The following is a 57,671-nucleotide window of genomic DNA, read 5'->3' on the forward strand; positions in this document are numbered from 1 at the left end:
CGCCGCCGCAATAAAAGCCTTCAACTTCGCAGGATCTTTGCGTCCGGGCGCTGCTTCAACACCACTGGCCACATCCACGCCCCACGGCGCAAACTCGGCAATGGCCGTCCCCACGTTCTCTGCGTGCAATCCACCGGCAAGAATCAGCTTCGGAAGCTCGCGCTTCCCATCCTGTGCGCTCGCGTACACCCGCCGTACGATCGGCGCAGCGTGCGCCCAATCAAAGGTCGTTCCCAATCCACCCGAAACCCCGCCCTTCGCCGCATCCAGCAGCACGGCCCAGATCGCAGGCTCCGCGAGAACCGCTCTCAACGCCGCCTCAAAGCGAGCGTCCGCAGCCGCGCGCTCCGTCGCATTTACCTCATACGACACGGCCTGGATGATCTTCAGCTTGCCCCCGAATTCTCCGGACAAAGCCTGCACCATCCCCTGGTCGAACTCGTTATGGAGCTGCGCCACCGTGAGCGCCGAGGCAGCCATAGAGTGCTCCACCTCATAGGGATCGTCGGTCGCAAAGACACCGACCTTCTCCACACCGGCAGGAAGCAAACGCGCAATGCTCTCCGCCTGCTCCAGCGTCATCTGGCGCTTGCTCGGCGCGAAGACGAACCCGACGGCATCCGCCCCCAGTTCGACGGCGAGTTGGGCATCGGCGAGATTCGTATTGGCACAGATCTTGATGAACATGACGAAGGTTAAGATTCGTCCAGTTCCGTAAAGATTCCGGCAAGCGAGACTTCGATAGGGGTTCCAACAACGCGCAGGATGCCGTCACTGGGCTGCGTAAAGCCTTGTTTAGAAGCCTGATAACCCAGCCGCTTCCATGGATCGATGGCCCAGATATCTTTCACACCCATGCCCGCGTAATCGTTGACCCGCTCTTGCAACTCTCCGAGAGAATCATCCTTCGAAAGAATTTCGACGCAGAGCAGAGGGGCAAAACTGATGATCGGATCTTTGGGATCGGTGCTCCGAATCACGCATATATCTGGAATGCGGTAGCGCTGAGGAGAGACCTGAATCCGCTGCTCTGGAAGAGCTCGCACACCCCATATCGTTCGTTTTTCCCGAAAGATGCCAGAAATAATGCCTTGCAAATGCGCGTGCGGCTGCTCTCCCACGTTCCGCTCCTTCAATTCGCCATCGATGTAGTCGCGGTCGGGCCGATAGGTCGTTTGCAGGTACTCGCGGACAGGAACAAGAACCGAGCTTGCCATGGCGCACACTCCGTATGGGGTATTTTAGCCCTCCAGCAGATGCACAAGCGCTTCACCAGGATTCGGCTTCCGCATCAGCGACTCGCCGATCAGGAAGGCTTCATAGCCCGCCGCGCGCAGGCGCTGCATATCGGCCACGGTATGAATCCCGCTTTCGGCTACGCGCACGGCGCTTGCAGGAAGATGCGTCGCCAGCTCGCAGGCGCGGTCGAGCGAGACCTCAAAGGTGCGCAGATCGCGGCTGTTCACGCCGACACACTCGCAATCGAGCGCCAGGGCACGATCCAGTTCTTCGCGATCGTGGACCTCGCACAGCACGTCAAGCCCATGTTGTTTTGCGGAGTCGCGAAGCGTACGGAGTTCGGTATCTGTAAGCGCGGCAACGATCAGCAGGATCGCATCAGCGGCGTTCGCGCGGGCTTCGAGGATCTGGAACTCGTCGACCATGAAGTCTTTACGCAGGCACGGGATCTTCACCGCCGCCGAAGCCCGGCGCAGGTTTTCGAGCGAGCCCTGGAAGAACTTTTCATCCGTCAGCACCGAGAGCACCGCCGCACCGCCGGCTTCCAACTGGGGCGCAAGAATCGCCGCGTCAAAGTCCGCGCGGATCAGGCCCTTCGACGGCGAAGCCTTCTTCAACTCCGCAATGATCGCCGGCCCGCTCTGCGCCTTCGCCCGCAGGGCCTTCGCAAAGCCACGTGGGGTGTGGGCGCTCGCCGCCTGCTCCAACGCGTGCAGATCAGCGGAGGCTTTGCGTTCGGCAACAACAGTGCGCGTGTGCGCGAGGATTTCGGGGAGATACATCGTGCGTTCTGTAGAGATAGCCATCTCTTCCATGCTACGGCAGATAAACAGGGGATGGCCTAGCGCAAATTCGCAGGCTGAGGAATTTACAAACTAAAGACAAAGCGGCCGGTAGAGGTAGAGATGGATTGCGGCACAGAATCCAGCCCCGAAGGGGCGGCCCCATCGGGGCTAACTCCAACGCAAAATTCTCGACGGCCTACTCCCCGCAAAACGAAAACAGCGAGCCCCAACCACGGACTCGCTGTTTCCTGTTTCCTACTTCCTGTTTCCTGCTCTTACGCCTTCCCTGCCAACTGCCGCAGCACATACTGCAAGATTCCCCCGTGTTGGTAGTAGAGGATCTCCTGCGGCGTATCGATGCGCACGGTGACGGAGAACTGGCTCTTCGTTCCCTTGGCATCTGTTGCAATGACGGACAGCTTCTTGCCCTGGGCAAACTTCGAGTCGAGCATCGCCTTCAACTCGCCGGGCTGCGTACCCAGCGTGAAGATCTCTTCTCCCGTCAAGCCGAGGCCTTCCGTGTTGTCTCCCTCCTGGAACTGCAGCGGCAGAATGCCCATGCCCACCAGGTTGGAGCGGTGAATGCGCTCGTAGCTCTCCGCGATAACGAAGCGAATCCCCAACAAACGCGGGCCCTTGGCCGCCCAGTCGCGCGACGACCCCGAACCATACTCCTTGCCCGCCAGAATCGCCAGCGGTGTAGCACGCTTAGCGTACTCCACCGAGGCATCATAGATGCTCATGCCCGTGCCCTCAGGCAGCAGTCGCGTGACGCCGCCCTCCGTGCCCGGAGCGAGCTTGTTGCGCAGGCGGACGTTGGCGAACGTTCCACGCACCATCACCTCGTGGTTGCCGCGCCGCGAGCCGTAGGAGTTGAAGTCCGAAGGCTTCACCCCATGCTCGGTCAGGTACTTCCCTGCCGGGCCGTTCAGCTTGATCGAACCGGCGGGCGAGATGTGGTCCGTCGTCACCGAATCGCCCAGCACCGCGAGCACGCGCGCGTCGGAGATGTCGTCCACCGGCGCAGGCGTTGCAGGCATGCCGTCGAAGTACGGAGCCTTGCGGATGTAGGTGGAATCGGGCTCCCAGCCATAGGTATCGCCAGAGGGGAACTTCAGGTTCTGCCAGTTGGCATCGCCATCCGCAACGGTCGCATACTGCGTGCGGAACATCGTCGAGTCGATGCAGCTTGCCACCGTATCGGCGACCTCCTTCTGCGACGGCCAGATGTCGCGCAGATAGACCGGTTCGCCATCCTTGCCCTTGCCCAGCGCGTCCTTCTCGAAGTCGTGTGAGATGTGCCCGGCAAGCGCGTACGCCACCACCAGCGGAGGGCTCATCAGGTAGTTCGCGCGAACCTCCGGCGAGATGCGGCCCTCAAAATTGCGATTGCCCGAGAGCACCGATACCGCCACCAGGCCATGCTCTTCGATGGCCTTCGACACATCCGTCGGCAGCGGACCGGAGTTGCCGATGCACGTCGTGCAGCCATAGCCGACGACCTGGAAGCGCAGCGCATCGAGATACTGCAGCAGCCCGGCGCGCGTGTAGTAGTCCGTCACCACGCGCGAACCCGGCGCGAGCGAGGTCTTCACCCACGGCGGAGTGCTGAGACCAGCCTCGACAGCCTTCTTCGCCAGCAGGCCGGCAGCCATCATCACATAGGGATTGCTCGTGTTCGTGCAGCTCGTAATCGCGGCGATGACGATGGAGCCATCAACAAGATACTTGTCAGGATTGACGCCGAACCGTGCCTCGACGGAGTGCGCAGTCTCGGTGACGGAGACCGCACCGCCGGGAGTCGCCGGCTCATCATGCGTCGTCGTCAGCACAGCAACCGCCTCCGGCACCGTCGGTGCAGAGGCACCCACAGAGCTCGTCAGGTCGCCGCTGGCCGAGGCCAGACCACCCTCACCTTCCCAGCGCACCATCTGGCGGATCGTAGCCTTGTTGGCGTTCGGCCCTTGCAGCGCCGGCAACTGCTGAGCGAAGCTTGCGGGCGTCTGCGAGAGCAGCACGCGGTCCTGCGGACGCTTCGGTCCGGCAACGCTGGGCTCGACCGTCGCAAGGTCCAGCGAGATCGTCACGGAGTAGTGCGCCTCGGGTGCATCCGGAGTGTGGAAGAGGCCCTGCTCGCGGAAGTAGGCTTCGGTCAGTGCGATGTGCTCTTCGCTGCGGCCCGTCAGGCGCAGGTACTTCAGCGTCTCGGCGTCGACCGGGAAGATGCCGCAGGTCGCGCCGTACTCGGGAGCCATATTCGCGATCGTCGCACGGTCAGCCAGCGGAAGCTCGCTGATGCCGGGGCCGTAGAACTCGACGAACTTGCCCACCACACCGAGCTTGCGCAGCATCTCGGTGACGGTCAGCACGAGGTCGGTCGCAGTCGCGCCCTCCTTCAGCTTGCCCGTCAGCTTGAACCCGACGACCTGCGGCACGAGCATCGACACCGGCTGGCCCAGCATCGCCGCCTCGGCCTCGATGCCGCCAACACCCCAGCCCAGCACGCCCAGGCCATTCACCATGGTCGTGTGTGAGTCGGTGCCGACGAGCGTATCGGGGTAAGCCGTAATGTTGCCGTCCGCGTCGGGCTGTGTGGTGAAGACCACGCGGGCGAGATACTCCAGGTTGACCTGGTGACAGATGCCCATGCCCGGCGGCACGGCGGAGAAGTTGCGGAAGGCCGTCTGGCCCCATTTCAGGAAGGCGTAGCGCTCGCGGTTGCGCGTGAACTCCAGCGCCGCGTTCAGGTCATAGGCGTTGGCCGTACCGTACTCGTCCACCTGCACGCTATGGTCGATGACCAGTTCCGCCGGCTGCAGCGGATTGATCTTCTCCGGATTGCCGCCGAGCTGCTTCATGGCGTCGCGCATCGCAGCGAGGTCGACGATGGCGGGCACGCCGGTAAAGTCCTGCATCAGCACGCGGGCCGGCATGTAGGCGATCTCGCGCGAGGGCTCAGCCTTCGGGTCCCAGTCGGCGAGGAAGCGGATGTCGTCCGCCGTGACGGTCTTGCCGTCTTCGCAGCGAAGCAGATTCTCAAGCAGGATGCGCAGGGAGAACGGCAGGTGCGTGAGGTTCGTGTCGGTCAAGGCATTCAGGCGGAAGTAGTTAACCTTCTGCGAGCCGGAGGTGAGGGTGGCGGCGGCGTTGAAGCTGTTGGGGTGGGTGGCGTTCGGCATGACGTGGCTTCTCCTTAGCTGAGTAGCTGGCAGGCTGGGGAGCTCGCGCACATTGGCAGGAAGCTCCCGAGCAACTGGGCCGCGGCTTCGCCTGTATAAGGCTGCAGGCGATGGCGGCAACAAAATCGATAAATCGTAACGAGGGTAGCAGAGAGTGAAGGAAGCGCCCTAGGCACGTCCGCGGTCGTGGCGTCCACGACGAAAGCGCTTGAGATGAGCGCAACTCGGCATAAGGATATTTTACGCGAGAGATTTGTGGGAGCAATATCACCTTTCATGTGGACGCGGTATCATCCGTCTGCATCTCATACAGTTGCTACAGTTGCGTTGCCCTCTATACGTTTTTTGAGGGAACGCGGGAGATTTGGAACGATGAAAACACACGTGACTACCCAATACTGGCTGCGGAGCCTGGGCGCAGTCGGCCTGGTTGCCAGCCTCGCCCTTGGCGTCAATGGCTGCCATGGCAACCAGGGATCCGCTCCCATTGTGAACAATGCCGCCTCAGACCCCAATGCTCCCGACCCAGCCGCCGCTAACCAGGCGCCAGTGAGCGGTTCTACCAATAGCTCGAGTTCTAGCGGACAATCCAGCGGCCAGTCGACACAGGTGATGAGTTCCAACTCCTCCTACGCTCCGCAGCAGCAATCGGAGAGCTACCCGCAGGCCCAACAGGCGCCCGCGCCCATTCAGCAGGCTTACGATAACTCGCAGCAGGGCTACGACAACTCGCAACAGGCCTACGACAACTCACAGGACGTAGAGCCGATCGCTCAGACCGACCAGCCGCCACCACCGCTGCCCGAGTATGACCAGCCGGAAGCTCCTGAGCCGAACTACCTGTGGACGCCCGGCTACTGGGGCTGGGGCGCTGGTGGCTACTACTGGGTCCCCGGCGTATGGTGCCCGCCGCCCTACTACGGCGCGCTCTGGACACCTCCCTACTGGGGCTGGTCCGGCGGCTACTACCGCTTCAATCGCGGCTATTGGGGCCCGCATGTCGGCTTCTATGGCGGCATCAACTATGGCTTTGGATACACCGGAAGCGGCTACGAAGGCGGCTACTGGCACGGCAACGACTTCTACTACAACCGTGCCGTTAATCGCGTCAACGTCGGCAACATTCGTAACGTTTACAACCGTTCGGTGATCGTCAACAACAACAACCGCGTGAGCTACAACGGTGGACGAGGTGGCATCAACGTGCAGCCGCGGCCCGCTGAAATCGCCGCAATGCGCGAACGCCATGTCGGCCCGATAGCAGCTCAGACACAGATCCATCAGCAGGCAGGACAAAACCGGCAGCAGTTCTTCAACCAGAACCATGGCCGTCCAGCGCAGGCAGCACTTGCCCGCCCGAACGGTGTGCAGCCCGCAATCGGCAATCGTCCCGAAGGGAATCGACCGGGAGAGAACCGTGGCGGCGTTCCCGCCAACAACCTGCGCGGACCGCAGCAGGTACAGCAGCAGCGCAACGTGCAGGAGCAACAGCAACAACGGAACCTGCAGGAACAGCAGCAGCGTAACCAGCAACAGCAACAACAGCGCAATGTGCAGGAACAACAACAGCGCAATAACCAGCAGCAACAGCAACGTAACGTGCAAGAGCAGCAACAACGTAATCTGCAGCAACAGCAGCAGCGCAATAACCAACAGCAACAGCAGCGCAATGTACAGGAGCAGCAACAGAGAAACCAGCAACAGCAGCAACAACGCAATGTGCAGCAGCAACAACAGCGTAACGTGCAGGAGCAGCAGCAACGCAATCAGCAACAACAGCAGCAGCGTGCGGTTCAGCAACAACGCCCCGTGCAACAGCCACGACCTCAGCCCGAGGTTCAGCGTCCCCAGCCACAGCGTGAGGCTCCACGTCCGCAGCCGCAGCGTGAGGCCCCGCGTCCTCAGGCTGCTCCGCGTGCTGAACCCGCACGTCCAGCCCCTGCAGCACGTCCAGCACCCGCAGCGCGTCCAGAGGGCGGTCATGAAGAAGGTCATCCGCACTGATCGGCGTCTTGCACCAGCAGAAAGGCCCGCCAAACGGCGGGCCTTTCTCTTTCAAAGCCACCCATACGTTGTCATATCGACCGAAGCATAACGGCTTTATGTGATGCGCAGTGGAGAGATGACAGTTCTGTAGTGGTTCATTCCTATACGCACACAGCATGCGAGAGAGCTCTAAACGATCCCTTGCACCGCTACCCCATCGCCAACTGCACCAACAGCACGACGTTGAGCGCAAGGATGATCGTCGCCACAGTCCAGCCGGCCAGACGCATGCGGAACGCGCTCTTGAAGTCGCCCATCACCTTTTCGCGATTGGTTAGGAGCAAGAGCGGAATCAGTGCCGCCGGCAGTGTAAAGCTCAGCAGCACCTGGGAACCGATCAGAATCTTCAAGGGATCCCATCCAACACCAATCACGATCAATGCCGGAACGACCGTAATGAAGCGGCGCAGGAAGATCGGGAACTTGATATCGAGGAAACCCTCAATAATCACCTGACCGGCCATGACACCGACTGTAGAACTCGAAAGCCCAGAGCACAGCAGCGCCACCGCGAAGACGGTCGCCGCCGCCGAACCCAGCAGCGGCCCAAGCGTGTGATACGCATCCTGAATCGTCGGCGACGCACTCGGTCCGTGGAAGAGCGCCACCGCCGCCATGACGATCATCGCCGAATTGATGAGCCAGGCCCCGTTCATCGCCACGAATACATCGATCAGCTCAAAGCGCAGGTACTGCCGGAGGATGCCGGGCTTCGGTTCGCCGGAGGGCGGCGCGAGTTCGTTCAACCGGGGCTGCACCAGCGCCGAGTGCAGATAGATCACATGCGGCATCACGGTAGCGCCCAGCATGCCCACCGCCGCATAGACCGACCCCCTTACAGCATGAGGATCGAAGGATGGCAGGATCGTCGCTACAAACGCGCGATGCCAGTCGGGATGCACGAGGAAGACCTCGAAGCCGTAGCACAGGCCGATAACGCCGACGAAGGCCATGATGCCACGCTCCAGCCACTGAAACCCGGCTAGGTCGAGAGCGAGGATCCCAAACACCGCCACCGTCGCCGCAGCTGCCGCAACGAATAGCGAGCCCGTAGGCGAGAAGCCATGTGCCTGCAGCGCAGGGCCGATCAGCAGATCGAGGCCCAGCGCGGCACCGAGAAACTCCGCCAGATCGGTCGCGACGGCAGAGATCTCCGCACAGAACCACAGGAGGATGCTGGTGCTCTTGCCAAAGTGCTTGCGGCAGTTCTGCGGCAGAGTCAGCCCGGTCACGATGCCGAGCTTCGCCGACAGGTACTGGATGAGAATGGCCATGATGTTCGACCACAGCAGCACCCACAGCAGCCGGTAGCCGAACTGGCTGCCTCCAAGGATGTTGGTGGCAAAGTTGCCGGGATCGATGTAGGCCACCGACGCCACGAACGCCGGGCCGAAGTAGCTCCATATCTGGTTGCTGCGAAAGGAGTTGCGGCCCTTGCCACCGGGTGTCATCGCAGCCACAGAGGCTGGTGAAAGCGCGGCGTCCTGAACCGCTATATCGACGGCAAACGATATGTTTTCGCTGCTACCGGACGGATTGGCATGCGATTCAGGCATCTTGACTATTTTTAGTCTAGCCTAAAAGTCGGCGATAAGTACAGGATCAGCCCAAAATAGAGGGCTGTAAGCCCGATCTGTAGGCTACATCTCCCCTGCAAGGTCAGAGCTCAAGTTTTGTTTTGAAGGGGATCTGCCTAAAGACAGAAATGAAACGCGAAAAGCCCCGCATCCTCGAAAGGATGCGGGGCCCTCGCTTTCAAACTGAAGTTTGAGAGAACTTACGCTGCGACGGTCGGCTCGATCGAGACGAAGCGACCGAGCTGTCCGCGATCGGCGAACTTGACCACGCCGCTGACCTTGGCGAAGAGCGTGTCGTCGCTGCCGCGACCGACGTTCTTGCCGGCCTTCAGCGGTGTGCCACGCTGGCGGACGAGAATCGATCCGCCGGTGACGGTTTCTCCGCCGAAGCGCTTGACGCCGAGGCGCTGCGCGTTGGAGTCGCGACCATTTTTAGAGCTTCCTAGACCTTTTTTATGTGCCATTACAGTGCCTCTTTCGCGCCGGGGCGCGCCCGCGCTTCTGAAATCATGCGGCTAAGCCGCGAATCCTATTTTGCCAACCTGAGAACCTGCTGTTCGCAGCCCCAGGATGTACTTACTTGGCTTCAGCCTTGAAGCTCTTGCCGCCGACGAGGATCTCGTTGATCTTGACTTCAACGAAGCTCTGGCGATGGCCCTGCAGCTTCTTGTACTGCTTCTTGCGCTTGTAGTGGAACACGAGAATCTTGTCGCCACGGCCTTCGCTGACGACCTCGGCCAGCACCTTCGCGCCGCCCAGATCCTGCTCAAACTTGCCCTCTTCGCCGCTGACAGCAACAACGTCGGAGAACTCCAGCGTGCCGTTTTCGTGCTCGCTCTTCTCAATCCGGACGGTATCGCCGGGGGCCACGCGGTATTGCTTTCCACCGGTGCGAATGACTGCGTACATAACTTGAAACCTCATCGCCAGAGCGCAGAATGTCCCGCTCGGCTTTCCTCAGAAATACTGAATGTCTTGTCAGGAGGGCGGGGCTCGCCCGGCCGGCTTGGGCCTCGCAGCCTGTATCTCAGCCGCTACCCACCGGCCCTGTAGCCGAAGACACCGGCTACATCGCCAAACTTCAAGAGTTTATCGGGAAATAGGGGTCCAGGTCAACAACTATTCATCTGGCCGATATAATCGACCCCGTTGCCTACCGTGTCCGAGCCCTCTATACGCCCCGTGAGTTTCCGCGCCCCCCGGGTCATCTTCTGGGCCGGTTTCGCGCTTCGGATGGCCTGCATCCTCATCGGCCGCACCTATCGGATCCATCTTACCGGCGACCACTTCGACTACGGCTTCGAGGCCGGACGCATCGCCCGCTCCCTCGTGCAGGGCCACGGCTACGGCAATCCTTTCAACGGCTTCTCCGGCCCCACGGCCTGGCTCCCTCCCCTCTTTCCGCTGCTGATGGCGCTGGGTTTCAAGCTCTTCGGCGTCTACACGAACGGCGCGGCCATCTTCATCATGGCGTGCGACAGCCTCTTCTCCGCCGCCGTAGCGCCGGCCATCTACGAGATCGCCGCGCGCTGCTTCGACGCCCACGGCCTCGCCCGACGCGCCTCCGAAAAAGCCGCCCCCGTAGCACTCTGGTCGGCGTGGCTCTGGGCCGTGTATCCGGCCGCTCTGCAGTTCGCCATCCACTGGCTTTGGGAGATGTCGCTCACCGCCTGCCTCTTCACCTGGGCCTTCGTCTTCGCGTTGCGCCTGCGGCACATCGGCGAGCCGGAAGCATCAAAACCAAGCCGCGACCTGGGACTCTGGGCCATCTTTGGCCTGCTGTGGGGGCTCGTTACGCTCTCCAACTCCTCGCTGCTGCTCGTACTGCCCGCATGGATTCTCTGGATCCTGTGGCCGTCGAAGACCCTCCGTACTTTCAGCCCCAAAGCTGCCGGTGCCGTTCTTGCCTGCGTTGTCTTCGCTACCACGCTTGCCCCCTGGATCATCCGCAACGAGCACACGCTGCACGCCTTCATCCCCACGCGCGACAACTTCGGAGTCGAGCTCTTCAGGTCGGTAGAGCCTGGAAACGGCTCCCTCCCCTGGGGCACAGCCATGCCGCTCTGGCCCGGCGATCCCGAGTTCCAACGCTTCGTCCGGATGGGCGAAGTGGCCTATGGGCAGGCTAAGGGAGAAGAAGCCAAAGCTCTCATTCGCGCGTATCCGGGGGAGTTCGTGCGCCGGATTCGCGACCGCATGATCTTCTTCTGGGACGGCACACCGCACTCCCCCGAGGGCCATCCGCTGCTCGAGTACCTGCGGCTGTTGAGCTACAGCTTTCTCGGCACCTGCGGCCTGCTCGGCCTGCTCCTTGCCCTGAAACGGCGTGCGTCCGGCGCGTGGCCCATGGCGCTGGCCTTTTTGCTCGTCCCGCTGCCATACTATTTCGTGACCATGCAGGCACGATTTCGGCATCCCCTGGAGCCGCTGATCGCGGTGCTGGCGGTCTATCTTTTTCGGTCGACGCAACCGCGTGCCGAGTTGCAACGGAAGGCGGCGCGGTGAACGATCGCAAAGAGTTTCTGGTCACCGGCGCCTCCGGCTTCTTCGGCGGCATCCTCAAGCAACGGCTGCTGGCGGAAGGCTTCGCCGTCACCAACATCGACCTCGTCGCCGACGCAGACTCCCACCCCGCGCTCACCAGCATCCAGGGCGACATCCGCGACGCAGCCCTGCTCGCCCGCACCTTCGCCGAGCACAAGTTCGAGGCAGTCTTTCACTGCGCCGCCATGCTGGCGCACGACGTCCAGGACGACAACCTGCTCTGGAGTTCCAACGTAGACGGTACGCGGCTCGTAGCCGAGGCCGCGCTGGCGGCAGGCGTGACGCGGTTCATCTTCATCTCGACGAACTGCCTGTGGGGTGAGGGCCTGGCACGCGAAGTAACAGAACAAGAGGTGCCCGCGCCCGTGGAACTCTACGGCCACTCGAAGCTGGCTGCAGAAAAGCAGCTCGATTCTCTGCGCTCGGAACACCCGGAGCTGCAGGTCATCACGCTGCGCTGCCCGACGATCATGGACAGCGGCCGGCTGGGTCTGCTCGCGATTCTGTTCGAGTTCATCGATGATGGGAAAAAGGTATGGGTGGTGGGGGACGGCTCCAACCGCTACCAGTTCATCTACGCGCAGGACCTCGCCACGGCCTGCCTCCAATGCCTCAACTACGCCGGATCGAACCTGTTTCATATCGGGTCGGACCAGGTGCCGACGATGCGCGGCATGTACGAGAACGTGATCCGCACCGCGGGCAGTAGGTCGCGCGTGGCCTCCTTGCCCAAGGCTCCGACGATTGCGATGATGAAGCTCGCGCACAAGCTGAATATCTCTCCGCTGGGCCCCTATCACTACCGCATGATCGCCGAGAACTTCATCTTCGATACCACCCGCATCCGCCACGAGTTGGGGTGGGCACCGACGTTTACGAACGAGCAGATGTTGCTGCGCTCCTTCGAGTACTACCGCGAACATCGCCGCGCCATCCACGAACGCACGGACGTGTCGGCCCACTCGAAGGCTGCGCCCATGGGGATCATCCGGTTGCTGAAGTGGCTCTCGTAAGCTACCCGATCGCGCAGAAACACTGGCACTTGCTTTTCTGTTTGTCATTCGAGCGCAGCGAGCGAACCTGCTTCCTCCCGTTTTTTGCCATTGCCACCACAGGCGTTGTGCGTTAGCCCAAACCAAGCTCCAGTTCCAGCGCACATATTTCTGGGTGATATGAACGAAGAACGGGAGACAGCAGGTTCGCTCGCTGCGCTCGGAATGACAACTAGAAAAGCAACAGCAACGGCAAGGCAACGCCCGATATAATCGCCCCTATTGCCAACCATGCCCGAGCCCACCATCCGTCGCCTCAACTTCCGCGCCCCCTGGGTCATCTTCTGGGTCGGTTTCGCACTTCGGATGGCCTGCATCCTCATCGGCCACACCTATCGCATCCGCACCACCCACGACCATTGGGAGTATGGCTTCGAGGCCGGGCGCATCGCGCGCTCCCTCGTTCTGGGCCGCGGCTACAGCAGCCCGTTCAACGGCCCCTCCGGCCCGACGGCATGGCTTCCACCGCTCTATCCGTTGCTGATGGCCTTGGGCTTCAAGCTCTTCGGCGTCTATACAAATGCTGCGGCGATCTTCATCATGGCGTGCAACAGCGCCCTCTCAGCCGCCATCGCACCGGCACTCTACGAGATCGCAGCGCGCTGCTTTGACGCTTACGGCATCGCCCGCCGTGCCTCGATGAAGGCTGCCCCGGTAGCCCTCTGGTCGGCGTGGCTCTGGGCCGTCTATCCGGCGGCTCTGCAGTTCGCCATCCACTGGCTCTGGGAGATGTCGCTCACAGCCTGCCTCTTCACCTGGGCACTCGTCTTCTGCCTTCGCCTGCGACGCATCGGCGAACCGGAAGAGGTAGCGCCAAGGCCGGGCCGCGACTTTGTATTCTGGGCTGTCTTTGGGCTGCTGTGGGGGTTGACCGCTCTCTCCAATGCCTCCCTGGTACTGTGTCTTCCCGTATGGATTCTCTGGATTCTGTGGCCGCAAAAGAACCAGCCATCCCATCCCCCCTTGATGCAGTCCGTCGCAGGCGCTGCTCTCGCCTGTATCGTCGTCGTTGCAACCATGACGCCGTGGATCGTGCGCAACGAGCGTGCCTTTCACGCCTTCGTGCCGACGCGTTCCAACTTCGGCGTCGAGCTTTGGCAGAGTTCGCTTCCCTCCCACGACGCCTTTCCCTGGGGAGCCACCGTGCCCCTCTGGAGCGGCGATCCCGACTTCAAGCTCTACGCCAGGATGGGGGAGCTTAACTACTCGAAGATGCGCGGCGCCCAGGCCAAGGCGACGCTGCGTGCACATCCCGATGTGTTTCTGCGCCACACGCTGCAGCGCATTCAGTTCTTCTGGTTCGGGGTTCCTCATACCGAACAGAAACACCGCTCGGAAGAGGTGGGCCGCATCTTCAGCTACAGCTTCTTGAGCGTCGCCGGACTGCTCGGCCTGGCCCTCGCGTTGAAACGAAGAGTTCCAGGAGCCTGGCTGATGGCGAGCGTCCTGCTGTTGACGCCGCTCGTGTACTACATGGTCGTCATCCAGGCGCGGTTCAGGCACCCGATCGAGCCCATCATCGCCGTCCTGTCCGTGTACCTCTTCCGCTCGACGACACCGCGTAAAAAAGCTGAGGCTTAGAGATAAAGATCTCTTTCTAAACCCACCCATACCCTCTCATCTCGACCGGAGGCGGCGTTCTTTGCCGCCATAGTGGAGAGACCTCTGTATTTTGCCCGTAGTAGCACTGCTGCTTCGAGCGAAATACAGGGGTCTCTCCACTACGCATGACATAAAGCCGTCATGCTCCGGTCGAGATGACAAGATATGGGTAATTTGAGAAAGACACTTTCCTTCCAAGCCCCCAACCCACAGGTGATAGAGTTCAAACACCGTAGTAGCAGTCGAATCCCTCACCGAGTCAGGGGCTTCTCGCATGGCGCTTACGATCACAGGTCTGTCCAAGACCTATCCGAATGGTGTTCACGCTCTCAAGAACATCTCGCTCACTATCGGCAACAACATGTTCGGGCTGCTAGGTCCAAACGGCGCAGGCAAGAGTACGCTGATGCGTACCATCGCCACCCTGCAGGAGCCCGACAGCGGCACCATCTTTCTCGACGGCATCGACGTACTCCAGCAGAAAGACGCCGTGCGCCAGACGCTCGGCTATCTGCCGCAGGAGTTCGGGGTCTACCCCAAGATGTCGGCGCTGGACATGCTCTCCCACCTTGCGGTGATGAAGGGCATTACCAACGCGGGTGAGCGCAAGGAGATCGTCGAAGCCCTGCTGAACCAGACGAACCTGTGGGCGTTCCGCAAGAAGGCGCTGAGCACCTACTCCGGCGGCATGAAGCAGCGGTTCGGCATCGCGCAGGCGCTGCTCGGCAAGCCCCGGCTCATCATCGTCGACGAGCCGACTGCCGGACTCGATCCCGCCGAACGCAATCGCTTCCTCAACCTGCTCTCGTCCATCGGCCGGGACGTCACGGTGATCCTCTCGACGCACATCGTCGAAGACGTTCGCGAACTCTGCCCGCGCATGGCGATCATCGCCGCAGGAGAGTTGCTGCTGGAAGGCGCACCCAGCGAGGCGCTGGCCGCCTTGAACGGCAAGATCTGGTCGAAGGTCGTTGCCACCGATGACGAGCTGCGCGCTCTGGAATCGGAGCTGCGCGTCATCTCCAGCCACCTGGTCGCAGGCCAGCACGAGATTCGTGTCTTCGCCGACAGCGCCCCCGGCGAAGGCTTCCGCGCCGTGGATTCCGGTCTTGAGGACGTTTACTTCCTCAACCTGTCCAGCCAGTCCGCAGCCAAAGCAGCCAACTAACCTCTTTCCGCACGGAGATCCGCGATGAAACTCTTTTGGGAGTTCTTCTCCTTCGAGCTCAAGGTCCGGCTGAAGAGCCTGTCGACATACGTGTACTTTGCGATGTGGTTCTTCTTCAGCTTCCTTTCCGTCGCCGCTGAGGACTTCATCACCACGGGCAACGGCAAACAGCTCCTCAATGGACCGTTCTCAAACACCATCCTGTACATGTTTTTCACGTTGTTCGGGACGATTGTTATTGCCGCTATCTTCGGCACATCGGTCCTGCGCGACTTTCAACGCGATACCTTCCAGTTGATCTTTACAAAGCCGATTACGAAGTTTGCGTATCTCGGCGGCCGCTGGGCGGGATCGTTTGTCACCTGCGTCTTTGTGTTCTCGGGAATCGTCTTCGGCGAAGCGATCGGATCGCTGATGCCCTGGGCCGATCACACCCGCATCGTTAGCGGCCATGCCTGGTGGTACCTGCAGCCGTTCCTGTCGATCGTGGTCGTGCAGATCTTCTTTCTCGGCTCGATCTTCTTCCTGGTGGCTGCGCTCTCGCGCAAGATTGTCATCGTCTACCTGCAGGGCATCGCGGTCCTGATGATCTACCTGCTGCTGCAGGCCGTGTTCGATGCGACGCGATCGCTCGAGCACTTCTGGTCCGGCATTCTCGATCCCATCGGATTGCAGCTTGCGAGCGTCATCGCGCGTTACTGGACAGTCGCGGAGAAAAACTCGCAGCTCTTCTCCTGGTCCGCGCATGTAGGCAACGGCGTCTTTCTCTACAATCGGCTGCTTTGGATCGCCGTGGGTTTTGTCTCGCTGGGTGCGGTGTACCTATTCTTCCCCATGTCCGTCGAGGCGCTGACGGCAAAGTCGCAGGGACGGCGAGCGGCGAAGGCCAAGCGCGAAGAGGAATCCGAGCTTCAGCCACGACGCTCTCTGGTGGCCGCACAGATGCCAAGTGTGCAGCAGAACTTCGGAAGCGGTCTCTGGTTCACGCAACTTGTCTCGATGACACGCCTGCGCATCTCCAACATCACCCATGAGCTGCTGTTCTGGGCACTCGGCGTATTGATCGCTTTCTTTGCCCTGGTCAACGGCTACTTCGCAGGACATGCACAGGAGACCAATGTCTGGCCCGTCACGTTCCTGATGCTGCAGTCCGTGGAGAACACGGCGGTCATTCTGCTCTTCGTGGTGGCGACCATCTATGCCGGAGAGCTGGTGTGGCGCGAACGGGATACGCGCTTTGCGGGCATCCATGACGCACTGCCCATGCGCGAGACAACGGATTGGCTCTCGAAGTTCTTCGCGCTGGCCTTCGTCGAAGTGGTTCTCCTGCTCGTGGTCATGGCCTGCGGCATCCTCATGCAGACCTTCTCAGGCTTCCATCAGTATGACCTCCTACAGTACTTCAAGGAGCTGTTCCTCATCGTCTTTCCCTCGGTGATGGGGATCGCCCTGCTCGCGTTCTTCGTGCAAACGGTGGTCTCCAACAAATTTCTCGGCCACGCCATCGTCCTGGGCGTCTTCATCATGCAGCCGATTCTCAATCGCTGGAACATCGAGAACTCGCTGCTCGTGCCGACACAGAGCCCCCCGTACAGCTACTCCGACATGAATGGCTACGGCCACTTCGTAGCGGCGCTGGCCTGGTCAACCGTTTATTGGACCTCGATCTTCGCATTTCTTGCCGTTCTCTCAATCGCGCTGGCGCGACGCGGCGCCGAGGATAGCTGGCGTGCACGCTGGGGTCAGGCGCGTCATCGCCTGCCAGGACTGACGCCCGCACTGGGGCTCTTCGTGCTGCTCGTTATCGGCAGTGGAAGTTGGTACTTCTACAACACGCACGTCCTCAACACCTTCTATACACAGAAGCAGCTCCGCGATTTCCAGGCGCAGTACGAACGCGACTTCAAGAAGTACGAGCGCTTTCCGCAGCCGAAGATCACCTCCGTCGATGCGAACATCGATCTCGATCCCTATCACCGTTCGTTCTCCGGCACCGGTCACTTTGTGCTGCAGAACAAGACACCGAATCCCATCCAGCAGATCCACATCACCGACCAGAGGCAGTCGGTTGCCGACGTGCAGTTCGATCGGCCGTTTCACCACATCAGCAGTTCTTTCCGCGATCTCTATTCGATCTATCAACTCGAAACGCCGCTCGCGCCGGGTGAGAAGTTGAACATGACCTTCAAGGTCGGATATCAGTCGCATGGCTTCCGCGATGGCGGCGAGCGGCCCGAACTGGCCTACAGCGGCATGTTCTTTGACTCCAGCTACTTTCCAACCATCGGTTACAGCAACGATGTAGAGATCGACGACCCCCGCCGCCGCCGCGAAGAGAAGCTGCCGCTGCTCGAAGACCTTCCGCCGCGCGGCGATTCCCTGGGCAGCGTGACGAATCTCTTTACCCCCACCTCTGACTGGATCAGCTATCGCACTACAGTCAGCACACCCGACGATCAGATCGCGCTCGCACCCGGATATCTGCAACGCGACTGGTATCAGAACGATCGCCACTACTTCTCCTACGACATGGGCGACGTGAAGATTCTCGACTTCTTCTCGTACATCTCCGGCCGCTACACGGTAAAGAAGGAGAACTACAAGGGCACCAGCATCGAGGTCTACTACGACTACCACCATCCCTGGGATGTCGACGACATGATGCAGGGAGCACGCGCGGGACTTGACTACTACCAGGCCAACTACAGCCCGTTCCAGTACAAACAATTCCGCATCATCGAGTTCCCGCGCTACCGCAGCTTCGCGCAGTCGTTCTCGAACACCTCTCCTTTCACCGAAACCTTCTTCCTCTCTCGCGTCCTCAACCCGAAGAAGGATATCGACTTCACCTACTTCGTTACCGCGCATGAACTCGCACACCAGTGGTGGGCCCACCAGCTCATTGGCGGCCGCGTTGCCGGGTCGAACATGATGTCGGAGTCGCTGGCCGAATACTCTGCCCTGCGCGTGGCGCAGAAAAAGTATGGAGACGCGCAGATGCACAGGTTCCTGTCCCATGAGCTCGACGGCTATCTGCGCGGACGCTCCGGCGAGACGCGCAAGGAGCCGCCGCTTGGGCAGGTGCAGCGCGAGTCCTACGTCTGGTACCAGAAGGGCAGCCTCATCCTCTACGCGCTCTCCGACTACATCGGAGAAGACAAGCTGAACCTTGCGCTGCATAACTTCCTAATGCAGTACCGCTACGCCAATGCCGACGACTCACAGTCCGGTCCCTACCCGGACACAAGAATGCTCGAAGCTGCCCTGCGGGCCCAGACCCCTGCCGACCTGCAGTACTTCATCGACGACAGCTTCGAAAAAATCACCCTCTACGACAACAAGACGATCCAGGCGACCTCGCAGAAGACATCCGACGGCAAATACAAGGTCACGCTGGTCGTCGAAGGGAAGAAGGCTTACGCCGACGGCAACGGCGTCGAGACGCCTGCCTTCCTCAACGACCTGATCGATGTAGGCGTCTTCAGTGGCAAGAAGGACGAGGAGAAACCGCTGTCCGTGCGCAAAGAGCGCATTACCGGCGGCCGGCAGACCTTCGAGTTCCTCGTGGACGAGCCACCGACACGCGCTGGAATCGATCCCTACAACAAGCTCATCGACCGGAATCTGGACGACAACTCCACCGACGTAGTGAACCAGAAGTAGCGACGTGCGACACTGACTATCGACAGATGAACGACACCAGAAACTCGCCCAAGATCCTCGTACAACGCCTTCACCCAGCGGCTCAGCTTCCGCGCTACGCCCACGCCGGGCCCTACGGTGATTTGGCTGCCGACCTCTTTGCCGCCGAAGCCGCAACACTGGCTCCCGTAGGCCAGCCGGGCAGCACGCAGGCCGTGCGCACGGGCCTGGCCATGGAGCTTCCCTCGACCCACGGCGCATTGGTCGAAGACCGCTCCGGGCTGGCACTGCGTGGCATCACGACGCTGGCAGGCGTCATCGATCCGGGCTATCGCGGCGAGCTCAAGATCGTGCTGACGAACCTCGCGCCTGAGGCCCAGACGGTTGCGCCCGGCCACCGCATCGCGCAGCTCCGCATCGTCGAACGCATCCAGGCCAGCTTTGAAGAGACCAACACGCTCGCCGAAACCCCTCGCAACAACGCAGGGTTTGGCTCGACGGGCGCTTAGCGTTCGCCAAGATGTACCCCCTGTTTCTTCAGCCTCCCCACAAAATCGTCATCCTGAGCGAAGCACCTCGCGCTTTTGCGAGGTGCGCAGTCGAAGGCCCCCGAGAGTGGTTATCTCACCCACGACGCTGGGACCTTTTCCACCTCGAAAACCCAGGCTCGAAGGCTTGAGGTAGAAAGGGTCTGAGAGATATGGGCAAGAGGTTGGCCCTCGGGGTCCTTCGACTCCGCGTCCCAAAATCGGGACGCTCCGCTCAGGATGACGGTTCCGTGGAGGGGGCAAGATGAACGACGAATTCGCTAACAGGAACACCTCACCTGTCATGAACACCGCGTCCACAACAAACAAAGCAATCACAGGCCTCTGCGGCGCGGCCCTCTGCCTCAGCCTGCTGACCGCCGTTATCGCCAGCAGCCACTGGCCCCTGATCGGGGACGCCTCGCTGATGCACTACGTCGTGTTCCTGATGCACCGCGGACTATTGCCCTACAAGGACATCGCCGACATCAACCTGCCGGGGACGTACGCCTTTGAAGCGGCGGCCATGGCTCTCTTCGGAGAGGGCGCCATCGCCTGGCGCGTCTACGACTTCACCCTGCTGGGAGCAGCGCTCGGAGCCTGCTTTCTCCTGGCCGGACGAAACCGCTGGTTCGCCGCGCTGTTCGCCGGCTGCACCTTCGCTCTGGTTCATTTTCAGGATGGCCTCGAAGAAGGTGGGCAGCGCGATCTGCTGATCGCCGCCCTGCTGCTCTGGGCCTATGTCGCGCTGTTTGCCGCACTGCGAGGCAAACGGCCACTCCGGATGCTCCTGCTCTTCGGAGTCAGCCTCGGCGCTACATTCCTCGTCAAGCCGATATTGCTGCCGCTTAGCGGGCTCTTGTTGCTTCTGGTGGGAGTGGTCCGGTATCGGCGCGGGCAAAAGCTGGTACCGGGAATCGCAGCCGCACTCGCAGGGATGGCGATCCCCGGCATCTGTACGCTGCTCTGGCTGCAATCTCATGGGGTTCTATCCGCTTTTTGGACGTCCGCGCTGCCCTTGATTCGCCTCCATGCCAGCCTGGGAGACAGGTCTCTGGGTTTTCTGCTCGCTCATTGCCTGTCGCCGATCACGGCGCTCTGCCTGCTTTGGGCGGTCCTTCAGTTCACCGGACGTCCGGCGCTCACGACGGAGCGGATTGCCTTGCTGGTGGGCGTCTTCGGGACACTCCTTGCCTATGTCATGCAGGGAAAAGGCTTCACCTACCAGCGCTATCCCCAGCTCGCGATCCTGCTGGTCCTGATTGGGCTGGATCTGGACGAGGCCCTGTTGAGCAAAGGCGTACGTCGATCCCTGGCGATGGCAACCTGCCTCCTGGGTTCCTTTTTTCTTGCGCCACGGTTTGCCTGGCTTACGACGACTTTCTCGGGCGTGACTCGTTTTCAAAACGCCCTCACAGAGCAACTCGATGCCGTAGCCAGCAGGGACCAACTCTCCGGTCAGGTTCAATGCCTGGATACCTTTGGCGGCTGCATCGGAACGCTCTACCAGATGCGCCTCCCGCAGAGCACTGGCTTCCTCTACGATTGCTACCTGTTCACCGATCCCTCCGCAGAGAGAGAGAGCTACCGTGCCGCGTTCTGGACAGCCTACAAAACAGCCCAGCCACGAGTTCTCGTTGTGACGAACCAGTTCTGTTTCTGGGACCCGCGTGGCTTCAAAAAGTTGGACGAATGGCCAGCCTTCGCCGCAGACCTCGACCAGAACTACCGGGAGCAATCCGAGTGGCGCTCAGACGTGCCGAACCACTTCTGGCACAGGCCTGAGATGCCGTTTCAATTCAGAATCTACGTGCGCAAAGAGCATCCCTAGAACCCGCCATCGTTGTCAGTTGAGGCAGGAATTGCTGGTTTAGGGAGCCAGCGACATCACGAAACCGGTCTCTCGAAGAGCTTCTTGAAAACGATCTCCTTGAAGTCAAGCAGCGGGGCATCGCTCTTCTCAGCGCGCATGCGCAGCAAGGCACCTTCCCAGCTATTCAGGAGAAACTTTGCCAACAACGATGCAGGGAATTGACCGCTTATCTCCCGTTGACTCTGCGCCTCCGCAATACAAGTCTCAAGAAGCTCGCACCAGGCTCCAAAATGTTTGGTAAGGCCGTCACGTATCAGTGCACTCTGGTCAGCAGCTTCAGCGCTGAAATTACCCATCAAACATCCACGAACGTACTGTGAGGTCCTGAAGGCCTCAATCCTGTCATCGAAGTACGCTTCCAATCGCTCTCGTGGAGTGGCATCCGGATTGAGGAGAAAACTGCGCAGCCTTTCCTGGCCTCGATTGGAATAGGCATCAATCACCTCCGCCGCAAACGCCTCTTTACTCTGAAAGAAGTTGTAAAAGGACCCCTTGGGTATGTCGGCGGCCTCGACAATACTCTGTACGCTGGTCCCGCCATATCCGCTCGCGTGGATCGTCTGCACCCCCGCCTGAATAAGCTTCTCCCGGGTACCTGGTTTTGGCTTTGGCCCCCGTTTTGCGGGCGAACGAGAATCCATAGGTGTTCCAAGTCTATCTTCACGCACCATGAACAGAAAGTCATGATTTTACAGATCAAATAATACAAGACGACCAGTCATATTGTATTGTATGACTACATTATCCTCATCCCAAATTGATCTTCGAATCTTCTGATCCTGGAGCGACTATGAACGGAATCGATACAAATAACGGAAGCCTGAAATGGGAAGTATTTACCAGTAAACGCCCTGGTCTTAGCCGCGATCTCCCTCCTGGCAAAGAGGACTTGATGTGGGTGTCGAACTCGTCGACGCTCATCTACGGTGAGCGCGATGCTGTCCTTGTCGATACCTTTCTGACCATCGACCAATCGCAGGCATTGCTGAATTGGGTCATCGCAAGTGGCAAGAATCTTACCGCGATCTACCTGACGCACGGTCATGGCGATCACGTGTTCGGAGTTGGTTCGATTCTGGAGCATTTCCCGAATGCGAAAGCCGTTGCAACCCCTGCAGTCGTTGAGGCCATACGTGCGCAAGTGTCGCCAACATCGCTGGAAGAGTTTTGGCGCAAACTTTTTCCTGGACAGATTCCGGAGCATCTCCCCGTTGCCGATCCTCTCGAGGACAATGAACTAGAGCTGGAAGGACACAAGCTGGTTCCGGTAGATACAGGTAAAACGGATACGGCCCAATCGACCTGCCTGCATGTCCCGTCGATCGGGCTGCTCGTCGGTGGAGACACGGTCTACAACGGAATTCATCCCTACCTCGCGGAGACCAACACGGAGAGCCGGCGTGAATGGATCGCTACGCTCGATAAGCTCGAGGCGCTAAATCCCCGAGCCGTCATTGCCGGGCACAAGATTCCAGAAAATGAAGACGGGCCTCGCATCATCGCCGAAACGAGACAGTATCTTCGCGATTTCAATCGTCTCGATGAAACCACCCATACCGCCCGCGAGCTTTACGATGCAATGCTTGAACTCTACCCTGATCGCGTCAATCCAGGCTCCCTGTGGGGAGGCTCGAAGGCTGCTAAAAAAGGCGTCTCCTAGAGACGATTCAAAGAGACGATTCAAGTAGCCACCAGTCGTTCGATCGGCGAAGCCAGAGGTGCATCTCTGGCTTCGCTAGCCTGTATGCAACTCTTTCCCGCATCTCGCGAGGATGAACCCTATTCGCTCTCTCGCGGCACAATTCGCATGCCTTACCCCGCAACCACCGGCTTCCCTTTCTCATTCCACTCCACATACGCCGCCGGAACCTGGTGATCGTGCGTGAACAACACCAGCCAGCGCTCGGGGATCGCCTGCGCCAGAAACCGTTTTCGCTGGGCGATGCAGGTAAGTGGATCGAGGTCATAGCCCATCACCCACGTTGGATCGAGATGGTGATGCGTCGGAATGAGGTCTCCGATGTAGCACGCATGCTCGCTCTGCGACTCCAGGTGCACCGCCAGCATGCTCGCCGTGTGGCCGGGGAAGGCTTCGACCCAGACACCGGGGACGATCTCGGTTGAGGTTTGAATTGTGACCGGAGGCAGCGATTGCGTCGCAGCCAGCCGCGGGTCTGTTGGAGTAAAGTCACCGGTGCCCTGCGGATCGAGCAGCGTGAGCTGGCCGCTGGCAATCAGCGGATCGTAGTTCGGCCCGAGATAGCTGACCGCATCGCGCTCGAGCTGCAGCCGTCCATGCTCCAACTCTCCCGCCGCCGCGAAATAACGCGCATTCGGGAACGTTGGCGTCACGGAGCCATCGGGGTGCAGGGTCGTATTCCAGCCGCAATGGTCGAAGTGCAGATGCGTGTTGATCACATGCGTCACTTCATCGACGCGCACACCAGCAGCCGCCAGAGAGGCCGGTAGAAGCTCCTGGTTCGCGTGGATCTCACGCATCTTGGGCAGTTGTTTATTGCCGATGCCTGTCTCGATCAGCACCACGTGCTGCCCTGTCCGGACGACGACCGTATTCAATCCCAGCAGGATACGGTTCAATTCGTCAGCGGGAGTGCGCTTCTGCCAGAGCGTCTTCGGCACGACGCCGAACATGGCGCCACCATCGAGCAGATAGCTGCCGTCAGAACAAAATACGAGTTCGAAGTCGCCGAGAGTGCGGCGACCGCGAACAAGGTCCGCGTCTTGAGGGAGAGAAGCCGGGTGCACGTTGCCTGTCCTACTGGACATCATAGAACCACTGTCCTGATGGACATCCTATGAACCAGAGAAGACTAGGCTTGTGCCGCCTTGGCCGCAGCCGATAACAGCTCGGCAGAGGCTGACGATTCAGCGAAATTGCCCACCCCGACCGGTGTCGTGAACGAGGAGTCGAACTCGCTCGCGGCGACTGCCAGTTCCAGAGCAGCACTGGCTTCGGCGATCTGTCTGGCGGGGGAATCCATATTCGTGACCGCCGTCACCGCTGAAGGCACACGCTTCAACTGGAAGCAGGAACGGCAAAGTACGGGTCGACCCTGGGTTGGCTTAAACGGAACGGTGGTCTCGATACTGCAAGCCGAGCACTTGGTCCGTGTTTCGGTGCGGGATAACGGCAACGCCGCTGCTGCCGCCACGTCCGGGTTCGCAGACCGTCCCAGACCAGCTCGCTTTGCCTTACAGAGCTTGCAGCGTTTGGGGTCGTTCTTGAACTGTTTGTCGAAGAAAAAAAGCTGCTCGCCGGCAGTAAAGACAAATTCATTGCCGCAATCACAGCACTTAAGGAGCCTATCGATGAATTCCATTGCGCCTTCTCCCACCGTGCGGGATAAGGATGAAGCGCGTCCGGAGATCATTGAGCCCCGAATGCGGATTCAAGCCTAGGTTTGCATATCGATTACATGTCGACAACGGGGCCCGATGAACGGTAAGGACGGCACAGGTTCAAGCCATCCGGATACAGAGAAGGAGGAGATGCAACCTGCATCTCCTCCCTTACTTGCACATCAGTTATGCACTGAAAACGATTTCACTACTTTTCAATATCAGAGCCAGCCTGATACGGCTGGTCCCTGTTTCCTGCGTTGAAATTAGTCTTGTTCTTTACGAACCTTTTTCCGATTGCGCTTGCGTGCGAGTGCTTCCTTTACACGCTTTTTCTCGCCTGGTTTCAGGTAGAAAGAGTGACGCTTGACCTCCTTGATGATGTCTTCCGTCTGCACCTTGCGCTTGAAACGGCGCAGTGCATTCTCAAGGGGTTCGCCTTCTTGAACGCGAACTTCTGCCAAGTTGTATACACCTCCAGACCTGCCAAAGTGGGCCTCACTATCATATCCGTACTCAACCTGTCTGGCCACAGGAAAGTGCAATGAAATGCAATTATTGCAATTAAGTGCTACTTCTTCTTTGCGCTCAAAAAGCCCTGCTCAGGGATACGATTTAGAATCGCGCCTCCTTTTCTTCAGCAATTTTCCTTGTTTTCTTCAATTTAGGCTCGAAGGCGTTGCGGCGGTTGCGGCTCAGGCGTCTACAGGGGGGGAGAGAGCGGCATGCAGGTGTTTCTCCTCAGGAAAAACACCTGCACGCTCTTCCGTGGGTAACAGGTAAAGTCGAAACCTCTCTAGACTTGTACTTATGATCCGACCCCATCGAGGACATCATCCCGCAGTGCCTGCATCCGCTTATGTCGATCTCTCCGCCCAGGTGATCGGAGACGTGACTCTGGGCGAAAACGCCAGCGTCTGGATGAACGCCGTACTGCGCGGCGATGTGCACTCCATCACCATCGGCACGGGTTCCAACGTTCAGGACTGTGCCGTGCTTCACGGCATGAAGGGTCTCTATCCGGTCATCGTCGGAGAGCGGGTGACCATCGGTCACAACGCCACCGTGCACGGCTGTGTGCTCGAAGACGATGTGCTGATCGGTATCGGCGCCATCATCCTGAACGGCGCGCATATCGGTGCCGGATCGATCGTTGCCGCCGGGGCTGTCATACCGGAGCGTACAGTTATTCCGCCGCGTAGCCTTGTCGCGGGCGTTCCCGGCAAAGTGCGCCGGTCGATCAGTGATAACGACTTCGAGATGATCCAAGGCTATGCCCGGAACTATCTCGAATACACCAAGGCCTACCTGGCCGAAACCCAGACGACGCTATAGCAGGCAGATACGCCGAATGGATTCGTGAGAGCGATTCCCGCAAGGGGTAGAAAGCTTTTCCAAAGTTACCCAGACCTTGCCATCTCGACCGAAGCATAACGGCTTCATGTCATCCACTGCGGCGGCAAAGAACGCCGCCTCCGGTCGAGATGACAGTTCTGTAGGGAATTCGAAATGAACTCTCTACACCTCTATGTAAGCGATCTGCGCTAGGCCGAGCGCCCGTTGGTAAGGCTCAGCAGGTTGCCGTCCGGATCGCGAAACCAGGCGACCTTGAACTCTCCCGCGCTGCCATCCGGCTGGTCCCCGACGTGGATATCTCCCCGGACCGCAAGGCCGGGAATATTCGTGTAGTGCTCGAAGGAGACACCGCGCGATTTCAGGGTAGCAATCATCGCCTCAATCTCTTCCCCTACAGACCAGGTAGCGGCTGTCGCCTGGTTGGTTCCTGCAAACTCGGATTGGTAGACGTAGAGCATTACATTGCCGGAACGAAAGTCGATGAGCCCTTCCATCTCCGAAACCTGCGTGAGGCCGAGGGTCTCGGCATAGAAACGGCGCGCCGCTTCAAGATCGCGGACGGCAAGATTCAAGGCTGGGCTATGGGTTCCGAGCATGAGGGGCTCCTTGGCTTTCTACTCTCTATGGGATGGAGGTGCACGGTCCCGGGTTGGCGCGGTTTCGCTATGAATGTCTACTCTTGCGTGTATCTTTCGGATACAGGTCTTCTGTCTACGTAATGAAGAATCGACGTCCGCTCGTCTCGTCCGCCCTTGTCTCCGCACTCTGCTGCGCCCTGTCCGCTTCGGCACAAGCGCCCTCCTCTCCGCCGCCTGCAAAGGCCGATTACACCCATGAATCTGCCATCATCGAAAAGATGGACCGCGTCTATCGCTATGCCGCCGACGGCACCGGGTCAAAGGACATCTCCGCCATCGTAGAGATACGCGATGAGGCGGCGGTCAAAAGCTGGAGTGTGCTCCCCCTCCCTTTCGCCTCCAGCTCCGAACACGTCGTGATCGACTACATCCGCGTTCGCCGTGCCGATGGAACCATCGTCGAAACGCCGCCCTCCGATGCACAGGAGCTGCCTGCGGCTGTCACACGGGAAGCGCCTTTCTACAGCGACCTCAAGGAAGATCAGATTCCTGTGCGCAGTCTGCGAGCCGGCGACCATCTTGAGTACAAGGTGCGAATCCTGCGCACGCATCCGGAGGCGCCCGGCCACTTCTGGGGGGAGGAGATCTTCTTCACTCCGTCCCTGGGCAAGGTAGTGCTCGAAGAAAGTGTCGAGCTCCATGTGCCCGCCTCCGTCTATGTGCAGGTCTGGAGCCCGAAGTATAAGGCGACGAGCACAGAGACGGCAGACGAACACGTCTACCGCTGGCAGAGCTCTCAACTGCTCCCTGTCGCCGGCAAAAACAACAACGAACTCCTGCGCATGGAGAAAGATCCTCCCACCGAAAATGGGGCTACACTGCCGCACATCGCCTGGTCGAACTTCCATACCTGGCAGGAGGTCGGAGCGTGGTATCGCGGCATGGAGGGCACACGGATCGCGCCCGACGATGAGGTTCGCGCACGCGTCACCGAACTGACCGCAGGCAAGACGACAGAGGATGAAAAGGCCCGCGCGATCTATGGATTCGTCGCGCCGCAGGTGCGGTACATCGGCGTTGCCTTTGGGGTTGGGCGATATCAGCCGCATGAGGCCTCCGACATCCTGCGCAACCAGTACGGCGATTGCAAGGACAAGCACACGCTGCAGGCCGCGATGCTCTCCGCTGCCGGCATCTCCTCCGATGCGGCGTTGATTGGAGCCAACGTTGCATTCACGCCGGACCTGCCCTCACCCGGCTGGTTCAACCACGTCATCACGGTGGCGCATGTGAACGGCAAGCCGGTCTGGCTGGATGCCACCGCCGAGGTAGCGCCGTACCAACTGCTATTGCCGGTTCTGCGCGGCAAACAGGCCCTGGTTATTCCCGCCACTGGCGATGCCTATCTCGCCACCACACCCAAGGACCCGCCCTTCCCTCTCGAAGATCATTTCGTGGCTACAGGCACACTCGACGAGAAAGGGGTCTCGCACTCTCACATCGTGATGAACCTCCGCGGCGACAACGAGATTCCCTACCGGCAGGCGGTCCGCTCCGTATCCCCGGCACAGTGGGACGAGCTGATGCAGCGCATTTCCTATGCGATTGGCTACGCCGGGAAAGTGACCAACACGGAGTTCTCGCGGCCTGACGACACCACCACTCCCTTTCATGTCGCCTACGACTACGAGCGCGAGAAGGCCGGAGACTGGGAGAATCTGCGGATCGTCCCCCAGTTTCCGCCGATCGAGCTGGGCCCTGTCGACGAGAAGAACCTGCCCATCCTGCCCATCGAACTCGGGAAGCCCCATGTCGAAACGGCGCATGCGGTGATGAAACTCCCCGCAGGCTGGGACGCCGAGTTGCCTGCACCCATCCATGCAAAGGCAGCCTTCGCGACGCTCGACAAGACCTACAAGTTCGAAAACGGAACCGTGATCGCAGACCGCCGTTTCGAGGTTCTGACGGACAAGCTTCCAGCCGCCGACTGGCGCAACTATCAGAAGTGGTACAAAGACGCGGGTATGGAAGGCGAAACCTACATCCAGCTCCTTCGCACCGGCGGCAGTGGCCGTGCCGCAATTGAATACAACGATGAGGCCGCGAAGCTGATCCATGAGGCTTTTCAACTGGAGCAATCTCAATCGTGGGAGCAGGCCCATGAAAAGCTCGATGCCGCGAGAGCCTTGAATCCCAACCAGGCGTATTTGTGGAGCAACTACGGGGATCTTGCCGCTCACTATGGCAAAGCCAATGAGGCTATCGCCGACTATAACCGCGAGATCGGCGACCATCCCACGGAGGATGTTCCCTATCGTCTATTGGCTGCCACCCAATTAGCGCGGCACAATACGGCGGATGCGGCCAGGACCCTGCATCTGCTGCTGCAGCAACATCCCGGAGATGAAGTGGGATCGGAGATGCTCGCCTCGCTTCTTATGTCGGATAAGGACTATCCCAGCGCCGAAGCCACTCTGCGCTCGAGCATCGAGGCCAACAGCAAGAGTCTGCGGTTGAAGTTGATGCTGGCCACGGCCCTTCTGCACGATGAGAAGAAAGAGGAAGCCGGGGTACTGCTGCGCGAAGTCGCCAACAAGAGCGACGATGCAGGCCTGCTGAATGACTCCGCCTACGAGCTGGCCGACAACACCCTCGACCTTGCGCTGGCCGACGAAGCAGCGCAGCGGTCGCTGGGCATCCTCGCAGATCAATCGTCGGGCCATGCAGGCTCCTCCCGTGAGGCACTCGCTCGCTCCTCGCTGCTGATCGCTGCGTGGGACACGGCGGGATGGATACTCTTCGACCAGGACAAAGCTGCCCAGGCCGAACCTCTGTTGCGTGCGGCCTGGCGCAACGGCATGTCCATGGAGTGTGGCTATCATCTCGGTATGGCTCTCGAAAAAGAGGGCCACGCCGCAGAAGCCGCCAACATCTATCACCTGGCTGAAAGCGGCGAGCCCGGAGACAATCAGGACGTGGATTTGCGGCTGATCTCTAACCGGCTCTCCGCGCTGGCAAAGACGGGCATCCATCCCGAGGGAGGAGATGCCAAAGCGGCGCTACTGAAGACGCGCACCTTCAAGCTTGAGAATGTCAGCGTCCCCAAGAAAGGTTTGGCGACCTTCGAGATCGAATTTTCAGCACAACGCACCGAAACAGTGCGCTTCGTACACGGAGATGAGGGGCTGAAATCGATGGGGGATGCCATCCAGCATCTCGATTTCAAAGCCGCCATTCCAGCGGACAGCCAGGCAAGGTTGATTCGTCGCGGCATCCTGAGTTGCTCATCTACCTGCGAGTTCGTACTCATGCCTCCAGAGGAAGCGCTGACGGATTAGGGTCAAACTACATTCTTGTTGTTGTTTTTCTTGTTGTCATTCCCGCAGGGAATCTGCTGCTTGTTCGTACCCCGGTAGGTAGAGATGCAAGGGGCATGGTTCGATTCGTGCCCCTTCCAGCATTGCCTCGCAAAATATCGGGGCTGTGCCGACAGACAGCAGATTCCCTGCGGGAATGACAACAAGAAAAGCAAAGTCTCCCTAATCTACACGGCGGGCTACGGTTCGTCCGTTCGGCGCATCTGAGAGGACAGGAATAAAGCACGCACAGAAACGATTGAGAGGAAGAAGTAGTTATGCCAAAAGAAAAAGAGACGCACGCCATCACCCGCGAGAAGCTGATCGACCTGCTCAACGAAGATCTGCAACGCGAGTTTCAGGCGGTTATTGCCTACGTGAACTACTCGCAGGTGCTCAAGGGCGCAGCTTACATGAACATCGCCGCCGAGCTTGCCGTCCACGCCAAGGAAGAGCTCGACCATGCGCTGATCCTCTCCGACCAGATCGACTATCTGGGTGGTACGCCGGCCGTGACGGCCAAGCCCGTGAAGACCAGCGATAAGGCCGAGGAGATGCTCAGGTTCGACCTCGACAATGAAGTCGAGACGATCCGCAACTACCGCCGCCGGGTAAAGCAGGCCGATGAACTCAATGAGTTTGCCCTGAGCGAGCAGATCCGCGAGATTCTGATGCAGGAGCAGGATCACCTGACGTCACTGGCGACCGCCCTGGGGATCGATCCGCCGAATCCCGGGATTGCCGATTAGTACAAGCAGGAAGGACGCGGCTTCCATTTCGCCCAATCTTCCCTCTGCCGTTGTGACGCCATGCGTTGCAACGGCATATTTTTTTAAGACTCGGATTGGGGACTAACCGCTGTTATTGTAAGGGATGGCGCACCGAACGGAGAACGTCATATTATGCCGAAGGTTTTCATCCCCGCCGGAAAATTGAGCGGAAAAAAGAGGTCTTTTCAGTCGATAGTGGCCGACATTCGACATGCAGTATTTTCCGTTGTTCGTCAGCGGCCAACCGGAAATGGCATGTTTCAAACCATTCCAGTTGGGTCTGGTTTTTTTGTAAGTCCCTCTGTGTTTGTGACCTGCTGGCATGTGATTGACGATCCAAAGAACCCTCATTTGCCGAATGACAGATATGCTCTCGTCAACAATTTGGATGGCAAGCATTCAATTCAGTACGACATAACAGGAGGCGTAGGAAAAGATATCCACCTTTTCCCTCACCAAGATTTTGCAATTATTCTGTGCCACGCAAAGGCGGATCAAGCATATCTACCGATCGGATATGCGTACCTTCCTGTTGGATCGGAGATTGGTGTCGCGGGCTATCCCCTACCCTCCATCAAAGTGAATCCTGATGGAACGGCAGATATAGCAGGACTGGTATACAGAGTCGCGAAAGGAACTGCTACGGCCGTATACCGTACAAACTGGGATTCTGGGGACGGCTATCCATTAACCGACACGGAAGTAGTGGAGGTAAATTTCTTTTTTGTTCCTGGTAACAGCGGTGGGCCTATTTTTGACGCCGAGACAGGACGTGCATTCGCTTATGTCAAAGGCATATCTACGCCAAAAATTAACGAGTTTCTAGATACAGCCTCACCCTCTGTGCAACTTCCCTCGCACGTAACCAGGGAATATATAACAGGAATTAGAGCTGTTTACTCTATCGGTTTGCCGTTAGATCGCGTACGGGCGCAATTGGAGCAGTTTGGGGTGAAATTGTAGTAATGTCGCTAACGGAACCAATCCTGCCATTGGTAATAGCAGGTTGATGGCTACTTGGCATAGGGGCGCACGTTGACAAGTTGCCCGGATGGATACGTGCAAATCCCAAGCTCCCGCCCTGAGAGTCACTAAAACTCATCCAGCTTCCGTGCCTACGATTCGACATGCCACCTACCTCTTCATCGCAAAATCGCATTAAAAAGCGCTCTAAAATCGAGTCGTCAAAACGCGCTTTAATCATTATCGATTGTTTCGATCAAAAAGACAACGACTTATCCACAGAAATCTAGATTTTCATGTGCAAATCTATTGACTTGAGGATGTCTTTAATTGTAGACGAAGCAAAAGCGAAGATCGGCCACCTACGAACTACGCTGCCCTGTCGTAGCAAACTCTAGGCCTGTGAATCACTTATCTGTGTCAATCTGTAATTTCAGTCACAACGGCGTGATTTTTAAGAACGAGCCGCTTTCGTAGAGAGCCAGTAGGCGATGGCTCCGAGCTGCGCGAGGACGATCAGTTCGATATCGAACGTAAAGCTGGCAAAGCTCGGCGAGGCATGCGGGGCCAGGACAAACAGGACGATCGCCAGCACCACCATCGCAACGATGGCAGCGATGCGGCCCACGCGAACCGCAGGACGAGCGGTGCGCTGCTGCGGCAGCGAGGCCACAACACGAGCGGCGAAGTCCGCGGGAATCGCCAGGGGTGGCAGCTCGGGGCTGCGCTCCAGCGAGCGGGTCATCGCTGCTTCGAACTCCTCTTGCGGATTGTGTGTGTTCGTCGTCATACCTTCCCTGCCATTATCGCCCCTGTTGCGGGGCCGTTGCTACTGCCTTCTTTTGGATGCGGCTGCACGGCCAGGCGGCTTCGCAGTCTCTCGCTGAGCCGTTTGCGCCCGCGGTGCAGATGCGTGCGTACCGTGTTGATCGGCAACCCAAGAGCCACGGCAATGCCCTCATAGCTGCACTCCTCCTGGTGGTAGAGCACCAGCACCGAACGCTCGATCTCGGGCAGAGCCAGCAGTTCGGCATCGACCGCGCTTTGCATTTCGGCGTCGGAGAGCCGCTGCTCGGGGGTGCGAGCGTGCTCACTGGCGAGACTGTCGCCCGCAAAGTTTTCAATCCAGCCGCTCGACTCCTCTTCTCCTTCAGGAGATAGCGGCTCAGAAGCCAGATGGGTGCGCTCCTTGCGGCGGCGCTTCCATTCGTCCTGCGCGAGGTTTACGACGATGCGATAGAGGTAGGTCGAGATCGTCGCATCGCCGCGAAAGTCCGGCAGCGCGCGGTAGAGGCGAAAAAACGCCTCCTGCGCGAGGTCTTCGACATGCGGGCCACCGCCGGTCATGCGCGTAAGCGTGCGGAAGACGAGCCCCTGATGTTCGCGGACAAGAGCTTCAAAGTTCTCCGGAGATGAGAGATCGGCACGCACGTGTCTGAACCGGGTAAGACTTCAGCATGCGCCAAAAGTTTCACATACGGCAATGAAACTTTACGAGGGGTCCACAGTCGAAGGGGGCATAAGAATTCGGCTGCGGCGCAGGACGCCACGGCCCCGAGGAGAAGTGAGATGGTAATGGAAATGAGTTCGGAGTTTATGAACAGCCCGTTTGTCATTCCTGTAGCCGGTTGCCTGACTGGATTGGGGATTGCCGTCGCCGGGATCTGGTCCGGTGTGCGCACTCGCGAGATACAGAGCCAGGAGCGGCTGGCAGCGATCGCCAGGGGTGTCCCCATTCCCCCAACCACCGAGGAACTGGCCATCATCCATGGCAAACCTTCCGTAGACAGCACCCGCCGGCGCGGCAATGTACGCCGTGGAGGCATCGTTCTGCTGGGCACTGCGTTTGGGCTGATTCTCTTCTTTATCACGCTCGCCGCAGTCTTGCAGGAGCGCAACGTGCTTTGCGGCGCAGCAGTCGGGTTGATTCCATTCGGCATCGGTGTCGGACTGCTGATCGACGCACGCATCCAGACGCGCGAGATCGAAGAAGCAACGGCTCAGGGCGCAGGGTTCAGGGCTCAGGGTTCAGAAGGCACGCGCTAGATAGCGGCTGACGAATCGGGGATAACGACGAATCACATATTTTGTTCCCCCACAGAGATGTCATCCTGAGCGAAGCGCCTCGCGCTTTTTGCGAGGTGCGCAGTCGAAGGACCCCGAAGGACTTGATCTCGCCGATGGTGTTGGGATCTTTCCGGCACGAACGTCCAGGCTCAAGCGCGTGAGGTAGAAAAGAGGTAAAGGGTATAGGCAAAATCGTAACCCTCGGGGTCCTTCGACTCCGCGTCCCCAAAAGCTGGGACGCTACGCTCAGCGACTGTCTGTGCTGTCAAGAGAGGGTTATGGGAAAGCGGAAAACGATGAAGCCGTTTCCCTCTTTCCCACAACCTCTGCGGCTGTTGGGATTGAGTTAGACGGGGAGCGGTGGTGTTTGGAACTGTTGGCGAACTTGTCTGGCTTTGGCGTTGAGTCGTACGAGGAGTTTGTGAGCCAAGGCGATACGAACGACCTTAGGGGGTTTGCCAGCGTCGCGGAGCCGTTGCTGAAAGGCGATGAAGTCGGGTTCGTGACGGCCTACGACGCTGGCGACGATGAAGAGGATTTCGCGGATGGAGGGGCGTCCGCCACGCACCACACGCCTGCCTTCGCGTTTTCCGCTGTCGCGGGCCAGGGGAGCGAGCCCGGCCAACTTGGAGATGGTCTTGTTGGACAGGGTGCCGATCTCGGGCATCTCGGCCATGAGCCGGGCCACGGTGCGGTCAGCCACGCCTTTGATGGTGCGGAAGGCCTGATCCAATTGCTTCCATAGTGGATCGGCGGCGATGAGGGCGGCGATGGCGGCGGCCAACTGGTCCATCTGCCCCTTCAGGAACGCCAGCAACTGGTCGATGGCGGCCAGCACTTCGGTATCGGTGACCAGACGGCGCTGGTTCCGTTGCGCTGTGCGCACCTCGGTGAGCTGGCGCAGACGCGTGACCTGGGCCCGCAACTGGCGTTGCCGCTGCGTCCCCAGCACGCTTGGCACGGGCTTGCGGACCTCCGCTACCAGGCAATCAGCCCCGCATCGATGGCATCGGTCTTCTCCGTTACCCCCATGCCTTCGGCGAACTGCCGCACAGACCGCGGGTTCAGAATCGCTACGGCCAGCCCCTCGCTCGCCAGCAAGGCGAACGGCTGTTGCTCGTAGCCCCCGGTGGCTTCCATCGCCACCAGCTGCACCTGATGGGCACGGCAGAATCCGGCCAGCTCTCCGATCCCTGCCACGCTGTTGTCAAACGTCGCTGCCGCTCCCTCTCTGCCGATACGAACCGACAAGCTGAGGGAAGATACATCTACTCCACAAATCATGCGCGTCACGGTGTAACCTGCCTTGTATGTGCGATTGCATAGTCTTCTGACTGTTCGGTCGTACCCTGACTTGGGCAGCGGTCCCTGGGCTGAGCGTCGGTGGTTGATCACCTCAGGATGAACGGGTGCCGTCCGCCCGTGGGGGAACCGATGCCTCGGTTCCCCCCTCTACAACAGACTCTAACGAATGACTGTTGATCTCCTATAGATACAAGGATGACGATTCTGTGGGGGAGATGAGAAACAAAAGCGATGAGTGCATTGGTATTTGCTTTCGCTCTGCATCCGCTATCTCCGATGCATCAGGTGCTCCCTGAGCCCTGAGCCCTGAGCATTTCGATAGACTAAAGGTCTATGACTGATAGCAAGAACAAGCCCGCGCCGCGGCCCACCATCAAGGCCGTGCGCGGCACGCGTGACCTCCTTCCTGACCAGACCCCCCTGTGGAACCGCGTCGAAGCCACCGCCCGCGCCGTCTTTTCGCGCTACGGCTTCGGCGAGATCCGCACCCCCGTCTTTGAAGCCACCGAACTGTTCGCGCGCGGCGTCGGCGAAGAGACCGATATCGTCTCGAAGGAGATGTTCACCTGGGAGGACCGCGCCCGCGCGGCCAGCGAAAAGGCCCAGAATCTGACCCTGCGGCCCGAGTCCACCGCCGGCGTGGTGCGCGCCTACATTGAGCACAAGCTCGGCGAGACAGGCCAGCTACAGAAGCTCTACTACATCGGCCCGCAATTCCGGCGCGAGCGTCCGCAGCGCGGACGGTACCGGCAGTTCTGGCAGATCGGCGCAGAGGTCATCGGGCCTCAGACCTCTGGCGCGGAATCTCCCCTACGCGACGCCGAGGTGCTGGAGATGCTTGCCAGCCTGCTCGACGAGCTGGGCATACGTGACTGGAAGCTAGAGCTGAACTCGGTTGGCAACGCCGAGGATCGTGCACGCTTCAACGTGGCCTTGCGCGAGGCGCTGGCCCCGGTAAAGGACCGGATGTGCCCTGACAACCAGCGCCGCGCCGAGACCAATCCCCTGCGCGTGCTCGACTCGAAGGAAGAGGCCGACCAGGAGATCATCAACGCGCTGCCGAAGATCGCCGACTACCTGGGCGATGAATCGCGCGAGCACTTTGAACAGGTAAAGGCGGCCCTCGACGCCTGTGGCGTGCCTTACCACGTGAATCCGCGGCTGGTACGTGGACTGGATTACTACACGCGCACGACGTTTGAGTTCACCGTGACCACCGGCCTCGGCACACAGAACGCGCTGCTCGGCGGCGGACGCTATGACGGACTCTCGGAGATGCTTGGCGGCCCAAAGGCTCCCGGAATCGGGTTTGCCATCGGCGAGGACCGCCTCATCCTCACGCTGCAGGCGCAGGCTGAGGCCGACGCGGCAGCCAGCGGCATCGCCCCCACAGAGCCGAAGCTAGATGTTTACATCGCTCCGCTAGGCATAGCGCAGAATCCTGCCGCGCTCAAACTCGCCCGCGAACTGCGCCGCGAAGGGCTCTCGGTCGAAGTCGGCGATGGCAGTTTTAAGATCGGCAAGAGCTTCGGCTTTGCGGATAAACTCGCTCGCCACATCATCCTCCTTGGCGAAGACGAGGTCGTCACCAACGTGCTGACGGTGAAAACCTTCAGCACCGGGGAGCAGGTAAAGGTGAACCGAGACGTCCTCGCAGACACCCTACGCGGCTAATATCGTCACAGAAGCGTCATCCTGAGCGGAGCGTCCCGGCCTTTGGGACGCGGAGTCGAAGGACCCCGAAGGTTGCAATCTTGCCCTCTCCCTTCGCACCTTTTCCACCTCAAACGCTCGAGCCTGGGCTTTCGGGGTGGAAAAGGTCCCAACCTCTTGGGCGAGATAAAGTCCCTCGGGGTCCTTCGACTCCGCACCTCGCAAAAAACGCGAGGCGCTACGCTCAGGATGACGCCTTTGTGGCGGACTGAACAAGAACATTGGGAGACATCTGTCTGTCTTGGTTCTGCTCTAATTTTCATCCGCGCTTCATTCCTCTTTCCGCTAAGCTGCTTTTCATGTACCGCAGAAGCTTTATCAGCGGCCTCTTTGCCACGGGTCTGCTTCCTACGCTCCCGACGAAACCCGGCACGCGTCTCTCCCAGGCCGCACGCGATCAGGTCGGCGTAACGACCGGCTACGATCCGCATTACATACGCATTCCCTACCCCGGCGGCGATGTTCCCCGTTCTACCGGCGTATGCGCCGATGTCGTGGTCCGCGCCGGGCGCGATGGCCTGGGGCTCGACCTGCAAAAGCTCGTCCATGAAGACATGCTGCGCGACTTCGCCGCCTACCCCCACACCTGGGGCATGACGCATCCCGACAGCAACATCGACCATCGCCGCGTGCTCAACCTGGAGGCCTTCTGGCGACGCACCGGCTGCGAGCTCTGGCATTCCTCCGGTGCAGCCGCGGGCAATGCCTTCCCCTCACCCCTTGCTCCCGGCGACATCCTGACCTGGCGGCTCAATGCACGGTTCCCGCATATCGGCATCGTGGTCGCCGACAGCCTGCTCAGTACACGCGTCGTGCACAACTGGGGCAATGGCGCGGAAGAGTCCTCGCTCTACATTTTTAGCCCGCATCGCGCCATCGGACACTATCGCTGGCCGAACGCGTAACAAGTCTTTCGTACAATAGATAAATTGTGACACTCGACTTTTTAGGCACCCTGCAGCGCACCCATATGTGCGGTGAGCTGCGCTCCTCCGACGCAGGCACAACCGTAACCCTGATGGGCTGGGTCAATCGACGCCGTGACCACGGCAATCTCATCTTCCTCGACGTGCGCGACCGCACCGGCATTACGCAGATCGTGCTCGACAAGGAAGCCTCCCCCGAGGCCCACGCGAAGGCCGAGGCCGCGCGGCCGGAGTACGTCGTCGCCGTTACGGGCAAGGTGCGCGTGCGCGGACAGGGGCTGGCGAACCCGAACATGGTCACCGGTGACATCGAGGTCGTCGGAAATGAGTTGCTGCTCCTGAACGAGGCGAAGACGCCTCCGTTTTCGCCCGCAGAAGACGCCATCGCCAATGAAGAGGTGCGGCTGAAGTACCGCTACCTCGACCTGCGCCGCGTCGAGATGCAGAAGAACTTCGCAGTGCGCTCGCGCGTTGCGATGGCTATCCGCAACTTCCTCGTCGAACAGGGCTTCCTCGAGATCGAGACGCCCTTCATGACGCGGTCCACGCCTGAAGGCGCGCGCGATTACCTCGTGCCCAGCCGCGTTCACCCCGGCCACTTCTATGCGCTGCCGCAGTCGCCCCAGATCTTCAAGCAGATCCTGATGATCTCGGGCTTCGACAAGTACTTCCAGATCGCACGCTGCTTCCGCGACGAAGACCTCCGCGCCGACCGCCAGCCCGAATTCACCCAGATCGATCTGGAGATGACCTTCCCAAGGCAGGAGACGATCTTCCGCGTCGTCGAAGGCTTCCTGCAGACCGCGTTCAAGGCTGCAGGCATCGAGCTGGGCAATCAGCAGTTCGTGCAGATGACCTACGATCAGGCCATCGCCAGGTACGGCATCGACAAGCCCGACATGCGTCTGCCGGCCATGGTCGATCTCTCCGCCGAACTTACGGCTGAGCTGCGCGAGACCTTGAAGGTCGACCCCACGCTGCCGGTGCTGGGCTTCACCATTCCCCGGGTGGGCGAACTCAGCGGAACCGCGCGCAAAGCCCTCGTCAACGAGATTCGCGGCAGCTTCGGCGACTGCGGGCTCGACTTTCTGGACGTCTCCCGCCTGCGGACAAACGAGGCTTTCGTGCCTCTCGCAGAGGCGATTGCCGCGAAGCTTACCGCCGAGCAGATCGTCTTCAATGGCGAGAACTTCACCACCGAAGACCTGGCCGTCGTCATCACCCCGAAGCCTGGCACGCCAGCCAAGTGGAACCACGATCCTCAGTGGATCTGGAAGCGTGTTGGCGCGCTGCGCCTGGAGCTCGCGAAGAAGTACGCCGACAAGCACGGACTCTTCACGCAGACCGGCACCGCCGCCGACTTCAAGTTCCTCTGGGTCACCGACTTCCCGATGTACGAGTGGAACGAAGAGGCCAAGACCTGGGACGCGGCCCATCATCCCTTCACCTCGCCGCACGAGGACGACATCACCAGCGGCCGCCTCGTGAACGACAAGGGCGCGGTCCGCGCGCTCGCCTATGACATCGTGCTCAACGGCACGGAGCTAGGCTCGGGATCGATCCGTATCCATCGCCAGGACGTGCAGGCGGAGATCTTCCGCTCACTCGGCATGACCGACGAAGAGGCCAAGGCACGCTTCGGATTCTTCCTCGATGCGCTCGAGTACGGCACACCGCCCCACGGTGGCATCGCGCTGGGCCTCGACCGCATCGTCATGATCCTTGCCGGAGCCTCGTCGCTGCGCGAGGTCATCGCCTTCCCGAAGACGGCCAAGGCCATCGACCTGATGGTCGACGCTCCGACACCGGTGAGCGAACAGCAGATGCGGGAGTTGAGCCTGAGGACAGTGACGAGAAGCTAACGACAGATCAGGCACTTTGGATCCGTCCGTCCAACCGGCTGATGATGCGACCACGCCAGTCGCGTCATCAGGTGGTTGCGACTGGTGGCGCAAGCCGGCCGCCCCCGAAGGAGCTACTGGCGCGATCAATCTCGCCGAAGAACACCATCACATCGTTCGGATCAGTGCCGGCATCAGCGAGCGCTTCGACCAAGGTTGCCAGCAGACGCGTCTTCCTGGCGGTGTCAGTCCCGGACGACACAAGAACCTCGATCATCAACATCTTCTCTGTCCGGGGTTTTGGCAAACCGGGGTAGTTGAGATCGACTTTCAGGTCGTCCGGCTCAAGACAAAGAAAACGTTGGAACATGTCGTCCTCGGGATATCCTGCCTTGACGCTTGCTGCATGGATGGCCCGAGAGATCGCTTTTTTTTCGTCAGCGGTCCTGCCCGTTTTCATCGTCACGGTAAATAATGGCATGAGAATCTCTCCATCAGGAAGGATGCAGATCTGGGCATTCCAGCCTGACCGAGCCTCTGATCCCGAATGAACTCAAAGTGATTTTTAGCTGAGAATACCGGACGCCTCGAACGTGATTGTCTTCGAGCATGAGTTCGCTATTCAAGTACCCCATATTTATTTCAGTTCATCCACCGCTTATCGTGCGGGTCCCGTGCATTTCCATCGGGATCGATATATCTCCCGCTCGGGTCGATGCTTACATCCTTGCCCTGCTCGCGCATGTAAACCGCAAACTTCTTGGCAGCGCGGCGACGCTTGGCGCGATAGCGGGAGTTGCGTATTCGGAACCACTTCTCCGACACGGCAAAGTTCAGTCCGCGCTTCGGTGCAAGCATCAGGTATCCATAGCCACAGAGCGCCGTGCACAGTGCCGTGAGCGCGTCGAAGCGGTCGCCGCCGATCAGTACGATGGCGAGATAAAACAGCAGGTAGATCGCTACCAGGTACTTAGCCTTGAGCTTGAAGATGAAGTTGAAGCGGATCTCTTCGTTGGCATGAAAACGCGCATACGCCAGCATGATGGCGAGCACAGCGGGCCAGAGCCCTGAGGCGCGGTGGGAGATGTCGAAAGCCGGGACGTGCGGCCCCAGAACATAGGCAATCAGAACGATCAGTAGCCCACCGCCGATCGTCGAGACCAGGAAATACTCCTTGAACCAACTCGACCCGCGATCATCCTCCAGCGTCGAGCCGAAGAACCAGATCGACAACAGGGCAAACAGTAAGCTGAGAATGCCGTCCATCATGAAGGGCCAGCTGACGAGCTGCCAGATCATGCCATGCCGCAGATCCTCCGGATGCAGCATGAGATGGTCCATCAAAAGTGCTTCAACAGGCCGCAGGAGAAGTGCCAGCGCCAGCATCACGAAAAAGGCGATCAGCGCCGTCAGGATGATCTGCCGCGTGACGCCGCGAAATGGCGGCAACGCGAGCATAATGGGACTGTTCGAACGAAAAGCCATGCAACTTCCTTACTGCCGTGCGGGCAGGGGCGGTACGGGTAGAGAACGATGTCCGGCCGCATCGACGGAACGGACGCCGAAGAGCACATTGTCCTTACTGACATTCAGTTGGATGCGCGTCGCCGATCCTGCGTTCTGTACATGCGTCCAGAGCATGCTGGCCGAGTCGCGCCACACCACCTCATAGGTCGTGCCCGGGGGTGCAAAGGCCGGAGCCTCCCAGACCAGTTCGCTATTGTTGTCGAGGGCCGTGGTCAGCACGCGTACATGCTGCGGCTCACCAGGCGCCGAGGCCAGCGTGGCGAGCATCATCGAGTTCATCCGCGCAACGTCGGCCACGTAGTTGAAATCGACGAACTTGAGCAGATCGCCGTACTCGACGCCGCCTTCCGTACGCAGCGTCTGGTGCTGGTGATTGAAGTTTTCGCGCCACTCGGTAAAGCGTACAGCCGCAAAGCCTTCGCCGTTGAAGCTGGTATGGTCGCCGCCACGCAGATAGCGATCGCGGCGCAGGATCAGCACGGGGTGAAACGCCGGCGCCAGCAGCACCGCATGGCTCCGGGCCATGCCCGGAGCGGCGGGAGGAGCGTGGCGAGCCGTCGACTTGAAGTACACAGGAGCAAGCTCCGCGACCTGGCGAGCCAGTTCACGTGAGGGAGAGTCGTTTTCCGCTCCCAGGGAGAGAATCTGCCGCTGCTGCTCGGGCGTCGCGCTCGCCGGTACTCCCTCGGAGAAGACGCGCACGGCGGTCTTGTCCTGCATGAGTTCGCCCGGAGTGGTGTCCCCACCGACGATATCGTTATTCAGCACGGCCACCAGAGGCCAGCCCTGGGCCTTCGCAAGTTGCGCCAGGTGCTTGGAGCCATTCAATCCCTGCTCTTCTCCCGCAACCGCAACGAAAACGATGGTCCCCGGCAGCTTGAGCCTGGAGAGCGCCCGGGCCGACTCGATCGACACGGCTACGCCGCTGGCGTCGTCGTTCGCTCCGGGGGCGGCCGAGTGTGAGTCCATTACATCCGTCACGCGCGAGTCGTAGTGGCCGGTGACCAGGACCCAGGGCGCGGCCTTATCGGCGGACGTCCCCTTCAGGATGGCGTAGACGTTCGTCAGCTTCGTGGGCTTCAGGATGCGGGACTGCGGCCCATTGCCTCCCGGCTCCGTGAACTCGTCGCGCTTGACCTCGAGGCATCCGCCGCACTGCGCGGAGATGGAGCGAAACTCCGATTCGATCCAGTCCGCCGCCGCATTGATCCCCTGCCCTGCCGGCAGATCGGTGTCCATGCTGGAGAGGGTGCTGCGCGTACCGAAGCTGACCAGCTTCGCGATGTCCGCCTGCACATGGGTCGGGGAGATGCCCGCAAGCACGGCGGCGATGGCCGGATCGGCCGAGGGAGCTCCGAGTGGGGTTCCAGCAGCCATTGTCTGGACCCCTGTTTGGGCCCCGCAAACGACGGTTGTGGCCATGCCCAGAAGCATGCCTCCGATGCCTAACATCCGGTTCATTCGTAATCTCCGTCTCATCTTCCAGCCAGCCGTCCACACTAAGGTGTTGACGAGCCGCAAGCGTCCCGCTAGAACTAGTGAAAGCTGCTTTGGCAGCCGCTGGCTCCATCGTACAAGGCGAAGGCGGCTCGAAACTATGGCAGGGGGAGAGGTTTATGTCAGTCGTATGCCCAGAGTGCGACAATCCGCTGGATATTGACGCGGAAGATGTCGAAGAAGGTGAGATCATCCAGTGTGATGAGTGCGGCACCGATCTAGAGGTCGTCTCAAGCGATCCACTGGAGATTGCGCCAGTGGACGAGGAAGGTTATGACGATGAGGATGATCTGCACGGAGATGATGACGAGGATGAGGATGAGTAAACCCGGTGCCTGGCGCCGGGCGATTCTTGCAACCAGCCTCAAACGAAACAAGCTCGCTGTAGTCGGTCTCGCCATCGCGCTGGGTATCCTGCCAGCCGGTATGGCGCTTCGCGGCACCATGGCAGCAGCGCAACAGCACGGCCCTGTACAGAGGCTTGTAGAGGGCAAAGTCGAAACCAAGGACGGTGCGGGAATCAAAGGTGCCATCGTGTACCTGAAGGACACCCGGACCCTTGCCATCAAGAGCTTCATCGCCGACGATGCTGGCAGCTTCCGCTTCGGACAGCTTTCGACCAGCACCGACTATGAGATTTGGGCGGAGCTCAACGGCAAAAAATCCAAGACCAAGAGCATCAGCTCCTTCGACAACAAGAATTATTTCAACTTCACATTGCTGATCGGTTGAAGCCTACACGTTGCCATCCGGCCTGTGCCGGATGGCCAGCGCTGTAGATTTTCCTGTAAAAGCGAAACTTAGGCGAATATAATCGCCTGAGTGATCCTATGGCTGATGCCGCCCATCCCGATCTCTTCAGCTTCCTGCATATCGACCTGAACTCCTTCTTCGCCTCGGTCGAACAGCAACTGCATCCCGAATATCGCGGCAAACCTACGGCGGTGGTACCCACCATGGCCGACACCACCTGCTGCATCGCCGCCAGCTACGAGGCCAAAGCTCTCGGCATCAAGACCGGGACACGTGTCGGGGACGCGAAGAAGATCTGCCCGGAGATCATTCTCGTCAACGGCGACCACGCCGAATACTCCAGGTTCTCGCACGCCATTGCGGTCGCGGTCGAGGGTGTCTGCCCGGTCGCACACACGCCCTCCATCGACGAGATGGTCTGTCAGCTCATGGGACGCGAACGCCAGCCTCCCGCCGCCCGCCAGATCGCACTCGCGATCAAGCAGGCCATCAAGGACAAAGTCGGCGAGACGCTGCGCTGCTCCATCGGCATGGCGCCGAACCGCTATCTCGCCAAGATCGCCAGCGATATGCAGAAGCCGGACGGGCTCATCGGCCTGTTGCCCTCACAGTTGCCACGGGCTCTCGCTCACCTGGAGTTACGTGACCTTCCCGGGGTTGGCGCGCGGACGGAGGTTCGGCTGAAGGCCAAGGGCGTCAACACCATGACGGACCTCCTGGCACTCGACCGCAACGGCATGCACAAGCTCATGGACTCGGTGTGGGGCGACCGCATGTACCACTGGCTGCGCGGGCACGATACCGGCGACAACGGCGCACCGGTCCCGAGCGAGCTCCAGAAGTCCCTCGGCCACTCCCATGTGCTCGCTCCCGAGCATCGCTCCCAGGAAGGGGCCTGGGCCGTCGCTCACAAGCTGCTGCATAAGGGCGCCATGCGCCTGCGGATGGAGAAGTTCTACACCAGCTCCCTCTCGGTGACGATCAAGTACGCCCTCACGCGCGAGGAGACCGCACGAGTCTCCAAAACCAAGCAGCATACCAGCGGCATTCGGCACGCGGGCTGGGGCATGGAGGCCCGCTTTCGTCCCTGCCAGGACACCCTGTCGCTTCTGGAAGCGCTGCAAGGCTGCTGGAAGCAGCGGCCCCAGGAAGACCTGCATCAGAAGCCGTTCTTCGTCGGCGTCACGATGCGCAACCTCATTCCCGAGGACGAGATGCAGACGAGGCTCTTTGAAGAGCCGGGCAATCGCTCCCAGCTCTCAGCCACCATGGACAAGCTGAATCTGAAGTACGGCCATACCACCCTGCACTTCGCCGGCATGCTGACGGCGAAAGAGGCAGCCCCCACGCGTATCGCGTTTACGCAGATTCCTGTGCAGTATGGAACCGACTGGATGTAGATCTAGGCCTCGGGATCTCCGGCGGGAGAAGACCAGCGTGCCAGAGGCTTCCGCACGTACACCACAATGGTCTCGGCAATGCGGTCATGCACGCACTGGCGGTTGCGGTTGATGTAGTACTGCACGAAGCCAAAGCCGCCTTCGAGCAACGAAGCACCATAGCCTAGGGCGCGTTCGATCGACTGCCACCAGCCGACCTCTTTGTGCGTCAGCGACATCACCCGGATACCCATCAAATACTTGCCCGGAGTCTGCCCCTTACCCAGCTTCAAGGCCACCCCAAAGTACAGCACGGACTCTGCCAGCTCCTCAATCTTGTGCCCCGCCTCCATCATGAACCAGCCGAAGGTGCCTGCGACAGCCTCGTCAGAGCCGTGGTGCCTCAAGAAACCGAACGGCGCCCGGAGAATGGCCACAATCAAAAAATCGATGAGGAGCGCCCAGCTACGGCGGCGAAAGCTCGCCAGCGGCAATCCATCGAGTTCATCCATCCGATGCGTCTCATGCGCACGGAAGCTCCGCTTCTCGGTTAAGCGTTTCAGGTTTTTCAGCATGCTATCTACTTTAGCCGACACTTAACCGGCTTTCGTGACACTTTTCGTAAACGGCGGCGATCCTGAAAAGAACCACATGACAAACGTCACCCCGCTTTGCTGACGACACTCACTGCCTTTTGATCTCGCGCACTTCGATACTCAGTCCTGTAATCCCAAGGAGCAAGCGATGAGCGTCACAGCAGCATTCCCCGAAACCAGACAGGCCACTAACTCCCGCGACACCGTTGCCTCCCTGGGCAACATCACCAAGCGCTACAGCAATGGCGTGGTCGCACTCGATGGACTATCCCTCTCCCTGCGGCGCGGCGAGATCGTCGCCCTGCTGGGACCGAACGGCGCAGGCAAGTCCACCGCCGTAAAGCTGATGATGGGCCTCAGCACGCCGACAGCGGGAGACGTCCGCATCTTCGGCGCGGACCCACGTAACGCCGCCGCGCGCATCCGCACCGGAGTGATGCTGCAGGTGGGCCGCGCCCCCGAGATGCTGCGCGTTCGCGAGCACCTCGCGATCTTTCGCGGCTACTACCCCAACCCAATGCCCTACGCCGAGATCGTCAAAGCCGCCGGTCTGGAAGGAATCGAGGCTCGCATGTTCGGCCAGCTCTCCGGCGGCCAGAAGCAGCGCGTGCTCTTCGGCATGGCACTCGCGGGCGACCCCGACCTCATCTTCCTCGACGAGCCGACCGTCGGGCTCGACATCGAAGCCCGGCGCGGCATGTGGGCGCAGATTCGCGACCTCGCGGCTCGCGGCAAGACCGTGCTGCTCACGACGCACTACCTCGAAGAGGCCGACGCACTCGCTCATCGCATCGTGGTCATCAACAAGGGACGCGTGGTGTGCGAGGGCACGCCTGCCGAGGTGAAGTCGATGGGCGCAGGGTTGGCCAGTCCGAACGGCACGAGTCCTGGCGTAAATGGCGTAAAGATCATCCGCTGCGTGACTACGCTCACCAGCGAACATCTGCTCGCGATGCCCGGCGTCTCGGCTGTCGAACCGCACGGCAATCTCACAATCGTCACCAGCACGCAGCCCGAATCCACACTGCGCGAGATGCTCGCTCTCGACCAGCAGCTTCACGCCCTCGAAGTACAAAGCCCCGCGCTGGAAGACGCCTTCCTGGCCCTCACCGCAGACCCCTCCTAGCTCATCGCCTCAAAGCTCGACGCTCAAAACCAACCCCGACAGCCAACGCCCCCTACGGAGAACCCCATGTCGACCACCACTCTTTCCGCTCCCACCATCCCCGCCAACGATCTCACGCGCAGTCTTCCTATCTTTGCCCGCGAGGCGCGCTTCGAGTTCGTCCGCCTGCTGCGCACACGCACTTTTTCCCTCTCCGTCATCGGCTTCCCGGTGATGTTCTACGTGCTCTTCGGTCTGCTGATGAACCGGGGAGAGAGCCTGGGCGGAATCACCGTTGCCAAGTACATGCTGGGCGGTTACGCGGTCTTCGGACTGGTCGGAGCTGCGCTCTTCGGGATCGGTGTCGGAATGGCCGCGGACTTCAGCGCCGGCTGGCTGGAGCTCAAGCGCGCCAGTCCCATGCCGCCGCTGGCGTATCTGCTGGCCAAGTGCTGCACAGCAATGGCCTTTGGAGCCATCATCGTCAGCCTGCTGGCGGTGCTGGGAATCTCCTTCGGACACGTCCACCTGACGCTCGACGAGTACGCCCACATGATCGCCTTCAGCCTGGCCGGTGCCATTCCCTTCGCCAGCCTCGGCCTGGTCGTCGCCCTGGTCGTGCCCTTCAACTCCGCGCCCGGCATCGCCAACCTCATCTACCTGCCGATGAGCTTCTGCAGTGGCCTGTGGGTTCCCTTCCAACTCCTGCCGCACGCGGTAAAGGCGATCGCGCCCTTTCTGCCGACGTATCATCTGGCGCAGCTCATGCTCGGCGCACTCGGCGCGCCCTCGTCCGGCACCGCCAGCAGCCACTGGTCGAACCTCCTGGGTTTTACCCTGCTGATGCTCGGCATCGCGTGGATCGCCTTCCGCCGCAGGGAGCAGAATGCCTAGCTGGAATTTGCCGCCGCGCGGCGTAAACTTCAGAGGCCAGCCATGATGAACGCAAAGACCATTTCGATGCGGCAGAAGGGCGCCTGGATATGGTTTGCCTATACCGGGTTCATCTTCATCGAGCCAATCGTGGAGCCGAGTTGGCATCGCTGGCTCATCGCGCTCGCGAGCCTGGCCGTCTTCGTCGTTATCTTCACGATCTATGTACGCGCTGTGGATTGCGGCAGCCGCCTTGTCTACTGGATGATCGCAGCCACCTTCGCTCTGGGGCTCATTACCTTTCCGTGGAATGGCGGCGCCTCGACGTTTTTCGTATATACCGCCGCCTTCCTTCCCTTCAGTGTTCGCTCCACGAAGCGCGTGCTATTCCTCTTTCTCGTCGAGGCGCTCTGCATTCTTGCCGAATCTCATTTCTTCTATCACGGCCTGGCTAACGGATTCTTCGCTATCTTCCTTCTCCTCATCGTCGGCGGCAGCAACATCTTCTTCGCGGAACAGCGGCGAGCCGAAAACAGGCTTCATGCTGCGCAGGAAGAGAACATTGCCCTGGCCGCGGTCGCCGAACGCGAGCGCATTGCACGCGACCTGCACGACGTGCTCGGCCATACACTGAGCGTCATCGTCCTGAAGGCCGAACTGGCAGGGAGACTCATCGAGCGCGATCCGCAACGCGCAGCCACAGAGATCGGCGACGTTGAACGCACGGCACGCACCGCACTCGCCGAGGTGCGCGAGGCCATCGGGGGTTACCGCGCTCGTGGACTGGCGGCTGAAATCGAGACTGCGCGGCGCACTCTCGATGCCGCCGGAGTCAAGCTGACCGTCGAAAACAACATGGGCAACTCCAAGCTCGCGGCCACCGAAGAGACGGTACTAGCTCTGGCGCTACGCGAGGCCGTGACCAATATCGTTCGTCATGCGCAGGCGAAGAATTGCCGTCTGCGCTTCGTCTCCGAGAACGGGCAGCGCCGTCTCCTCATAGAGGACGATGGTGAGCACGCACTGGTTCGCGAAGGCAATGGTCTGCGCGGAATGCGCGAGCGCATAGAAGCGTTGGGAGGCAGCCTGCGCCTGGAACGCGAACGCGGCACACGGTTGTTTATCGAGCTTCCATTGCGCGCTGAGGGTGTGGTCTCGTGAGCGCAGCGGGTAAGAAAATTCGGGTCCTGCTCGCTGAAGACCAGACCATGCTGCGCGGCGCGCTCGCCGCCCTGCTCGAACTTGAACCCGATATCTGCGTGATTGCGCAGGCAGCCAACGGCCGCGAGGCCCAGCGACTCGCGCGCGAGTTCACTCCCGACGTCGTCGTCACCGATATCGAGATGCCCGAGATGACGGGGCTCGAGTTCGCCGCTGCGTTGAAGGAGAGCGAGTCGAAGTCGCGGGTGATCATCCTGACCACCTTCGCGCGCCCCGGCTATCTGCGCCGCGCACTCGATGCCGGAGCCCGTGGCTATCTGCTGAAAGAACGTCCCGCGAGCGAACTTGCCGAAGCCATCCGCCGCGTTCACGCCGGTCTCCGCGCGGTCGATCCGGCGCTGGCCGCCGAGGCCTGGAGCGCAGACGAGGATCCCCTCAGCGAGCGCGAACGCCGCATCCTGCAACGCGCCGGCGATGGCCGTTCCTCTGCCGAGATCGCCGCCGAGCTGCGGCTCTCGGAGGGCACCGTGCGCAACTATCTCTCTGAAGCCATCGCCAAGCTCGGTGCGGCAAACCGTGTGGACGCCGCCAGAATTGCGCGCGCGCGAGGCTGGTTGTAATGTCTCGTTTAATATCTCTATCCAAGGGTTCGCATTTGCTTTTCTTTCTGTCATTCCCGCAGGGAATCTGCTTCTAAGGCCAGGGTATGAGTCCATCCACTTACATCGGACGCCTTGCGCCTTCGCCCACGGGCCTCTTGCACCTGGGCCACGCACGCACCTTCTGGATCGCCTATGAACGTGCCCGCGCCGCCAACGGCAAGCTCTGGCTGCGCGACGAAGACCTCGACCCGCAACGCTCGCGTGCAGACTTCGCGGCAGCGATGCGCGAAGATCTGCAGTGGCTCGGCATCACCTGGGACGCGGAGATGCGCCAGAGCGAGCGCATCGCGCTTTACCGGGAGGCCATGGAGAAGCTGCTTCGCGAGGGCTTCGTCTATCCCTGCACCTGCAGCCGAAAGGATCTGCAACAAGCCACCCAGGCCCCACACGAAGATAGCGAGGATGAGCCGATCTACAACGGGCGCTGTCGATCCTCCTCTGCGCCAATAGCAGCGCTCGCACCGAACACCAACTATCGCTTCCGCGTTCCCGACGGCGAAGCCCTTCGTTTCATCGACGCGCACGCCGGGCCACAGAGTTTTGTCGCCGGTTGCGATGCGAATGCGGATTTTGGCGACTTCCTCGTATGGCGCAAGGATGGCCTCCCCAGCTATCAGCTCGCCTGCGTCGTAGACGATGCGGCCATGCGCATCACCGAAGTGGTGCGCGGGCGTGATCTCCTCAAATCGACAGCGCGGCAGATTCTGCTGCAACGCGCCCTCGGGTTTAGCACTCCGGGCTACTTCCACTGCGACCTGATGCGCGACGATACGGGCGTTCGCCTCGCCAAACGTCATGATGCGCTGAGTCTGCGCGCGATGCGCGAGGCTGGTTTGTCGACGCAGGATGTACGTGAGCGCTTTTAGGGGTATTTCAAGAAAGCACGTATACCTCTCGTAAAGCCGTCTTTTGCTGTTGCTTGTTTTTCGTCGTCATCCTGAGCCGTAGGCTCAGGATGACGACGAAAAACAGACAACCACCCACCTCTCCACCCAAATCTGCATCTCACCCGGAGTGAGGTGAGACATGCGTAATGCTTTCAAAGCCGCAACCATCCTATGCGCGGCGACACTCCTATCGACCGGCTGCAAAAAGACCGCCGACAACACCCTCAACTACAAGAGCGCTATCGACACCTACTACGCAGCGCACCCCTCCTGCCTCTGGCCGCAGCCCATCCAGTTTCCTGCGCAGGTCGACACCTCTGACACGAGCAAGACCGCTCCCTATGACGCGCTCTTCGATCAGGGGCTTCTCACAAGAAACGCCAGCGAGAAGAAGGTGCTCATCATCGCAACCAAGCGAGTCACCAACTACGATCTGAGCGATAACGGACGCAGCACGTGGACCGCAGACACAACGCAACCGGGCTTCGGCAACTTCTGCTATGGACACCGCACGGTGCAGTCGATCGACAGTGCCTCTCCCAACAGTGGTCAGCCGGGTGCGACGACCCAGGTAAGCTACCACTTCGGCTTCTCGGGCGCGCCCGCATGGGCACAGGCCGCGGAGACACAGAACGCCTTCCCACATGTAAAGGACGACCTCTCGAACGGCAGTGCAACCGCCACCCTCGTGGACACCAGCAATGGATGGCAGGTCCAGCCGCCGGCAACAAGCTCTCAGCCGGTTACAGGCGCGGACGGCAAGATCGTGGAGTAGTGGAGAAAAGCAACTGTCTTTTGCCTTTGCTTTTCTTGTTGTCATTCCGAGCGTAGCGAGCGAATCTGCTTCCTCCCGTTCTTCGGTCGCATCACCCAGAAATACACGCGCTATAACGGAGACCGGCTTGAACGGGCGCACAACGTTTGCGGTGATACTGGCGAAAAGCGGGAGGAAGCAGATTCACTCGCTGCGCTCGGAATGACAAACCAGAAAAGCAAAGCAACTGCTACTCGCTAGCCGACGGCCCATACATCGCACGAATCATCTCCGACCACGGCTTCGTCTCATAGTTCTCCGGAGGCACGCCTCCCGCAAGATTGCGCACAAAGTAATCCCAGCGGCGACGCATCACATACGGCGTTGCTTCACCGTAGCCATGGTGCGCGTTCGGAATCATCAGAAGATCGAAGTTCTTGTTGGCTTTGATGAGCGCGTCGACCACGAGCAGCGTGTTGTTCATCGGCACGTTGTCGTCCATCGTTCCGTGCGTAAGCATTAGGTGGCCCTTCAGGTTCTTCGCGTAGTTCTCATTGGCCTGGGCATCGTAGTTGCTCTTGCCGTCGGGTGAGATCACTTCGAGGCCGGCCCACTTCTCATCCCAGTCGTCTTCATACTCGCGATTGTCGTGGTTGCCGCTCTCAGCCCAGCCGACTTTATAGAAGTCGGGGTAATGGAACATCGCATTCACCGTGGCATTGCCACCGCCGGAGTGTCCCCAGACGCCCACGCGATCGAGATCGATCCAGGAGAAGCGTGACGCAAGCTCTTTGATCCCCGCAACCTGGTCGGGAATCGTATCGTCCGATAGATCCGCTGCGGTCGAAGCGTGCTCGTCGTGGAAGCTCTTGGAGCGGAACGGCGTACCCAGAGCGTCGATGCAAACTACGACAAAACCCAGGTCGGCCAGCGACTGATTATCGAGGTGTGCCGCCGAGAAGCTACGTGCGCCGCAGGAACCCGTATAAGGCCCCGCATAGACGTAGTTCACAATCGGATACTTCTTCGTCTCGTCGAAGAACGTCGGCTTCCATAGAAAGCCGTAGAGCGGCGTCTGGCCGTCGCGCGCCTTCACTGTAATCGGAGTGGGCGGCTTCCATCCCGCTGCAAGAAGCTGCGAGATATCCTGGTGCGCCAGCGTTACCAGCACCTTGCCGGTGTTGTCGCGCAGCACGGAGGTCTGTGGCGTCTGCACGGTCGAATAGACATCGACGAACGTGCTGCTGTCCGGCGACGGCGTGATGACGTGGTCGGCCATCTTCGGCGTCAGCAACTGCTGGTGCTGGCCGTCGAAGTCAGCGCGATAGTACTTCACGAAGTAGGGATCGTCTTCCTTCTCTTTGCCGGTAGCCAGGAAGTAGAGCACGCGGTTCTTTGTGTCGACCTGCGACAACTGGTTCACCGGGCCTTCGCCGTGCGTGATCTGGTTCTTCAGCTTGCCCGTGGTCAGGTCATAGAGATAAAGCTGGCCCCAATTATCGCGCTCCGAGTACCAGACGAACTCGTTGGACTCCGGCAGATAACGCCAGCTCACCTTGCCCTGGCCCGACTCGTAGTACGTCGGCACATGCTCGTGGTAAACCTCCCGCACCGCGCCGGTCTCCGTATCGGCCACCCGGAACCAGGCGTCCTTGTGGTCGCGCGAGCTGGAGACAAAGGCAAGGTGCTTGCCGTCAGGGGCGAACTGGACGTCGTCCCAGCCCGAGCCACCGCTGCAACTTACGTCGTCGCAGATGGTGCTGCGGTGCTGGTCGGGCGGCATCTTCAGGCGCGTCATCCTGGCTGTATCCACGTCGATGACCACCCGCTGAATCGTCGTGACATCTTTGTCGCCCGCCAGAGGATACTTCCACTCGTCAAGCTGCGGGTGCCGGTTCGTGACGGGCACCAGGTACAGGCTGCCGGTCTTGCGCTGGTCCTGCTGGAAGGTCGCAATCTTCTTCGAGTCCGGAGACCATACGACGATAGGAGCGTCGGAGTGCGTCCAGCCGGCGTTATCGGTGGCGTAGCCGAAGTCCTTTACGCCGTCCCTGGTGAGCTGGCGCTCCTCGCCGGTGGCTTCCACCCGCACCCACAGGTTGTTGTCCCGGATAAATGCCGCGAGCTTCTTGTCGGGCGAGAGGTCAAACGGAGCTTTGCTGCCGGCAGGCTTCCCTGCCGCAGGTTTCGGGGCGGTCACCGCCGTGCAGGCCACGACCGCCGCGTCGCAGTGAAACTTGTTCCAGCCCAGATCGACGGTAAAGCCCCCGCCAGCCGCATCGGGCGTATAGCCGGTCACCCCGAGGTGTTTGGCCGAAACCGCCCGCTTGCTCACCGCGGTCAAGGCCGTGGCCAGTTTGGCATTGTCGAAGGCCGGGGCCTGCGTTCCGTGGGCCGGGTCGGCGAGCCTGTAGACCACCCCCTCCGGGTCCGGATCGCTGTAAAAGACGCGGCCATCGGGCAGATACTCGATGCCGCTGATGGTGTGATGCACCAGGCTGTGGACGTTGTACGCCATCCACCGTTCGGCCTGAGCATAATCGTGGGCCGTGTAGACCTGCTGTGCGGCGAGAGGGAAAGCGGTAAGAACGAGGGCTGCGGCAAGGAGCGAAACGGGGCGCTTAGGCATAGTGATCGAGATAAGGGTACCGCGACAGGGCTCTTCAGCTAAAATCAAAGAGCAGCAAACACAGCAGAAAGCAGCCTGCGATGTGGTGCAAATTCCATATCCAGCGGCACCCAACGACGCGTGGCCCTCGAACTCTTCAATACTCTCTCCGGAAAAATCGAACCGTTATTTGCCTCTGACGGACACGCGCTGCGCTTTTATTGTTGCGGCCCCACGGTCTATGACTACGGTCACATCGGCAACTTCCGCACGTTCCTGCACGTAGACATGCTGCGCCGTACCGCGCGGCTCTACGGCATGGGCCTGCACCACGTGATGAACATCACCGATGTCGATGACAAGATCATCCGCAATGCCGGCAACGCCGGCCTGCCCATCGGCGAGTACACGGCCAAGTTCGAGCGCGCGTTCTTCGAAGACATGGACGCCCTCGGCGTCGAGCGCCCCGAGCAGATCGCGCGTGCGACCGAGAATATCGGCGACATGGTCACGCTCATCGAGCGGCTTGCGGCCCAGGACATCGCCTACAAGGCCGAGGACGGCTCGTGGTACTTCCGTATCGCGCGCTTCCCGGAGTACGGCAAGCTCTCCAAGAAGGATTTCGAGGGCATTGAGGACGGCGCGCGCGTCGACGTCGATGAATACGACAAGGACGCCGCCCGCGACTTCGCGCTCTGGAAGGCCACCAAGCCCGGCGAGACGAGCTGGGATACCGCGCTCGGCAAAGGCCGTCCCGGCTGGCACATCGAGTGCTCCGCGATGGCCATGAAGTACCTCGGCGACAGCTTCGACCTGCACGCCGGCGGCGAAGACCTGATGTTCCCGCACCACGAGAACGAGATCGCGCAGAGCGAGTGCGCCACGCATCAGCCGTTTGCGCGGCACTGGTTCCATGTGCGCTTCCTGCTGGTCGAAGGCAAGAAGATGTCGAAGTCCGAGGGCAACTTCTACACCCTTCGCGACCTGCTGCTGAAGGGCCATCGCGCCTCGGCGATCCGGTTTCTGCTGCTGAGCGTGCCCTACCGCCACCAGCTCAACTTCACCTTTGACGGCCTTACCGAATCGACCAACGCCGTCGAGCGCCTGCGCACGTTCTACGCCCGGATTCGTGACGGCAAGTGGCCGGAGAGCGCTCCCGCGGACGACAGTGTCGCCTCCGCCATTCGCCTGGGCGATGAGAAATTCACCGCTGCCCTGGGCAATGACCTGAACACCGCCGAAGCGCGGGCCGCAATCTTCGACGTGCTACGCGCAGTCAACAGCGCCGCCGACCAGTCGAAGCTCGTCCGCACCGATGCCGACGCGATGCTGACCCTGCTGGCAAAGTTCGATTCGATCTTCGCGGTGCTTGAAGACCACGATGCCGAGCTCACCCGCGCCGCCATTGCCTGGGCGGAGTCCGAAGGACGCCTCGGCGAGGCCGACGCCTCCCTGCTCGCAACGCTGAGCCTGAGCGACGCGGACATTGACGCCCTGGTCGCCGAGCGTACCCTGGCCAAGAAGCAGCGCAACTTCGCCCGCGCCGACGCCGTCCGCAATGAGCTTCTCGAAAAGGGCATCATCCTTGAGGATTCGAAGGATGGCGTGCGCTGGAAGCGGAAGTAATAGAACCGTTATAAGTCGCTATATGTCCTTGCTAAGGGCGCATAGCGGCTTATTCACCTCGCTCGGCTTTCTGTTTCTTTCGCTGCGCATCTCGATCCAGGAAGAATTGAATCAACTTTCTGCTGGCGCGAAAATTCGTACTCTGCAGCCGCCGTATCGCATCGGATAAATCGGCAAAACCGTGTTCAGCGGCAAGATCAAGAATGCCCAAGGTCCCTTGAATGGGAATATTGCGCCGAGATGCTTCAATCCGCGCTGCTTCGTCATCGACGAGCAACGCATCGGCATCAAGCTCTTCGGCCAGTGCAATCGCCTCGCGCTCTCCCAGGCCAAGACTGGATGGAAAGATTGGCAACGGCAGGCCAGGGGATCGAACCGCAATCCACTCTGGAAGTTGTTCCATCCATATGCGAACAGACTGTGGGGTATCTGGCTGTGTGAGTTCGCTGACTACTCCAGGCGGAATAACGATACCGCCATACAGAACATTCAACAGGCTTGCTTCTTCAATGAGCACAAGGTAACGCAGAGGACCGGAATCGGCGATGACAATCATCGGTTACGCTACCCGCGAAACGTGCCGGGTTCTTCCTCGCGTTGCTTCCAGAGCCTTTTACCAGTTTCCAACTCCCGTTGAATGTCATCCGTCGAATATTCGAACCACACGTCGCGCTGTTTCAGAAAGCCATCTAACTCGTATCGACCAAGCCCTAGAAGACTAGCGAGTTGATGCTCGGTCAGCCGATGTGCCCGATACGCCTCTACCGCCATATCTTCTAATGCAACGCGCGCTGGATCGTGGCCAGCGGGAATCATCTGGCGGGCAAGGTCATCCGGTAATTCAACGGTCACTTGCATGACGGTAGCTTATCACTGCTGGCAACCTGCTGAACCAGCCTTACTCCACCGCGTCGCCAGCCATCCCCACGATCTCTCGCTTCGTTCGATTGACCCGGCTGAGCACCACCGTCGCCACCCCACAAACGACCACCGCCATGCCCAGGATCTCCGTCTTCGCCAGCCGCTCATGCAGAAATAACACCCCGAGCAGCACAGCGATCACTGGATTCACAAACGCATAGGTCGCCACCTTCGTAACCGCGACGTTCTGCAGCAGATACGTAAAGGCAACCAGGCCGAACAGCGAGCCGAAGATCGACAGGTAGACGACCGCCCCGAAGCCAGGCCACGTCCACACCATGCGATGCAAGCTACCACTCCCCACGGCGATCAGGGCATTGAAGACGCCCGCCGCTCCGATCTGCCATCCGGTGGCGACCAGCGTGTCCGCCTTGAAATGGAATCTCCGCGACAGCACCGAACCAATGCCGAACGACAGCGCCGCTCCTAACAGCACCAGCACTCCCAATAGCGGCCTGGAATAGCCTGCCAGCTCCGCGCCTTGATGCAGCGACGGCCACACCAGCATCACGATGCCGAAAGTCCCAAGCAGTGTGCCTGCCCATCCGCGCTTGTTCAGCGCATCGCCGCCGGGCAGGGCCATCTCCATCAGGGCAATCATGATCGGCATGGTGGACACAATCAGCGACGCAAACCCCGAGGGCACCATCTTCTCGCCCCACGTGAGCAGCATGTTGTTGCCGGACATGAAGAGCAATCCCACCACTACCAGCTTCCACGCCTCCCCTTTCGGCACGCGCAGACTCTTCTTCCCGACAAAGCAGATCAACAGGATCAATATCGCCGTAATCAGCGACCGTGCGCCCGACACCACCGGCACGGGTAGATGCTCGCCCGCAATGTGGATCGCCGTATAGGTCGATCCCCAGAACAGATACACGCTGGCAAAGGCCAGCAGAACCAGTGTGGATTTGGGCAGCTTGGAAGACATTTCCTTCCATGCTACGGGACAAAAGAAACGGCCGCCCAGTTGGGCGGCCGTTCTCTGTCGCAATACAACGGTTTAGAAGTTGAACGAGATCTCCCCCGTCACCGTGCGCGGAGACACATAGTGCGTGCCCGAGAACGTCGAGAGGAAGTTATAGAGTGCGTACTTGTTGGTCACGTTGATCGCCGTCACACGGGCGCCGATCCTGTAGTGTGCGTCATCGCCGAAGTGGTAGACGTTGTCGTCGCCCAGGGCCATGTCGAACAGGTTACGCGAAGCCACGCGGGGCGGATTGTGGTCCGCATCCTCCGTGCCAGGCGCGGGGATGGTGACCAGCTTCGAAGAAAGGCCAGCGGCATCGCAGCTCAGGAAGCCCTGTGCCTGCGTGGCTTTTACACCGTCGCAGGTCAACCCGGCCTGAAACTGCTGGTCCGCATCCAGACCGCTCAAGTCGATTGTGGGTACGCCATTCACAATCTTGGAGGTACCGTCGCAGTCCGTGTTCGAGTCCTGCGCAGCCGTTGTGAAGCACGGCACAGCACCGGCAACCAGACCACTGTCGAACTTCCAGTTGAAGGAGTAATAGAGGCTCTTGCGGAACGGCATCTTGTACTCAACATGCGTCGTCTCGTTGAACTTCTCGTCGTGATCGATGCGGAACGGCACTGAATCCGCCGCGGTGATCGTGCTCGTCGGAACCGCACCCACGCCGCCAAGCTGCGGGGTGAAGAAACGCGCCGCCACCGAAGACATCGTGACACGTGCCGACAGGCCCTTGACCTCAGTCAGAGTGCCGCTGACAGCGACGCCCGGAATCTTCGAGTTCTGCCATTCGATGGGGAACGTGATGGGCGTTGCACCCAGTACGCTGAAGTCATACGCGTTGTGGGTGTACTTCCAGATATACTCGCCGTCGATGACGAAG

General features: G+C 60.1%; 50 protein-coding genes and 1 pseudogene (2 of these 51 cut by a window edge). 27 read left to right on the forward strand and 24 right to left on the reverse strand.

The features are described from left to right. The 4 genes from ACIX8_RS22045 to acnA form a co-directional block, all read right to left on the reverse strand. A protein-coding gene (locus tag ACIX8_RS22045) for a phosphoribosylanthranilate isomerase (protein WP_014267610.1) crosses the window boundary here: on the reverse strand, positions 1–687 show its 5' portion. The gene continues 18 nt to the left of window position 1, outside the view; the window shows 687 of its 705 coding nt (coding positions 1–687); it begins with the start codon at positions 685–687; the stop codon falls past the left edge of the window. An 8-nt stretch (positions 688–695) separates the two neighbouring features. Then, the gene (locus ACIX8_RS22050; RefSeq protein WP_014267611.1) at positions 696–1,217 is read right to left on the reverse strand and encodes a Uma2 family endonuclease; all 522 of its coding nucleotides are present in this window, start codon (positions 1,215–1,217) and stop codon (positions 696–698) included. A 24-nt stretch (positions 1,218–1,241) separates the two neighbouring features. Next, on the reverse strand, positions 1,242–2,054 hold the full coding sequence (gene trpC, locus ACIX8_RS22055) for an indole-3-glycerol phosphate synthase TrpC (RefSeq protein ID WP_014267612.1): 813 nt from the start codon (positions 2,052–2,054) through the stop codon (positions 1,242–1,244). Positions 2,055–2,299: 245 nt separating this feature from the next. Then, positions 2,300–5,203, reverse strand: a complete 2,904-nt coding sequence (gene acnA / locus ACIX8_RS22060; RefSeq protein ID WP_014267613.1) for an aconitate hydratase — start codon at positions 5,201–5,203, stop codon at positions 2,300–2,302. 372 nt (positions 5,204–5,575) lie between these two features. Here acnA and ACIX8_RS26060 point away from each other — a divergent pair, with 372 nt between their 5' ends. Then, entirely contained in the window at positions 5,576–7,207 is a 1,632-nt protein-coding gene (locus ACIX8_RS26060) for a hypothetical protein (RefSeq protein WP_223295415.1), read from the forward strand. Positions 7,208–7,398: 191 nt separating this feature from the next. Here the strand turns inward: ACIX8_RS26060 and ACIX8_RS22070 are convergent, their stop codons facing one another. The 3 genes from ACIX8_RS22070 to rplU form a co-directional block, all read right to left on the reverse strand. Beyond that, complete coding sequence (locus ACIX8_RS22070) at positions 7,399–8,805, reverse strand: Nramp family divalent metal transporter (protein WP_014267614.1); 1,407 nt, start codon at positions 8,803–8,805, stop codon at positions 7,399–7,401. Between the two features lie 221 nt (positions 8,806–9,026). Next, positions 9,027–9,290 carry a 50S ribosomal protein L27 gene (gene rpmA / locus ACIX8_RS22075; RefSeq protein WP_014267615.1) on the reverse strand — a complete coding sequence of 88 codons (264 nt, stop codon included), beginning with the start codon at positions 9,288–9,290 and terminating at the stop codon, positions 9,027–9,029. Positions 9,291–9,402: 112 nt separating this feature from the next. Beyond that, entirely contained in the window at positions 9,403–9,735 is a 333-nt protein-coding gene (rplU, locus tag ACIX8_RS22080) for a 50S ribosomal protein L21 (RefSeq protein ID WP_014267616.1), read from the reverse strand. Between the two features lie 273 nt (positions 9,736–10,008). Here rplU and ACIX8_RS22085 point away from each other — a divergent pair, with 273 nt between their 5' ends. From ACIX8_RS22085 to ACIX8_RS22115, 7 genes are all read left to right on the forward strand, one after another. Continuing rightward, positions 10,009–11,331, forward strand: coding sequence for a glycosyltransferase family protein (locus ACIX8_RS22085; protein ID WP_223295416.1), 1,323 nt, complete (start codon positions 10,009–10,011; stop codon positions 11,329–11,331). Then, complete coding sequence (locus tag ACIX8_RS22090) at positions 11,328–12,383, forward strand: NAD-dependent epimerase/dehydratase family protein (RefSeq protein WP_014267618.1); 1,056 nt, start codon at positions 11,328–11,330, stop codon at positions 12,381–12,383. Before ACIX8_RS22085 ends, ACIX8_RS22090 begins: the two co-directional genes overlap by 4 nt. 270 nt (positions 12,384–12,653) lie before the next feature. Further along, positions 12,654–14,003 carry a hypothetical protein gene (locus tag ACIX8_RS22095; RefSeq protein WP_014267619.1) on the forward strand — a complete coding sequence of 450 codons (1,350 nt, stop codon included), beginning with the start codon at positions 12,654–12,656 and terminating at the stop codon, positions 14,001–14,003. Positions 14,004–14,298: 295 nt separating this feature from the next. Further along, entirely contained in the window at positions 14,299–15,192 is an 894-nt protein-coding gene (locus ACIX8_RS22100; protein ID WP_014267620.1) for an ABC transporter ATP-binding protein, read from the forward strand. A 24-nt stretch (positions 15,193–15,216) separates the two neighbouring features. Beyond that, complete coding sequence (locus ACIX8_RS22105) at positions 15,217–18,855, forward strand: M1 family aminopeptidase (RefSeq protein ID WP_014267621.1); 3,639 nt, start codon at positions 15,217–15,219, stop codon at positions 18,853–18,855. A 26-nt stretch (positions 18,856–18,881) separates the two neighbouring features. Continuing rightward, positions 18,882–19,343: a dUTP diphosphatase gene (gene dut / locus ACIX8_RS22110; RefSeq protein WP_014267622.1), complete on the forward strand. Its 462-nt coding sequence runs from the start codon at positions 18,882–18,884 to the stop codon at positions 19,341–19,343. Positions 19,344–19,626: 283 nt separating this feature from the next. Continuing rightward, entirely contained in the window at positions 19,627–21,192 is a 1,566-nt protein-coding gene (locus tag ACIX8_RS22115; protein WP_014267623.1) for a hypothetical protein, read from the forward strand. Between the two features lie 56 nt (positions 21,193–21,248). On the opposite strand, the gene ACIX8_RS22120 is transcribed toward ACIX8_RS22115, so the two are convergent. Continuing rightward, positions 21,249–21,875 (reverse strand): TetR/AcrR family transcriptional regulator, encoded by a 627-nt coding sequence (locus ACIX8_RS22120; protein ID WP_014267624.1) that lies wholly within the window; start codon positions 21,873–21,875, stop codon positions 21,249–21,251. 149 nt (positions 21,876–22,024) lie between these two features. On the opposite strand from ACIX8_RS22120, the gene ACIX8_RS22125 reads away from it, so the two are divergent. Further along, positions 22,025–22,894, forward strand: a complete 870-nt coding sequence (locus ACIX8_RS22125; protein ID WP_014267625.1) for an MBL fold metallo-hydrolase — start codon at positions 22,025–22,027, stop codon at positions 22,892–22,894. A gap of 152 nt (positions 22,895–23,046) precedes the next feature. Here ACIX8_RS22125 and ACIX8_RS22130 read toward each other — a convergent pair whose 3' ends face one another. The 3 genes from ACIX8_RS22130 to rpsU all read right to left on the reverse strand — a co-directional run bounded on the left by ACIX8_RS22130 (position 23,047) and on the right by rpsU (position 25,058). Beyond that, positions 23,047–24,024 carry an MBL fold metallo-hydrolase gene (locus tag ACIX8_RS22130; protein ID WP_014267626.1) on the reverse strand — a complete coding sequence of 326 codons (978 nt, stop codon included), beginning with the start codon at positions 24,022–24,024 and terminating at the stop codon, positions 23,047–23,049. Positions 24,025–24,065: 41 nt separating this feature from the next. Then, a complete protein-coding gene (locus tag ACIX8_RS25405; RefSeq protein WP_014267627.1) occupies positions 24,066–24,575 on the reverse strand; it encodes a zinc-ribbon domain containing protein in 510 nt (169 codons plus the stop codon). 285 nt (positions 24,576–24,860) lie between these two features. Next, positions 24,861–25,058, reverse strand: coding sequence for a 30S ribosomal protein S21 (rpsU, locus tag ACIX8_RS22140; RefSeq protein ID WP_014267628.1), 198 nt, complete (start codon positions 25,056–25,058; stop codon positions 24,861–24,863). 379 nt (positions 25,059–25,437) lie between these two features. Between rpsU and ACIX8_RS22145 the strand changes: the two genes are divergently transcribed. Continuing rightward, positions 25,438–25,929 carry a gamma carbonic anhydrase family protein gene (locus tag ACIX8_RS22145; RefSeq protein WP_223295417.1) on the forward strand — a complete coding sequence of 164 codons (492 nt, stop codon included), beginning with the start codon at positions 25,438–25,440 and terminating at the stop codon, positions 25,927–25,929. A 209-nt stretch (positions 25,930–26,138) separates the two neighbouring features. Here ACIX8_RS22145 and ACIX8_RS22150 read toward each other — a convergent pair whose 3' ends face one another. After that, the gene (locus ACIX8_RS22150; RefSeq protein WP_014267630.1) at positions 26,139–26,546 is read right to left on the reverse strand and encodes a VOC family protein; all 408 of its coding nucleotides are present in this window, start codon (positions 26,544–26,546) and stop codon (positions 26,139–26,141) included. A gap of 122 nt (positions 26,547–26,668) precedes the next feature. Here ACIX8_RS22150 and ACIX8_RS22155 point away from each other — a divergent pair, with 122 nt between their 5' ends. The 3 genes from ACIX8_RS22155 (at position 26,669) to ACIX8_RS22165 (ending at position 31,617) form a co-directional block, all read left to right on the forward strand. Next, the gene (locus ACIX8_RS22155; RefSeq protein ID WP_014267631.1) at positions 26,669–29,866 is read left to right on the forward strand and encodes a DUF3857 domain-containing protein; all 3,198 of its coding nucleotides are present in this window, start codon (positions 26,669–26,671) and stop codon (positions 29,864–29,866) included. Between the two features lie 296 nt (positions 29,867–30,162). Next, complete coding sequence (locus ACIX8_RS22160) at positions 30,163–30,633, forward strand: ferritin-like domain-containing protein (RefSeq protein ID WP_014267632.1); 471 nt, start codon at positions 30,163–30,165, stop codon at positions 30,631–30,633. Positions 30,634–30,786: 153 nt separating this feature from the next. Further along, positions 30,787–31,617, forward strand: a complete 831-nt coding sequence (locus ACIX8_RS22165; RefSeq protein ID WP_014267633.1) for a trypsin-like serine peptidase — start codon at positions 30,787–30,789, stop codon at positions 31,615–31,617. Between the two features lie 454 nt (positions 31,618–32,071). Here ACIX8_RS22165 and ACIX8_RS22170 read toward each other — a convergent pair whose 3' ends face one another. Together ACIX8_RS22170 and ACIX8_RS22175 are read right to left on the reverse strand one after the other, a co-directional pair. Continuing rightward, positions 32,072–32,407 (reverse strand): hypothetical protein, encoded by a 336-nt coding sequence (locus tag ACIX8_RS22170; protein ID WP_014267634.1) that lies wholly within the window; start codon positions 32,405–32,407, stop codon positions 32,072–32,074. Next, a complete protein-coding gene (locus ACIX8_RS22175) occupies positions 32,404–33,048 on the reverse strand; it encodes an RNA polymerase sigma factor (protein ID WP_014267635.1) in 645 nt (214 codons plus the stop codon). The genes ACIX8_RS22170 and ACIX8_RS22175 overlap by 4 nt, the downstream gene beginning before the upstream one ends. 138 nt (positions 33,049–33,186) lie before the next feature. Here ACIX8_RS22175 and ACIX8_RS22180 point away from each other — a divergent pair, with 138 nt between their 5' ends. Next, positions 33,187–33,663: a DUF6249 domain-containing protein gene (locus ACIX8_RS22180; protein ID WP_014267636.1), complete on the forward strand. Its 477-nt coding sequence runs from the start codon at positions 33,187–33,189 to the stop codon at positions 33,661–33,663. A 367-nt stretch (positions 33,664–34,030) separates the two neighbouring features. On the opposite strand, the pseudogene ACIX8_RS22185 reads toward ACIX8_RS22180, so the two are convergent. Beyond that, positions 34,031–34,977: pseudogene (locus tag ACIX8_RS22185) on the reverse strand (IS110 family transposase). Between the two features lie 345 nt (positions 34,978–35,322). Between ACIX8_RS22185 and hisS the strand changes: the two are divergent. The 3 genes from hisS (at position 35,323) to aspS (ending at position 39,490) form a co-directional block, all read left to right on the forward strand. Continuing rightward, entirely contained in the window at positions 35,323–36,663 is a 1,341-nt protein-coding gene (gene hisS, locus ACIX8_RS22190; protein WP_014267637.1) for a histidine--tRNA ligase, read from the forward strand. A 338-nt stretch (positions 36,664–37,001) separates the two neighbouring features. Beyond that, the gene (locus ACIX8_RS22200; RefSeq protein ID WP_014267638.1) at positions 37,002–37,607 is read left to right on the forward strand and encodes a DUF1287 domain-containing protein; all 606 of its coding nucleotides are present in this window, start codon (positions 37,002–37,004) and stop codon (positions 37,605–37,607) included. A gap of 26 nt (positions 37,608–37,633) precedes the next feature. Beyond that, a complete protein-coding gene (gene aspS / locus ACIX8_RS22205; RefSeq protein WP_014267639.1) occupies positions 37,634–39,490 on the forward strand; it encodes an aspartate--tRNA ligase in 1,857 nt (618 codons plus the stop codon). 67 nt (positions 39,491–39,557) lie between these two features. On the opposite strand, the gene ACIX8_RS22210 is transcribed toward aspS, so the two are convergent. From ACIX8_RS22210 to ACIX8_RS22220, 3 genes are all read right to left on the reverse strand, one after another. Then, positions 39,558–39,950 carry a tautomerase family protein gene (locus ACIX8_RS22210; RefSeq protein WP_014267640.1) on the reverse strand — a complete coding sequence of 131 codons (393 nt, stop codon included), beginning with the start codon at positions 39,948–39,950 and terminating at the stop codon, positions 39,558–39,560. A gap of 161 nt (positions 39,951–40,111) precedes the next feature. Further along, a complete protein-coding gene (locus tag ACIX8_RS22215; protein WP_014267641.1) occupies positions 40,112–40,954 on the reverse strand; it encodes a rhomboid family intramembrane serine protease in 843 nt (280 codons plus the stop codon). Between the two features lie 9 nt (positions 40,955–40,963). After that, positions 40,964–42,457 carry a M28 family metallopeptidase gene (locus ACIX8_RS22220; RefSeq protein WP_014267642.1) on the reverse strand — a complete coding sequence of 498 codons (1,494 nt, stop codon included), beginning with the start codon at positions 42,455–42,457 and terminating at the stop codon, positions 40,964–40,966. Between the two features lie 155 nt (positions 42,458–42,612). Between ACIX8_RS22220 and ACIX8_RS22225 the strand changes: the two genes are divergently transcribed. The 3 genes from ACIX8_RS22225 to ACIX8_RS22235 all read left to right on the forward strand — a co-directional run bounded on the left by ACIX8_RS22225 (position 42,613) and on the right by ACIX8_RS22235 (position 44,646). Beyond that, positions 42,613–42,819 carry a hypothetical protein gene (locus tag ACIX8_RS22225; RefSeq protein WP_014267643.1) on the forward strand — a complete coding sequence of 69 codons (207 nt, stop codon included), beginning with the start codon at positions 42,613–42,615 and terminating at the stop codon, positions 42,817–42,819. After that, positions 42,812–43,225, forward strand: coding sequence for a carboxypeptidase-like regulatory domain-containing protein (locus ACIX8_RS22230; protein WP_014267644.1), 414 nt, complete (start codon positions 42,812–42,814; stop codon positions 43,223–43,225). Before ACIX8_RS22225 ends, ACIX8_RS22230 begins: the two co-directional genes overlap by 8 nt. 98 nt (positions 43,226–43,323) lie before the next feature. Then, complete coding sequence (locus ACIX8_RS22235; protein WP_014267645.1) at positions 43,324–44,646, forward strand: DNA polymerase Y family protein; 1,323 nt, start codon at positions 43,324–43,326, stop codon at positions 44,644–44,646. A gap of 2 nt (positions 44,647–44,648) precedes the next feature. Here the strand turns inward: ACIX8_RS22235 and ACIX8_RS22240 are convergent, their stop codons facing one another. Continuing rightward, positions 44,649–45,200, reverse strand: a complete 552-nt coding sequence (locus tag ACIX8_RS22240; protein WP_014267646.1) for an RDD family protein — start codon at positions 45,198–45,200, stop codon at positions 44,649–44,651. A gap of 169 nt (positions 45,201–45,369) precedes the next feature. On the opposite strand from ACIX8_RS22240, the gene ACIX8_RS22245 reads away from it, so the two are divergent. The 6 genes from ACIX8_RS22245 (at position 45,370) to ACIX8_RS22270 (ending at position 50,684) form a co-directional block, all read left to right on the forward strand. Then, positions 45,370–46,347: an ABC transporter ATP-binding protein gene (locus ACIX8_RS22245; protein WP_014267647.1), complete on the forward strand. Its 978-nt coding sequence runs from the start codon at positions 45,370–45,372 to the stop codon at positions 46,345–46,347. A gap of 66 nt (positions 46,348–46,413) precedes the next feature. Then, entirely contained in the window at positions 46,414–47,220 is an 807-nt protein-coding gene (locus ACIX8_RS22250) for an ABC transporter permease (protein ID WP_014267648.1), read from the forward strand. A gap of 42 nt (positions 47,221–47,262) precedes the next feature. Further along, the gene (locus tag ACIX8_RS22255; protein WP_014267649.1) at positions 47,263–48,360 is read left to right on the forward strand and encodes a sensor histidine kinase; all 1,098 of its coding nucleotides are present in this window, start codon (positions 47,263–47,265) and stop codon (positions 48,358–48,360) included. Next, the gene (locus tag ACIX8_RS22260; RefSeq protein WP_014267650.1) at positions 48,357–48,980 is read left to right on the forward strand and encodes a response regulator transcription factor; all 624 of its coding nucleotides are present in this window, start codon (positions 48,357–48,359) and stop codon (positions 48,978–48,980) included. The genes ACIX8_RS22255 and ACIX8_RS22260 overlap by 4 nt, the downstream gene beginning before the upstream one ends. 86 nt (positions 48,981–49,066) lie before the next feature. Next, a complete protein-coding gene (gene gluQRS, locus ACIX8_RS22265; protein WP_014267651.1) occupies positions 49,067–49,888 on the forward strand; it encodes a tRNA glutamyl-Q(34) synthetase GluQRS in 822 nt (273 codons plus the stop codon). A 160-nt stretch (positions 49,889–50,048) separates the two neighbouring features. Further along, on the forward strand, positions 50,049–50,684 hold the full coding sequence (locus tag ACIX8_RS22270; protein WP_014267652.1) for a hypothetical protein: 636 nt from the start codon (positions 50,049–50,051) through the stop codon (positions 50,682–50,684). Positions 50,685–50,913: 229 nt separating this feature from the next. Here ACIX8_RS22270 and ACIX8_RS22275 read toward each other — a convergent pair whose 3' ends face one another. Beyond that, positions 50,914–53,292 (reverse strand): S9 family peptidase, encoded by a 2,379-nt coding sequence (locus tag ACIX8_RS22275; protein ID WP_014267653.1) that lies wholly within the window; start codon positions 53,290–53,292, stop codon positions 50,914–50,916. Between the two features lie 120 nt (positions 53,293–53,412). Here ACIX8_RS22275 and cysS point away from each other — a divergent pair, with 120 nt between their 5' ends. Continuing rightward, entirely contained in the window at positions 53,413–54,897 is a 1,485-nt protein-coding gene (gene cysS, locus ACIX8_RS22280) for a cysteine--tRNA ligase (RefSeq protein WP_014267654.1), read from the forward strand. A gap of 49 nt (positions 54,898–54,946) precedes the next feature. Here cysS and ACIX8_RS22285 read toward each other — a convergent pair whose 3' ends face one another. The 4 genes from ACIX8_RS22285 to ACIX8_RS22300 all read right to left on the reverse strand — a co-directional run. After that, positions 54,947–55,453 carry a DUF3368 domain-containing protein gene (locus tag ACIX8_RS22285; protein WP_044177305.1) on the reverse strand — a complete coding sequence of 169 codons (507 nt, stop codon included), beginning with the start codon at positions 55,451–55,453 and terminating at the stop codon, positions 54,947–54,949. Positions 55,454–55,461: 8 nt separating this feature from the next. After that, positions 55,462–55,755 carry a UPF0175 family protein gene (locus tag ACIX8_RS22290; protein WP_014267657.1) on the reverse strand — a complete coding sequence of 98 codons (294 nt, stop codon included), beginning with the start codon at positions 55,753–55,755 and terminating at the stop codon, positions 55,462–55,464. Positions 55,756–55,795: 40 nt separating this feature from the next. Beyond that, positions 55,796–56,749: a DMT family transporter gene (locus ACIX8_RS22295; RefSeq protein WP_014267658.1), complete on the reverse strand. Its 954-nt coding sequence runs from the start codon at positions 56,747–56,749 to the stop codon at positions 55,796–55,798. A 72-nt stretch (positions 56,750–56,821) separates the two neighbouring features. Further along, positions 56,822–57,671, reverse strand: partial view of a TonB-dependent receptor gene (locus ACIX8_RS22300; protein WP_014267659.1) — the final stretch only. It continues 1,877 nt past the right edge of the window; 850 of the gene's 2,727 nt are visible here — the last part of the coding sequence; its start codon lies off the right edge, out of view; its stop codon occupies positions 56,822–56,824.

It is taken from the genome of Granulicella mallensis MP5ACTX8, from assembly GCF_000178955.2.
In the GTDB taxonomy this organism is placed as follows: domain Bacteria; phylum Acidobacteriota; class Terriglobia; order Terriglobales; family Acidobacteriaceae; genus Granulicella; species Granulicella mallensis.

Bases quoted from the DNA above. Each gene is read 5' to 3' on its own strand.
- ACIX8_RS22095 (WP_014267619.1), top strand. From the start codon at position 12,654: ATGCCCGAGCCCACCATCCGTCGCCTCAACTTCCGCGCCCCCTGGGTC.
- ACIX8_RS22235 (WP_014267645.1), top strand. From the start codon at position 43,324: ATGGCTGATGCCGCCCATCCCGATCTCTTCAGCTTCCTGCATATCGAC.
- rpmA (WP_014267615.1), bottom strand. From the start codon at position 9,290: ATGGCACATAAAAAAGGTCTAGGAAGCTCTAAAAATGGTCGCGACTCC.
- trpC (WP_014267612.1), bottom strand. From the start codon at position 2,054: ATGGAAGAGATGGCTATCTCTACAGAACGCACGATGTATCTCCCCGAA.
- ACIX8_RS22240 (WP_014267646.1), bottom strand. From the start codon at position 45,200: ATGCTGAAAAACCTGAAACGCTTAACCGAGAAGCGGAGCTTCCGTGCG.
- ACIX8_RS22255 (WP_014267649.1), top strand. From the start codon at position 47,263: ATGATGAACGCAAAGACCATTTCGATGCGGCAGAAGGGCGCCTGGATA.
- ACIX8_RS22130 (WP_014267626.1), bottom strand. From the start codon at position 24,024: ATGATGTCCAGTAGGACAGGCAACGTGCACCCGGCTTCTCTCCCTCAA.
- ACIX8_RS25405 (WP_014267627.1), bottom strand. From the start codon at position 24,575: ATGGAATTCATCGATAGGCTCCTTAAGTGCTGTGATTGCGGCAATGAA.
- ACIX8_RS22170 (WP_014267634.1), bottom strand. From the start codon at position 32,407: ATGACGACGAACACACACAATCCGCAAGAGGAGTTCGAAGCAGCGATG.
- ACIX8_RS22295 (WP_014267658.1), bottom strand. From the start codon at position 56,749: ATGTCTTCCAAGCTGCCCAAATCCACACTGGTTCTGCTGGCCTTTGCC.
- hisS (WP_014267637.1), top strand. From the start codon at position 35,323: ATGACTGATAGCAAGAACAAGCCCGCGCCGCGGCCCACCATCAAGGCC.
- ACIX8_RS22050 (WP_014267611.1), bottom strand. From the start codon at position 1,217: ATGGCAAGCTCGGTTCTTGTTCCTGTCCGCGAGTACCTGCAAACGACC.
- ACIX8_RS22230 (WP_014267644.1), top strand. From the start codon at position 42,812: ATGAGTAAACCCGGTGCCTGGCGCCGGGCGATTCTTGCAACCAGCCTC.
- ACIX8_RS22290 (WP_014267657.1), bottom strand. From the start codon at position 55,755: ATGCAAGTGACCGTTGAATTACCGGATGACCTTGCCCGCCAGATGATT.
- ACIX8_RS22210 (WP_014267640.1), bottom strand. From the start codon at position 39,950: ATGCCATTATTTACCGTGACGATGAAAACGGGCAGGACCGCTGACGAA.
- dut (WP_014267622.1), top strand. From the start codon at position 18,882: ATGAACGACACCAGAAACTCGCCCAAGATCCTCGTACAACGCCTTCAC.
- gluQRS (WP_014267651.1), top strand. From the start codon at position 49,067: ATGAGTCCATCCACTTACATCGGACGCCTTGCGCCTTCGCCCACGGGC.
- ACIX8_RS22245 (WP_014267647.1), top strand. From the start codon at position 45,370: ATGAGCGTCACAGCAGCATTCCCCGAAACCAGACAGGCCACTAACTCC.
- ACIX8_RS22275 (WP_014267653.1), bottom strand. From the start codon at position 53,292: ATGCCTAAGCGCCCCGTTTCGCTCCTTGCCGCAGCCCTCGTTCTTACC.
- ACIX8_RS22105 (WP_014267621.1), top strand. From the start codon at position 15,217: ATGAAACTCTTTTGGGAGTTCTTCTCCTTCGAGCTCAAGGTCCGGCTG.
- ACIX8_RS22100 (WP_014267620.1), top strand. From the start codon at position 14,299: ATGGCGCTTACGATCACAGGTCTGTCCAAGACCTATCCGAATGGTGTT.
- ACIX8_RS22250 (WP_014267648.1), top strand. From the start codon at position 46,414: ATGTCGACCACCACTCTTTCCGCTCCCACCATCCCCGCCAACGATCTC.
- ACIX8_RS22115 (WP_014267623.1), top strand. From the start codon at position 19,627: ATGAACGACGAATTCGCTAACAGGAACACCTCACCTGTCATGAACACC.
- ACIX8_RS22150 (WP_014267630.1), bottom strand. From the start codon at position 26,546: ATGCTCGGAACCCATAGCCCAGCCTTGAATCTTGCCGTCCGCGATCTT.
- ACIX8_RS22180 (WP_014267636.1), top strand. From the start codon at position 33,187: ATGGTAATGGAAATGAGTTCGGAGTTTATGAACAGCCCGTTTGTCATT.
- ACIX8_RS22220 (WP_014267642.1), bottom strand. From the start codon at position 42,457: ATGAACCGGATGTTAGGCATCGGAGGCATGCTTCTGGGCATGGCCACA.
- ACIX8_RS22285 (WP_044177305.1), bottom strand. From the start codon at position 55,453: ATGATTGTCATCGCCGATTCCGGTCCTCTGCGTTACCTTGTGCTCATT.
- rplU (WP_014267616.1), bottom strand. From the start codon at position 9,735: ATGTACGCAGTCATTCGCACCGGTGGAAAGCAATACCGCGTGGCCCCC.
- ACIX8_RS22165 (WP_014267633.1), top strand. From the start codon at position 30,787: ATGCCGAAGGTTTTCATCCCCGCCGGAAAATTGAGCGGAAAAAAGAGG.
- ACIX8_RS22215 (WP_014267641.1), bottom strand. From the start codon at position 40,954: ATGGCTTTTCGTTCGAACAGTCCCATTATGCTCGCGTTGCCGCCATTT.
- ACIX8_RS22270 (WP_014267652.1), top strand. From the start codon at position 50,049: ATGCGTAATGCTTTCAAAGCCGCAACCATCCTATGCGCGGCGACACTC.
- ACIX8_RS22225 (WP_014267643.1), top strand. From the start codon at position 42,613: ATGTCAGTCGTATGCCCAGAGTGCGACAATCCGCTGGATATTGACGCG.
- ACIX8_RS22125 (WP_014267625.1), top strand. From the start codon at position 22,025: ATGAACGGAATCGATACAAATAACGGAAGCCTGAAATGGGAAGTATTT.
- acnA (WP_014267613.1), bottom strand. From the start codon at position 5,203: ATGCCGAACGCCACCCACCCCAACAGCTTCAACGCCGCCGCCACCCTC.
- ACIX8_RS22155 (WP_014267631.1), top strand. From the start codon at position 26,669: ATGAAGAATCGACGTCCGCTCGTCTCGTCCGCCCTTGTCTCCGCACTC.
- ACIX8_RS22160 (WP_014267632.1), top strand. From the start codon at position 30,163: ATGCCAAAAGAAAAAGAGACGCACGCCATCACCCGCGAGAAGCTGATC.
- ACIX8_RS26060 (WP_223295415.1), top strand. From the start codon at position 5,576: ATGAAAACACACGTGACTACCCAATACTGGCTGCGGAGCCTGGGCGCA.
- ACIX8_RS22070 (WP_014267614.1), bottom strand. From the start codon at position 8,805: ATGCCTGAATCGCATGCCAATCCGTCCGGTAGCAGCGAAAACATATCG.
- ACIX8_RS22200 (WP_014267638.1), top strand. From the start codon at position 37,002: ATGTACCGCAGAAGCTTTATCAGCGGCCTCTTTGCCACGGGTCTGCTT.
- ACIX8_RS22120 (WP_014267624.1), bottom strand. From the start codon at position 21,875: ATGGATTCTCGTTCGCCCGCAAAACGGGGGCCAAAGCCAAAACCAGGT.